Here is a 54,146-nt window from a genome sequence, read left to right on the forward strand (position 1 = left end):
CTTCGCCTTGATCCACTCCGGCTTCCGCTCCACCGGGACAGCCGCGTTACGCTGCTCAATCCGCAGCATCTTCCGGCCCTCAGGTGCCAATGTCATCAGTACTCTTTCCTTAGCATTCCACGACGTTGACGGCGAGGCCGCCCATGGCCGTTTCCTTGTATTTGGAGGACATGTCCTTGCCGGTTTCGCGCATGGTCACGATGACCTCGTCAAGGGAAACACGGTGGGTGCCGTCGCCCCACAGCGCCATCTTCGCAGCATTGATGGCCTTCGCTGCAGCGATCGCGTTGCGTTCGATGCAGGGAACCTGCACCAGGCCGCCGATCGGATCGCAGGTCAGGCCCAGGTTGTGCTCCATGGCGATTTCCGCGGCGTTTTCCACTTGTTGGGGCGTGCCGCCCATGACTTCGGCCAGGCCGGCGGCGGCCATCGACGACGCCGATCCCACCTCGCCCTGGCAGCCTACCTCGGCGCCCGAAATCGAGGCCTGTTCCTTGTAAAGCACCCCGACGGCGCCGGCGGTCAGCAGGAACTTGACCACGACGCCGTCGCGATCTTCCTGCGTGGCCTTGTCCATGCCGGGGGCGTAGTGGAGCGCGTAGTAGAGGACCGCGGGAATGATGCCGGCCGCGCCGTTGGTCGGTGCGGTGACCACCCGGCCGCCTGAGGCATTTTCCTCGTTGACGGCCAAGGCGATCAGGTTCACCCATTCCTGCCAGTACTTCGGGTCCCGGTCCTTGTCCTCCTTCAGGAGGCGTTCGTGCCAGTCGGGCGCACGACGGCGGACCTTCAGTCCGCCGGGCAGCAACCCCTCGCGCTTCAGCGACGTTTCCACGCACGCTTCCATGACCGCCCAGATTTCCAGCAGCCCTTCGCGGATCTCCTCCTCGGAACGGGAGGCGCGCTCGTTGACGAACATGATCTCGCCGATGGACAGGCCCTTGGACTGGCAGCGGCCCAGGAGCTCCGCGGCGGTCCGGAACGGCAAGGGCAGTTCTTTCTTGGACTCGTCCAGTTCCTTGAGGGCCGCATCTTCTTCGCCCTCGCGGACGATGAAGCCGCCGCCCACGGAGAAGAACGTGGCGGTGTGCAGGACTTCGCCGTCGGTGCCGGTGACGGTGAAGGTCATGCCGTTGGTGTGGCGGGGCAGGACGGTCAAGGGGCGCAGCACCATGTCCTTCACGCCATAAGGCAGGGGAATACAACCTGCGAGCTGGAGGGTGCCGGTTTCGGCGATGGCCGCAAGCCGGTCCTCTACTTCCCGGGGCAGGATCTTCTCGGGGTGGAAACCTTCCAGGCCCAGCAGGATGGCCGTCATGGTGCCGTGCCCGTGGCCGGTCGCAGCCAGGGAACCGTAGAGGTCCACCCGCAGGCCAGCCACGTTGTCCAGGGCGCCGGAAGCCTTGAGCTCCTCGGCAAACACCGCGGCAGCCCGCATAGGGCCCACGGTGTGCGAACTCGAGGGCCCGATCCCAATGGAAAAAAGATCAAAGACGCCAACGGCCATGACAGGTTCCTAACTAAAAGTTATGTGCCGAGATGGCAGTTCACACCAATGTTCTTCCGAATCATTGCCGTGAACTGCCATCTCGCGCATGGTTAAAGCCCCGGGTAGAGCGGGTGCGCAGCGGCGAGTGCCTCCACGCGGTGACGCAGGCCGGAAAGGTCAGCGTCGGCGTCGGCCGTCAATGCCTCGGCGATGATATCCGCAACCTCGGCGAAGGCAGCCTCGCCGAAGCCACGGGTGGCCAGGGCAGGGGTGCCGATGCGGAGGCCGGAGGTGACCATCGGCGGGCGAGGGTCGAACGGAACGGCGTTGCGGTTGACGGTGATGTCAATCGCGGCCAGGCGGTCTTCGGCCTGCTGGCCGTCCAGCTCGCAGTTGCGCAGGTCAACGAGGACCAAGTGCACGTCCGTGCCGCCCGAGACCACGCTGATGCCCTTGGCGGCTACGTCAGGCTGGACCAGGCGCTCGGCCAGGATGCGGGCACCGGCCAGGACGCGCTCCTGGCGCTCCTTGAACTCCGGCGAGCCTGCGATCTTGAAGGCCACGGCCTTGCCGGCGATGACGTGTTCCAGCGGGCCGCCCTGCTGTCCGGGGAACACGGCCGAGTTGATCTTCTTGGCGATATCGGCGTCGTTCGAGAGGATGATGCCGCCGCGCGGACCGGCGAGGGTCTTGTGCGTGGTGGAGGTGGTGACGTGGGCGTGCGGCACCGGGGAGGGGTGCAGCCCGGCGGCCACCAGACCGGCGAAGTGCGCCATATCCACCATCAGGTAGGCGCCGACGGAATCGGCAATCCGGCGGAACTCGGCGAAGTCCAGCTGGCGTGCGTACGCGGACCAGCCAGCCACGATCAGCTGCGGCTTGTGCTCCTGCGCCAGGCGCTCCACCTCAACCATGTCAATGGTGTGGGTGTCTTCGCGGACCTGGTAGGGGACCACGTTGTAGAGCTTGCCGGAGAAGTTGATCTTCATGCCGTGCGTCAGGTGGCCGCCGTGGGCCAGGTTCAGGCCCATGATGGTGTCGCCAGGCTTGATGAGCGCGTGCATCACTGAGGCGTTCGCCTGCGCACCCGAGTGCGGCTGGACATTGGCGTATTCCGCGCCGAACAGGGCCTTCACGCGGTCGATGGCCAACTGCTCGATGACGTCAACGTGCTCGCAGCCACCGTAGTAGCGCTTGCCCGGGTAGCCCTCGGCGTACTTGTTGGTCAGCACGGAGCCCTGCGCCTGCATTACGGCCACCGCGGTGTGGTTCTCCGAGGCGATCATCTCCAGGCCGTCGCGCTGGCGGCCCAGTTCGGCGTCGATCTTCGCTGCAATCTCCGGGTCCAGGGCGGACAGGTCTGCGTTCAGGCTCGGAGCGTCCACCTGCTGGAAAGCGGCGGTCGCGGGGGCGCTCACAGCTCGCCGCCGTTGGCTGCTGCGTATTCCTCTGCCGTCATGAGGGGGCCTTCCTCGGACACGGCAACCTTGAAGAGCCAGCCGGCGCCGTAGGGGTCACTGTTGATGAGGGCGGGATCGGCCACAACGGCTTCGTTGATCTCGGTGATCTCGCCGGTCACGGGGGCATACAGGTCCGAGACGGACTTGGTGGACTCCACCTCGCCACAGGTTTCGCCCGCGGTCACGGTGGAACCGACCTCGGGCAGGTCCACGTACACGATGTCGCCCAGTGCTTCGGCGGCGACGGCGGAGATGCCGATGCCGGCGGGGCCGTCGCCATCGGCGGCAACCCACTCGTGCTCGGCGGAGTACTTCAGTTCAGCGGCAACCTTAGCCATGGTGTGTTTCCTTAAGTTCGTAGTTCAAGAGTGAGAGAGCGTCGGCCCAGCCATCGCATCAAGTGAGAGAGCGTCGGGGCCAAGCGTGCAAAAGGTGAGAGAGCGTCGGTCGGCGGAGCCGGGCTTTTCGGAAGCGTGCGTCAAAGCGACGAAGGAGCAGCACGCGTGAAAAGTCCGGTCCGCCGGCCGGTAACCGCTCCGGGTTACTTCTGGCGCTTGTAGAACGGCAGGGCCACAACCTCGAAGGGTTCGGCCTTGCCGCGGAGATCGATGTCCAGGGCGGTGCCCACCTCGGAGTGTTCGACGTCGACATAGGCCATGGCGACCGGGTAACCGAGCGTGGGGGAAGGCTGGCCGGAGGTCACCTCGCCCACGACGTTTCCGTCCTTCAGCACGGGGTAGTGGGCGCGGCCGGCGCGGCGGCCCAGGCCCTTGAGGCCCACGAGCCTGCGCCCTGTGGTGGAGCCCGCGCCGGCTGCCTTGAGCTCGGCCAGGGCGGCCTTGCCCACGAAGTCGGACTCCTTGGCCAGGGAAACAACCGGGCCAAGGCCTGCGGCGTAGGGGTTTCCTTCGCGGGAGAGCTCGTTGCCGTAGAGCGGCATGCCGGCTTCGAGGCGCAGGGAGTCGCGGCTGGCGAGACCGGCCGGGATGAGGCCGTGGCCCTTGCCGGTTTCGAGGAGTGCGTCCCACAGGCCGGAAGCCTGGCCATTGGGCACGTAGATCTCGAAGCCGTCCTCGCCGGTGTAGCCGGTGCGGGCCAGGAGCAGGTCCAGACCGTTGATGCCTACCTCCACCGCCGCGTAGTACTTCAGTTCGGTCACCAAGCTGTGCTGGTCCGCGGGGACCAGGGTCAGCAGGATTGCTTCGGCGTTGGGGCCCTGCACCGCGATGAGCGAGGTTTCGGCGGAGACGTCCTCCACCGTGACGTCAAAGTTGGCGGCGCGCTCGGCCAGGGCGGCGGCCACAACAGCGGCGTTGCCGGCGTTGGGAACCACCAGGTACTTGTCCTCGGCCCGGCGGTAGGAGATCAGGTCATCGATGATGCCGCCGTCTTCCTGGCAGATCAGCGAGTACTTGGCCTTGCCCACGGCCACGGCGGAGAGCTTGCCGGCCAGGGCGTAGTCCAGGAATGCCGCGGCGTCCGGGCCGGTAACCCAGACTTCGCCCATGTGGGAGAGGTCGAACAGACCGGCGGCGTTGCGCACGGCGTGGTGTTCGGCCAGTTCGGATTCGTACTTGAGCGGCATCTGCCAGCCACCGAAGTCGGTGAAGGAGGCGCCGGCCTTCTTGTGCTCGTCGTAGAGCGCAGTGAATTTCTCGGTCATTGGAGCGTGTCCTTTAGTTGTCGGAACCGGCCGCGGAGTCCTCAAACTCCTCAAGCGGCGGGCAGGAGCAGATGAGGTTGCGGTCGCCGGCAGCGCCGTCGATGCGTCCTACGGGCGGGAAGTACTTGTCCTGCTTCAGGGACGGCAGCGGGAACGCGGCCTGCTCGCGGGGGTAGCTACGGTCCCAGCCGGTGTTGACGACGGCGGCTGCCGTGTGGGGGGCGTTGCGCAGCGGGGAGCCGGCCAGGGTGAAGTCGCCGTTGGCAACCTGCTCGATCTCGGCGTGGATGCTGATCATCGCGTTGATGAAGCGGTCGATCTCGCCGAGGTCCTCGGATTCGGTGGGCTCCACCATCAGGGTTCCGGCCACCGGGAACGCCAGGGTGGGGGCGTGGAAGCCGTAGTCGATGAGGCGCTTGGCCACGTCCTCGGCGGTGACGCCGGTGCGGGCCGTCAGTTCACGCAGGTCCAGGATGCACTCGTGTGCCACGAGTCCGCCTTCGCCGGTGTAGAGGACGGGGAAGAAGCCGTTCAGGCGGGCTGCGACGTAGTTCGCTGCCAGCAGCGCGGACTTGGTGGCCTCGGTCAGTCCGGCGCCGCCCATGAGCTTGACGTAGGCCCAGGAGATGGGCAGCACGCCGGCGGAGCCGTAGCGGGACGCGGAAATTGCGACGCCGTGGCCTTCCTCGTGCGCGGCCTTGTTCGCGTCGCCGGGCATGAAGGGGGCCAGGTGCGCCTTGGCTGCCACGGGGCCGACGCCGGGTCCGCCGCCGCCGTGCGGGATGCAGAAGGTCTTGTGCAGGTTCAGGTGCGAGACGTCGCCGCCGAACTTGCCCGGCTGCGCCAGGCCCACCAGGGCGTTCAGGTTGGCACCGTCAACGTACACCTGGCCGCCCGCAGCGTGCACGGCGTCGCAGACGTCGCGGACGTCGCCGTCGTATACGCCGTGCGTGGACGGGTAGGTGATCATGATGCAGGACAGGACGTCCTTGTTGGCCTCGATCTTCGCCGTCAGGTCCGCGTGGTCGATGGTGCCGTCCGGTGCGGTGGCAACCACGACGACCTTCATGCCGGCCAGGACCGCGGAGGCGGCGTTGGTGCCGTGCGCGGAAGCCGGGATGAGGCAGACGGTGCGCTGCTCGTCGCCGCGGGACAGGTGGTAGCCGCGGATGGCCAGCAGGCCGGCGAGCTCGCCCTGGGATCCGGCGTTGGGCTGGATGGACACCTGGTCATAGCCGGTGATCTCGGCGAGGTCGGATTCCAGGCCCTCGATCAGTTCACGCCAGCCGGCAGTCTGGGACTCCGGTGCGAACGGGTGGATCGAGGCGAATTCCGGCCAGGAGATGGCTTCCATCTCGGCGGTGGCGTTCAGCTTCATGGTGCACGAGCCCAGCGGGATCATGGTGCGGTCAAGGGCCAGGTCGCGGTCGGAGAGCCTGCGGATGTAGCGCAGCAGCTGGGTTTCGGAGCGGTGCGTGTTGAACACCGGGTGCTCGAGGTAGCCGGAGGTGCGGACGACGTCGGCGGGCAGCTCGAAGCCAGCGGCGTCGCCTACCGGGCCGGCACCGAAGGCGACGGCCACCGCGGAGAGGGTTTCCGTCGTCGTGGTTTCATCCACGGACACACCCACCGTGTCCTCGTCGACGAAGCGGAGGTTGATGCCGCGCGCCTCGGCGGCGGTGATGACCTTGCGTGCCTTGCCCGGGACGCGGACGGTGAGGGTGTCGAAGAAGGTTCCGGACACCAGTTCGCGACCGGCGGTTTCCAGCGCGGTGGCCAGGATGCGGGCGTTGTTGTGGACGTTCTCGGCGATCGCCTTCAGGCCGTCCGGGCCGTGGTAGACGGCGTAGAAGGAGGAGACGATGGCCAGCAGGGCCTGCGCGGTGCAGATGTTGGAGGTGGCCTTCTCGCGGCGGATGTGCTGCTCGCGGGTCTGGAGGGCCAGACGGTAGGCGGGGGCGCCGGCGTCATCCTTGGACACGCCCACCAGGCGGCCGGGGAGGGAACGCTCCAGGCCCTTCTGGACGGCCATGTAGGCGGCGTGCGGGCCGCCGAAGAACAGCGGAACACCGAAGCGCTGGGTGGAACCGACGGCGATGTCGGCGCCCTGCTCACCTGGAGGGGTGATCAGGGTCAGGGCCAGGAGGTCTGCGGCGACGGTGACCAGCGCGCCGCGGGATTTGGCCTCGGCGATGACGCCGGCCTGGTCCCACACGCGGCCGGACACGCCGGGCTGTTGCAGGACGATGCCGTTGATCGTGCCTTCGGGGAGGCCCGCGGACAGGTCGGCGACTTCCACCTCGAAGCCGAGGGCCTCTGCGCGGCCCTTCACGATGGCGATGGTCTGGGGCAGTACGTCAGCGTCCAGGACCGTCTTGCCGTCCTTGGCATCCTTGTTCTTGTTGGCCCGGCGCATCAGCAGCACGGCTTCGGCCACGGCCGTGGCTTCGTCCAGCAGCGAAGCGTTGGCGATGGGCAGGCCCACCAGGTCCTGGACCATGGTCTGGAAGTTCAGCAGTGCTTCAAGGCGTCCCTGGGAGATTTCCGGCTGGTACGGCGTGTACGCGGTGTACCAGGCGGGCGCTTCCAGGATGTTGCGGCGGATCACGGCCGGGGTGATGGTGTCGTAGTAGCCCTGGCCGATCATCTGGACGGCAGTCTTGTTCTTGGCGGCCAGGCGGCGCAGCTCGGCGAGGACCTCGACCTCGCTGAGTGCGTCCTGCAGGCGAAGGGCAGTCTCCTGGCGGATGGCTGCCGGAACCGCCACGTCTACAAGGCCGTCCACGGAGTCGTAGCCAACGGTCTTGAGCATGGTGTCGATATCGGACTGGCGGCGGGCGCCAATGTGCCGGTCAACGAACGTTGATTGAAGGGACTGAATCGTCATGAGGAACTCCAGGTCTGGCCTGCCATCAGGGTGGCGCGGTATACGGTGGGTTCCTCCCCGCTCTGTATTGGACCTGAGAGATTCCGCAGGATCATGAAGATCCGCTTGCACCGTCGGTGAGCCAGGCGCGATGCCTGGCTGCTTTCCAGAGTTGCCTCGCCGCGACGGTACATGGGCCTGAGAGATTCCTGGGGAGGATTTGCTCCTACGGCGCCTGCCCGGATGTCGTCCGGGAGAACTCTCCCGCCGCAGCTCGAAAGGCTTATTAAAATGTGGGTGATTCGGCTCACAAGGTACACGAAATCGGGGCCAAAGGCAAATTTGGGGCGCTTCGTCCGGGTGGAAGGCAGCTGCCCTGAATCCTCCTTCGGCAGGCCGGCAACGGCACAGGTTTGACATTCTCCGGCGGCCGGCAACACACTGATTCGGGACCGTGCGGCACGGACCGGGGCGGTCTCTCGGGGCAGCCTGCGGACCGGGCTTTATCCCGTACGACAACCGAAAATTGCCTTTGACCTGCGGCGGGAGAGCCCTGCCCGGTACATCCAGCAGGCGCCGTAGGAGCAATTCCTCCCCGGGAAACTCTCAGGCCCATGTACCGCCGCGGAGAGGCAACTCTGAAAAGCAGCCGGATTCCGGCTCACCGACGGTGCAAGCAGCGGGCCCATGGCGGCCGGCGCTGCGGAAACTCTCAGGTCTAGACAGAGTGGGGAGGAACCCAATCCCTGCGGCGCCCGGCGCTGCTTGAACGATGGAGTTCCACATGACCGTGCCTTCCTCCCCGACCGCCGATGTGGCAGCGCCGCGCAGCGAGCTCCGCCAGCCGGGCGCTGACGGGTTTGTCCTCACGTTCCAGTGCCCGGATTCCCTGGGCATCGTCCAGGCCGTGGCCAGCTTCCTCCTCGCGCAGGAATGCTACATCCTGGACATCAAGCAGTTCGGCGACCAGGCAAGCGGCCAGTTCTTCATGCGGGTGCACTTCAGTGCACCCGAAGGCACCGGGGCGGGCCGGCTCCGAGAGGATTTCGCGCCCGTCGCCTCCGAATGGCAGATGCAGTGGCAGCTGGAGCGGCACGGCCGGAGACAGCCCATCCTGGTGATGGTGTCCAAGTACGACCACTGCCTCCGCGACCTGCTCTTCCGGGCCCAAAACGGCGAGCTTCCGGTGGAGATCGTGGCCGTCGTCTCCAACCATCCGGACCTGGCCGCGCTGGTGGACTGGCACGGGGTGCCGTTCCACCACATTCCGGTCACTTCGGAGACGAAACCCGACGCCGAAGCGCAGCTTTTGGCGCTCGTTGACAGTTACGGGGCGGAGCTGGTGGTCCTGGCGCGCTACATGCAGGTCCTCAGCGACGGTGCCACGGAGCGGCTGAGCGGGAAAGCCATCAACATCCACCACTCGTTCCTGCCCAGCTTCAAGGGTGCCAAGCCCTACCACCAGGCCTACGAACGCGGGGTCAAGACCGTGGGCGCCACGGCCCACTACGTCAACTCCGAACTGGACGAAGGACCCATCATTTCCCAGCAGGTCATCGAGGTGGACCACACCTACAGTGCGGCGGACCTCGTCACGGTGGGCAAGGACGCCGAGTGCAAGGCGCTGACCAACGCCGTCCGCTGGCACGCCGAGGGGCGCATTCTCCTTTCCGGGAACCGCACGGTCATCCTGCGGTAAACGGTCCCGGGTGTGTGTTGTCCGGCCCCCTTCCACAGTCCGTGCTGTTTTCGACGCGCATATTCATGGGCGCTGCGCATGTCCCCTGACGCGCCCCATATGTGGGCGTCGCCGGCGAGGATGCGCGTCGGCCACAATTTTGCGCGTCGAAACCCGACGGCGCAGGGCCAGGATCCGGGCGGTCAAGGCTTCCGGCACACTGCGTGGGGTGCTGTTCGGGCGGCGGGACCGGGGTTCGACGGCCTTCAGGAGGCCATCGCGGTGAGGGCGAGAATGATGACTTTGTGCTTCGACGTGGCCCATCGTGCCAACCCGCGGGGTGTCAAACGATGTCCCGACATGCGTCAACTTTTTCGTGAAACCAGGCATAACCGTACCGGCTGCGGCGCCTGCGCGCGCAGTAGCCGGACCGCTGGGCGGTAACCGGGCCAGTAAACCTGAAGCATGCTTAGTATTGCCCGTAGGATGGAGGAAAACGCGGCAGCCGTTGCTGCCGCCGGACGCGAACGAAGGTGACCATGGCCAGGCGCAGCAATCCCGCATTCCGCATCGCCCAGGAAGCCGCGCACAACGCGGTGTTCGACGCAGACGGCAAGCCCAAGCCCGGTGTCCACAACGTGCTCCTGCGCGCTGTGGAAATCCAGCGGCCCCTGGTCCTGGCGTACATCAAGAGGCTCCAGCGTAAACACCCGCGGGCAACGGCGGCGCAGCTGGCCGCCTTCCTGGAGCGCGACTACCTGCGCGCCGTGGCAGGCGGGGGCGCCGTGGTAGGTGCCACCGCCGTCGTTCCCGGTGTGGGGACCGTGGCGTCGCTGGGACTTTCCGCGGCCGCAACCGTGGGCTTCCTTGAGGCCACGGCGCTGTACGCCACCTCGCTGGCGGAGCTGCACGGCATCAGGATGACCAACCCGGAGAAGGCCAGCACCATGGTCATGGCCATCATGCTTGGCGAGGAGGGTGCCATGCTGCTGGGCACGCTCAGCGGGCAGGCCGCCACCAATGGCATGGGGGGTACCGCGGCCTGGGACAGTGTCCTGTCGAAGGCGATGCCGGGCTCCGGCTGGGGAATGGTGCGTAAGCGGATCCAGAAAGCGTTCCTGAAGAACCTGCTCAAGCGGCAGGGGACTGCCCTGTTCGGCCGTGCCCTGCCCTTCGGCATCGGCGCGGTAGTGGGCGGAGCGGGTAACCTCGTGATGGGCCGTGCTGTGGTGGCCAACGCCAAAGAGGCGTTTGGTCCCATGCCGGACACCATTCCCGGGGAGCTCTCGGCCGCCGCCGCAGCTCCGGACAACCCCGCGTTGGAAGGCGACACTCTTGGATCTCAACGCTGACCTCGGCGAATCATTCGGCTCCTGGACCATGGGGGACGACGCCTCCATGTTCAGCCTGGTCACCAGCGCCAACGTGGCATGCGGCTTCCACGCCGGAGATCCCGTCACCATGCTGGACAGCTGCCGCGCCGCCTACGAACTCGACGTCACGGTAGGTGCGCACGTCGGCTACCGTGACCTCGCGGGGTTCGGGCGGCGGAGCATCGACATGAGCTTCGATGAGCTGTTCGGGGACGTGCTCTACCAGCTGGGCGCGCTCGACGGCGTTGCGCACGCCGTGGGTGCCTCCGTGGACTACGTGAAGCCGCATGGCGCGCTGTACAACCGCATCGTCACCGACGCCGAGCAGGCGTCAGCAGTGGTGGCCGCCGTCAACTCCTACGATCCCGGCCTGCCCATACTCGGGTTGCCGGGCTCGGAACTGCTCAAGCAGGCACAGGACGCCGGTCATCCCGTGTTCGTGGAGGCCTTTGTGGACCGCGCCTACCTGGCGGACGGCAGCCTGGTGCCGCGCTCCCGGGAGGGTGCCGTGCTGCACGACGTCGACGCCATCGTGGAGCGGGCCGTGCGCCTTGCGACCAAGGGCGAGGTGGAAGCCATCGACGGTGCCGTGGTCCGGGTCAGGCCAGACTCACTGTGCATCCACGGGGACACCCCGGGTGCGGTGGAAATGGCAGCGCGAGTCCGGACCGGCCTGGAATCTGCAGGCGTGGAACTGGCCTCCTTCGCCTGACTCCAGCCGTACCTGCAGTCAAGGAATGGGGGCTAGCCGAAGACCAGGTGCGCAACGGAGAAGATGGCCAGTCCGGCCAGCGAACCCACCACGGTGCCGTTGATCCGGATGTACTGCAGGTCCCGGCCCACCTGCAGCTCGATCTTCCGGGACGTTTCTTCGGCATCCCAACGGGCCACCGTGTCCGTGATGACGCCGGCGATATCGGAGCGGTAGGTCCGCACCAGATACCCCGCAGCGTCGCCGATCCAGGCGTTGACCTTGCCGGCCAGCTCCGGATCGGTCACCAGGCGGGAACCGAAATCCCGCACTGCGGCCTTGAACTTGATTGTCAGGTCGCTGTCCGGGTCGTCCACGGCGCCGAGCAGGGCGCTCTTCACGGTGTCCCAGGTGCGCGAGGCCAGTTCGCGGACCTCCGGATCGCCCAGCACCTGCGCCTTGATCCCCTCGGCCCGGGCGATCATGACGGGGTCGTGCTGCAGGTCCCGGGCCAGGTCCCCCAAGTACGTGTCGATCTGCCGGCGCACCTGGTGGTTCGGGTCGGCTTGCACCGCCCGCACGAACTTCAGGATCTCCACGTACACCTTGTCGCCCACAAGTCCGTCCACGAACTGCGGAACCCAGGTGGGGGACCGGTCCGAGACCAGCCGGGAGACGGTTTCGTGGTTGTCGTCAACCCAGTCGGCTGCGCGGTCGACCAGCAGGTCCACCAGGGCGTGATGGTGCCCGTCGTGAAAAATCCGCTCGGCGAGCCGTCCCACGGGCGGTCCCCACGGCGGAGTCAGCAGATGCTTGCGCACCATGCCTTCGATGACTGCCTGGACGTCGTCGTCATTGAGGACCCTGAAGGCGCCGCGGATGACGGCGGCACCCTCCTTGGCCACCCGGTCCGCGCCGGCCGGAGTGGCCAGCCACTCCCCGGCGCGGCGGGCAATGTTCACGCTGGCCAGCTTCTCCTGCACCACCTGCTCGGAGAGGAAGTTGGTCTCCACGAACTCACCCAACGACGCGCCGATCTGGTCCTTGCGGCGCGGAATGATGGCGGTGTGCGGGATCCTTATGCCCATCGGGTACTTGAACAGTGCGGTCACCGCGAACCAGTCGGCCAGCGCGCCCACCATGCCGCCCTCCGCTGCCGCCCGCACATACTGCAGCCACGGGTACTCGTCCTGCAGCGCAAACGCCACCACGAAAACCACCGCCATCGCGACCAGCAGCGCCAGGGCCAGCGCCTTCATTTTCCGCAGCGCTGCCGCCTTTTCGGCGTCCGCCTCCGTCAGCTGGTGGCGTACGACGGCGGTGCGGCCACGCGTGCGCGGTGCCGCCTCGGGGGCCGGGGCGCGCGGGTCGTTGCGGGTAGTTGGCTCAGAGTTCACCTGCATGTGCCCAGCCTAGTCCCGCACCCAGGGTCCGGTCGGCTAGCGTGGCTCCATGACAGTTGACGGACCAGGCCAGCACCGGCCGCTCGTCTTTGCCCACCGCGGCGCGAGCGGGGCGTTCGCCGAACACACCCGCGCGGCCTACCTGCAAGCCCTGGCCGACGGCGCTGACGGCGTGGAGTGCGATGTCCACCTCACCCGGGACCAGCACGTGGTCCTCCTGCATGACGCCAACCTGGACCGCACGTCGGACGGCACCGGCCCCGTGGCTGAGCGCACGCTGCAGGAGCTGCAGCACCTCGACTTCTCCTCCTGGAAGGGCGCCCGGATCCCGGAAGCCTACGGAGCCAGGTCTGAGCAGTTCCTGACCCTGCCGGACCTCCTGGACCTGCTTCGCGCGGCCGGGCGTCCGCTGCGGCTCGCCATTGAGCTCAAGCACCCCAGCCCGTACCAGCTGAAGCTGGAAGATCGGGTCCTGGAGGTCCTGCGCGCCGAGGGCTGGAACTCGGAAAACTCCACCCTGGACAACGTGGAGGTGACCTTCATGAGCTTCAGCCCCGAATCCGTCCGCCACCTGCTGGAATCCGTCGCTGCACGCTATGTATGCCAGCTGGTGGACAACATCGACATCCACGAGATCCGGGACGGCCTGGGCCTGGGGCCCCTCACGGGCGGCGCGGTGGCCAACCTGATGAAGGCCACCCAGTTGGAGGCCGAACGGATCCTTGACGCCGGCACTGCCGCACTGGCCGGGCCCGGCATCGACTACGTGCGCGAGCATCCGGAGACCATCCGGCGCTGGCACGACGCCGGGCGGCGGTTCCGGGTGTGGACCGTGGACACGCCGGAGGATGTGGAGCTGTGCCAAGCAGCCGGCGTCCACGAGATCACCACCAACCTCCCGGCGCAGGTGCTGGACCAGCTCCGGGTTACAAGTGGCGGCGGTTGCTGTGATTGAGTTGGGGCATGTTGTTTCCCCGGTCCCGAAGGGCAGCCCGTAGCCTTCCGGGAGATGCCCGGAACCTCTCCGCCCCGGCCATGAGCGCACTGCTCCTGGCCAGTGCCTGGCACCACTTCCGGAGCCCGCGCTTCTACCACCAGGTGGTGCCGAGCTTCCTGTGCCGCGAAGACGCGCCCGCTCCGGGCGAAACTACCAAAGCAGCGCACGACGCCGGCGCCCCCCGCAGCGCCAACCGGCCCCTCGCGGTGCTGACCCGGGAGGAATGGATTGCGGTAAGCGGCCTGCTGGAGCTCGCTGGCGCCGTCGGAATCCTTCTCCCGCCGACGCGGAAGGCGGCCGCCGCCGCGCTCACGGCGATGTTCACCGCGTTCCTGGCCGGCCACGTGGATGCGCTTCGCCGGGCCTATGGGCCGCGCGGGACGCCGCTGCAGCGGAGGATCCACACCCTGCGCCTGCCCCTGCAGGCGCCGCTGATTGCCTGGGCCTGGAGCTTGCGCAAGCCGGGCGGCACGCGGGCCGGCGGAGTCCGGCCGTGACGCTGCTGGCGTCGCCGGCGGTCCGGGTAGGCATCTCGATCAGCATCGCCACCGGGCTGTACGGGGTCTCCTTCGGGGCGCTGTCCGTCACCTCCGGGCTGGACTTCTGGCAGACCATTGCCTTGAGCCTCCTGCTGTTCAGCGGCGGCTCGCAGTTCGCATTCATCGGAGTGGTGGCCGGTGGCGGCTCCGGCATCGCCGCGATGAGTGCTGCCACTCTGCTGGGCATGCGCAATGGGATCTACGGCATGCAGCTCAATGCGCTCTTCCGGCCATCGGGCTGGCGCAGGTACGTGGGTGCGCAGCTGACCATCGACGAGTCCACCGCAACTGCAACAGGCCAGTCCGATCCCCTCGAACAGCGCCGCGGGTTCTGGACGGCGGGCATCGGCATCTACGTCCTGTGGAATCTGTTCACGGCCGTTGGCGCGCTCGCCGGCAGCGGGCTGGGGGATCCCAAGCAGTGGGGCCTGGACGGGGCCGCCGTCGCCGCATTTCTGGCCCTGCTGTGGCCGCGGCTCAAGGGCCGGGAACCCATCGCCATTGCGGTAGCGTGCGCCCTGGCCACGGTTGTTGCCGTGCCCTTCGTGCCGGCCGGCGTGCCCATCCTGGTGGCCGCCTTGGTGGCGGCGGTGATCGGCTGGTTCAGCCACGGCCGCAGCGACGAAGGGCTCGAGCCGGACGTCGAACCGTATTCGGCCCACGGCAGGCATTCCCAGGCGGCACCCACCGCCGACAGCCCGCAGGCCGGGCATTTCTCCGGAGGGGGCGCATGAACCTGTGGATCTGGCTGTTAGTCGCCTGCGCGCTGGCCTACGCGTGGAAACTGGTGGGGTACCTGGTGCCGGCCAGGCTCCTGGAGAACCCCCGCACATCGCGGATTGCCGGCACCATGACCATCGGCCTGCTGGCTTCCCTCACCGTGGTCAACGCGATGGCGTCGGGGCAGCAGCTCGCAGCAGATGCCCGCCTTGGCGCCCTGGCGGCCGCCGCCGTCGCCCTCGCCTTCCGTGCCCCGTTCCTGGTGGTGGTGATCGCCGGAGCCGGAACCGCCGCCGTCCTGCGCATGCTGGGCTGGAACTGACGCAGCCATCCCTCCGACCAAGATTTTAGTGTGGGGCGCATCACTATTACCGCTGCCGGGCGGTTGTAGGATGAAAGTGGCTATGCAGTTGGCCTTGGGAACTTCTTCTGAACGGTGACCATGGATCATCAACTGCAGGCGGCCGGAGACAGGGCAGGCCGGCCCGCCCACACAAACGGCCGACGGCGGGCAGGACTTCCAGCCAAACGCTTCTTCAGGCGGTTTGTCGGCTTTGCCGACGTCCCTGACCAGGAACTTGAGCTGCTCGCGGCGGGGCTCCGGAAAGCCGTTGAGCTCGGCCCGGCGTCTCCGGTGCCGGCATTGAAGGCCGTGGTTCGCCGCGAGGTGGCCAGGCGGAAGCGGGCAGGGCAGCCCGAAGGCACAGAGGAGCCGGAATGAATGAGCAGGAGCAGGTAAGCGGCGCGGAAGTCGAACACGGCATTCCGGGAAAATCCCGGCAGGTTTACCGGGACCCGCGGGGGTCGGAGGCCACCCGGGAGTTGCGGGACACGGCCCGGCGCCGGCGTGACGCGGAAGAGAAGCTGCAGCAGCACCTCATGGAAGCGAAGAACCACATCCCTAACGAGTTCCGCCAGCACTAGCTGGGGCGATCCAGTCCCGGGCTTCCATCCGGAGGCGGGTCTCTTCCACGGCCATCTCATACCAGGTCTGCGCCCCGAACTCCGGCTCCGGGGTGTCCAGGTTCTGGAACAGGGCGTCGAGTAACGTGGCCAGGTCCGCAGAGGACATGGCAGGCAGGATTTCTTCGGGGCCGCGGGGGTCGTTGAGGTAGCGGAAGAGCAACGTGGGGTGGTTCATTTCCGTGCAGCCAGTGAGCGCCGGACGGACGAAGCTTGCTTCAAGGGGGCCTCCATCCTGAGACTTCCAAGGGCTGGCTGCGTAACCCTCTTTGAGTGTATGGCACCCGCTGGGTGCCCACAATGGTCCGGCCTGTTCCCCCCCCCGGGGGTCAGCCTGCTCAGGCGGGTACCGGCACCTGTGGCGGCAGTGGCCGCGCCGGGCGTTCGGCGCGGATGGCGTCCTCCACCAGTGCAAGGGGGCGCCGCCACGCGTCCGAGCCGGGTTCCATGGTGTCCACCACGCTGATCAGCATGGCCAGCAGCCGGAACATGTCCGTCATAGTGATGTCCGCCCTGAGGCTGCCCTGGCCCTGTCCGCGCACCAGCAGGACGCTGATGGATTCGACCAGGGAACCGGTGATGCCGGTCAGGAGTCCCCGGCGGCCCGCAACGGCTCCCAGCAGGTTTGCATCGGTGCTGGCCGCAGCCATGATCGCTTCCATAACCCTGAACAGACCGGCGGCGGCGTCGATATCGGCCAGGGCGCCGTCCATGACCGGATCCACGGTGAGCCGCAGTTGGCGGTTAAGCGTGGCGAGCACCAGCTCTTCCTTGTCCGCGAAATTCCGGAACAGGGTGGCCGGGCCAACGCCTGCGGTGATGGCGATGGTCTGCAGAGGGACGTCAGGGCCGAAATCGCGGAAACACTGACGCGCCGCCGTGATGATCTTGTCCACATTCCGCGCGGCATCGGCGCGGAGGGGTTTGCGGGCGGCGATGACACTCATGGCAAAAAGCGTAGCAACGCTGCTCCCGCCCTACACCGTTACCCGAGGGTAGGAGGTAATGTGACACGTCGCCGCCCTGCCGGGGCGCTATGATGCCGGGCCGTGGCACACTGGGCGCATGTTGCTTGCCTTTTCTGTCGCCCCTTCCGGCGTCCCCGCCAGCGGTGTCCGGCCTGATGATGCCTCCGTGCACGATGCCGTTGCCGCCGCAGTGAAGATCGTCAGGGAGTCCGGACTGCCCAACCGCACCAGTTCCATGTTTACCGAAATAGAGGGGGAGTGGGACCAAGTGTTCGACGTCGTGAAACGTGCCACCGAGGCGGTGGGCCAGTACGGCAGCCGCGTTTCCCTGGTAATCAAGGCAGACATCCGGCCGGGGTACACCGGGGAATTGACTGCCAAGGTCGAGCGTCTGGAAGAGGCCATCGGCGAAGCCCCCTAAGCTCGGTTCTGCTCTGGACCGCCGACTGTCGTCGTGCCAGACTGTGGCAATGTTCGAGCACAAGCCCCTGCCCGGGTGGATCGACACGGAAAGGTTCCTGTCCGACGTCGTTGTTCACCCCGGCGAGGCGCTGCAGCGCGTGGCGGCTGCCGCGGAAGAGGCCGGCCTGCCGCCTATCGAAGTGGCGCCTAACGCCGGAAAGATGCTCAAGCTGCTGGTGCAGCTGACGGGTGCCCGGCGAGTCCTGGAGATAGGCACCCTGGCCGGATACAGCACCATCTGGATGGCGCAGGGGCTTCCCGCCGACGGCACCGTGGTCACCTGTGAATTCCTGCCGAAGCACGCCGAGGTGGCATGGGCCAACATCGACGCCGCTGGCTTGGGGGAGAAGGTGGAGATCAGGCTCGGCCCCGCACTGGATACCCTGGCCGCACTCGAGGAAGAGGGGCGTGAGCCGTTCGATTTCATCTTCATCGACGCGGACAAGGAAAACGACAGCAAATACCTCGACTGGGCCGTGAAACTCGGCCGGCGTGGTGCGGCCGTCGTCCTGGACAATGCGGTGTGGGAAGGGGCAGTGCTGGACCCCGGCATGGATCCGGCGAATGCCCCCGGGATCGTTGAGGCACTCAAAGTCCTGGGCTCGCACCCCCGGCTGGACGCCACCGTAATCCAGACCGTGGGTGCCAAGGGCTGGGACGGGTTCGCCCTCGCCCGCATTATGTGAGGCATGGAAAACGGGCCGCTGCGTGTGCAACGGCCCGTTCGCGTAAGGTTGGCTAGTCCTGCTTGAAGGCGTCCTTTACCTTCTCGCCGGCCTGCTTGAGGTCCGCCTTGGTCTGGTCCATTTGGCCTTCGGTCCGGAGGCTTTCATCATTCGTCGCCTCGCCGGCGGCTTCCTTTGCCTTGCCGCCCATCTTCTCGGCGGTGTTCTCGATCTTGTCGTCCAAACCCATGGCATTGCTCCCTTCGGCTGGTGACCGGCAGACCCTTCCGCCGGCCATGCCCCCATGCTAGCCAGCAACTGGGCGCTGCAAAAGGCCCGGAAGAGTGGACTTAAACCAGGTCCGGGGCGCTGGCCACGATGTAGTCGGCGGCGGCGGGGCCGGTCATGGACAGGTTGTTGCTGTCGGGGTCGATCCCGTGGGCCAGCATGGCTGCCCAGAGGGACTCGGGAGGCTGCAGCTGCGCCTTCTGGATCAGGCACCAGCTGGTGTAAAGGCCGTAGAGCTCATCGCGTCGGAGGCCGAGGCCCGGCTCCCTGTCAGGGACAACTGCTTCGGCAAGAAAATCTTCAAAATGTGTAGCAGGCATGTCCGCTCGTTTTCGGGGTCGACCGTGGAGCCGCCGTATCTGCTTCAGCGGCGCTGCGGGCTCCGGTTCGGAACCAGCAGAGTAATCATGAAATTATTCCAGACGGCGCACATTGTAAAGTTGCCTGTCTGTTACATCCCTGCGCGCCTACCCCTGCACGCTCCACGTAGACACGGCGCCGACACAACGAGGGGGCCGACGGCGACTGGGGGGACTGGCCTCGGTCTCAGTAGAGGCCATCTCACCGCCGACCCCGCTAACGCCCCGGACTGCCGACCGCCAGCCTCAGTAAACCCGGGAAATCAAAGGGACCTACAGGACAATTTTCCTCCTTGAAGAGGCGTTCTGCCTAGTCCTTCTTCTGCTCGGACCCGTAATTCTCCCGGAGCTCGCGGCCGCGCCTGATGTCCTCTTCCTCCTGCGCCTGCAGCTTCTTGCTTTTCTTGGTGTCACGAGGGGGAAGCTGGATGGTTTCCTCCGCCTTGATGCCCGCTTGGAGCTGGCGGCCACGCTCCATCTCAGCGTCGAACTCCGCGCCGAAGAGCAGAGCCATGTTCAGGATCCACAGCCAGAGGAGCATGACGATCACACCGCCGAGCGCCCCGTACGTCTTGTTGTAGTTTCCGAAGTTGCCAACGTAGAAGCCAAAGCCGAGGGAGGCCAGCAGGAAGACCACGAGGGCGATTCCAGAGCCTAGGCTCATCCACTTGAAGCGGGGCTGTTTGACGTTGGGGGTGGCATAGTAGAGGACGGCGATGATCACGATGATGAGGGCCACCATGACCGGCCACTTGGCGATGTTCCAGACCGTGAGGAAGGCGCCACTGAGCCCGATAAGGCCGCCCACTGCCTCTGCCACGGGACCGCTGAGCACGAGCATCCCACCCAGGAGCGCCACGATGACGATGGCCAGGAGCGTCACGGCCAGCATGGTGCCGCGCAGCTTGACGAAGCCGCGGCCCTCGTCCACTTCATAGATGCGGTTCATGGCCCGGCCAAACGCGCCGACGTAACCGGAAGCGGACCAGAGTGCGGTGGCAAGACCGATGACCAGGGTGAACCCGGCCGCTGGCGCGCTGGCCAGTTCCTCTACCGTTCCGCCCACGGTGTCCACGGTCTCGGCAGGCGCAAAACCGCGGACGATCTCGATCAACGCGTTCGTGGTCTTCTCGGGATCCCCAAAGAGCCCTACCAGCGAAACGAGGGCCAGCATGGCAGGGAAGAGGGACAGGATTCCGTAGTACGTCAGGGACGCCGCCAGGTCAGGACACTGGTCCTTGGAGAACTCACGGAGGGTCTTCTTGGCAATGTACTTCCACGACGGCTTTTCTACGTCGGTGGGGCTCTCCGGTTTGCGGGTGTCATCCGGCGCAGGGGCCTGTCCCGCCTTTGCAGTGCTGGTTTCGGATGAGTCGTGAGTGACCATCGGGTTTCCTCTCGATCAGGGGGTGACAGCTGACAGGCCGGCCCCGCGGTGGGCGGGGCCGGCCTGTCCGGTAGCGCGTTTGCCCTTGCGGGTTCCCGCCAGAGCGTCCGGCCGCCTGGTTAGGTGTTTTGGACGTTGGTTTTGGCGTCGGTGGCGCGGTCTTTGACGTCGGTCGCGGCGTGTTGGCTGTCGGTTTTGACGTGGTCGGCTGCGTCGGTCGCGGTGGTTTTGAGGTTTTCCATGGCTTCGCGGGCTGGTTCTTTGAGGTTCTCGGCCATGTCTTTGGCGGCTTCGGTGACCTGGTTGGCCAGGGGTTGGGCTGCGGTTTTGAGCTGGTCCGCGGCTTCGCGTTCTTTTTGGCTGGCCGGGATCAGGGAGGAGACGATCATCCCGGCGCCGAAGGCGATCAGGCCGGCGGCGAGGGGGTTGCCCTGGGTTTTGGCTTTGACCTGGTCCGGGGCGTGGGAGACCGCGGTCCCGGCGTCGGAGAGCCGGGCGGCGGCGGTGTCCTTGGCGTTGTGGAGGGTGCCGGTGGTGTGTCCGGTGCCGGTGTGCAGGGTGTCCTGGACGCGGGTGGTGGCGTGGTCTGCTGTGCCCATGATTTTCTCCTTCACGCCGGTGAGGGCCTCTTTGGCCTTGTCGGTTTGGCGGTGGACGATGTTGGACGGGCTGACTTTGTCCGCGACGGCGTCCACGTTGGTTCCGAGGCGGGCGCGGGTGGCTTCTATGTCGGAGCGGATGGCGTCCGGGTTCTCGTTGGTCATCGGTTTACCTCACCTGGTTTGAGGGTCGGGGGGATTTCGGAGAGTGTTTGGCCTGTCTGGGGCAGGCCTTTGACGTGTTTGAGTTCCTTGCGGCCGGTCGCGGCGAGGACCGCGGCGGTAATGCCCCAGATCACCGCGAGGATTAGGGCGGCCCAGCCCAGGGGCATGAGCGCGCCGAGGGCGAACATCAGGGCCAGGGAGAGGAAGAGCAGGACGAAGTGTCCGGCCACGCCGGCGCCGGCGAGCATGCCGCCGCCTTTCCCGGCGCGGGTCGCGGATTCTTTCGCTTCGGCCTTGGCCAGTTCCACTTCCTGGCGCATCAGCGTGGACAGGTCCCGGGTCACCTCGCCAAGCAAGTCACCGAGCGAGGTGTTCTCCGCTTTCTGATGCGCCGCACTGCCCTCGCCACTGACTGGACCCGCACCGGCGGGAAACTCCGAATACTGGCCACTCATCACAGCCTGCCAGACTCGCCGTTCGAGGAACGGTCGCGCGTCAGGGGGTCCCCGGCCATGGGATCGTCGGCAAGGTCACGCCCGGCCAGCGGATCATCGGCGGTGCGGTTGCCCGACCAGGGCTCCTCAACCAGCTGGGGGCTGTCCAGCGGGCTGGCGGGACGCGCATAGTCCGGGTAGCTGCTGCCCGGTGCGCCGCCGTCGAACCCTGCCGTGGTGGATGCCGGGCCGGGAAGCTGGACCGGCGGAGGCGGTACGGTGCCGCCCGCAGGAACATAGGCCCCGCTGTACTCATCACCGTAGGCGGTGCCCGAATACTGGCCTGCCAGTCCCGTCGTCCCCGTGGCGCCCGTCGTCGCTCGGGTTTCGGGGGCTCCGGCGGTGAGGCCGCGGGTGAGGCGGCCGGCGAGGACTCCGGCTCCTGCGGCGAGCAGGAGGAAGGTCCCGGGGCGGTTCCGGGCGAACGACTGCACCTCGGTCAGCAGCGAGCCCGGGTCGCGGTTTTCCAGCCAGTCGGCCAGCGTTGAGGTGCGCTGGGCGGCCTCACGGACCAGGTCGGCGGCGACTCCCGGCTGGTCCGGGGCGGTGGCCATGCGGTGCAGTTCGCTGGAGATGTTCCGGATTCCTTCGGCGGCCTTCTGCTGCTGCGCCCCGGCCTGGCTGCTCAGCCCGGTCCGGGCCTGCTCCAGCAGGTCCTGGGCGCTGGCCTTGGCCTCGGCGGCAACGTTTGCCGCTTCCTCCTTGGCCGTGGCGGCAACATCCTGCGCCGCGGACTTCGCCTGCCCGGCAACCTGCGAAGCCTCTTCCTTCGCAGCATCCTTCCGGGAAGTGCCCTCGCCCGGGGCGGCGGTAGTGGCAGGGAAGCTGGCTGCGGGCCGTTCTCCCGGAATTCCTGTACCAGCCGGAGGCGTCGTGTAAGCGCGGTCCTCGGGCCATTGGTTCTCTGTCATCTTCGCTCTCTCTTTCCAAGAAGGCCGGTTGTTGATCAAGAACCAGCAATACTGGCCGTAAAATCATAAGCATGATTACTAATAGAAGGTAAGTACCCTTGCTAGATGGGTTGTAACGATTTCCGAAAGCATTAGCCCGAAGCGGCGGCCGCCGGTCCGGGTCATATCGAGAGGAAAGTGGTGGACAGCATGGAGACATCTGTATGGGTCTGGGTTGTGGTTGCGCTGGTAGTGGCGGCGCTGATCGTGCTGCTGCTTATGATGGGCAAGCGCAGGAAGGTTGAGCAGGAGCGGCGCGATGAGGTGCACCGCAAGGAAGCGGCCGAAATCCGCCGGGAAGCCGAAGGCGTGGAGCTTGACGCCAGGGAGCGGGAGGCTAAGGCGGCCCGTGCCCGCGCGGATGCTGAAGAGGCCCAGGTCAAGGCAGAAAGGCTGCGCCACGAAGCCGAGCGCCGGGCAAGCGAGGCCGAGGAATTGCGCGAGGATGTCACCCGACGGACCCGGCACGCTGACGAAGTGGATCCCGGCGGACATGCCGCGGACCGTCACCCGGATCGGGCTGACCGCCACCCGGATGCGGGTCCGGAGCATCGGGCTGACCGCCATCCGGACCGTGCTGACCGCTCGACGGATGCAGGCCCGGAGCATCCCCGTAACGGGATCTAGCGTTTAGCGCCACGGGGCGCGAGGACAGGGGAGGGCGGAATGCCCTCCCCCTTTCCCATGCCCGCCAGCACTTCCTTCACGGCATCCACGGACGACGTCGCCGCCTCCCAGCCGAGGATCCGCCGGGCGCGGCGGGTGTCCATGACGGGTGCTGCCGCCGCCATGTCGATCCAGCCGGCGTCCGTGGGCTGGAGGTGAAGCCGCCACGTCACATCGACGAGTCGGCGGAGCAACTCCATGGGGATCGGCAGTATCCGCCGTGCACCGAGCAGCCGTGCCAGCTCCTGTGGGGTGAGAACCGGCTCGGCCGCAATGTTGAAGGAGCCGGAGGCGCGGTCATCGATCACCCGCCAATACGCCTCAGCCACATCGTCCGCGTGGACCGCCTGGAACACCAGTCCGTCCGGAACCGGCAGGATTGGTATGCGGATCCTGGCGGGCAGCAGGCGTGGAATCAGCGGCCCCAGGAAGTAGCGGCCGATCTCGCTGCCGGCTTCCCGCTGGAAGATCAGGCCCGGCCGCAGCCGTGCCACGGCGATGGCAGGTTCGGAAGCGGCAAAGCTGTCCAGGAGTGCTTCCTGTTCCGCCTTGTGCCGGCTGTAGTGCGAGCCGGGTATGCCGCGGGCCGGCCATGACTCCGCGGTCCGCTGGTCCTTGGGGGCGCGGCTGTAGGCACCCACCGACGATGCGCACACCACCTGCTTGACGCCGGCCTTCCTGGCCGCGTCCAGCACATTGCGCGTGCCGGTGACGTTGGTCCGGTACAGCTGGTCCAGGTTCCGGTTCGGCTGGATCTGCCACGCCAGGTGCACCACGCTGTCAATGCCCTGGAGCGCCGCCTCGAGCCGAGGCATGTCGCCTTCCAGCCCCACATCCAGTGGATGCCAGTCGACTCCGGTGTAGGGCATTCGGTCCGTGTCCGGGCGGCGGCGGCTGATCCCCGTCAGGTGCAGGCTGCCGGGCTTTTTAGCCAGCTGCCCCTGCAGGTTCCGCAGCAGCGCGGTTCCGGCATTTCCGCTGGCTCCGGTAATGGCAATACGCATGGCAAGCTCCCTCGGCAAAGGCTGCGGACGGGGCGCGCGGCTGGTCGCCCACCGTTCCGAGCCTACCCGCGGCCGGTCAAGTTCATAAGCACCCTTACGGATTGCTTAATAAGCAGCCTTATGGTTTCCTGCTTCTAAGTCTTGCCGCAGGCTTTCGGAACCAGTACCGAGGGAAACCAAAGACATGCCCGAATACTTTGGCGCGCCTGCCGTGCATGCTGCGCCGGCTGCTCCACGAACCACACCAAGCCCCCAGCAACGCCGCCCTCTCGCCCGGTGCGGACAGCTGCGGGAAACCTTCGAGAACGACCTGGTCCTGGGGTATCTGGATCTGGCTGAAGCCCTCGCAGCCCGCTTCGAATCAAGGGGCCGCGAACGCGCGGATCTGAACCAGGTGGCCTATCTGGGCCTGGTCAAGGCGGCCCGGGGTTTCGACCGGGACAAGGGAGAAAGCTTCCCCGCCTATGCCGCACCCACCATCACTGGGGAACTGAAGCGGTACCTCCGCGACAGAACCTGGGTGGTGCGGCCGCCAAGGAACATCCAGGACCTCCGCACCCGGATGTTCAAGGCCGAGCCGGCACTGACCCAAGCCTTGGGTCGGTACCCCACCGCTGCCGAACTGGCGCGGGAACTTGGCGCCGATGAGGCTGCAGTGCAGGAAGCGATGTGCGCGTCCACCAGCATGCATCCGGACTCGCTCGATGCCGCCAACCCCCACTCGGACGCGCCGTCCGTCGGGGAAACCCTGCCCTGCCTTGAGACGCCGCTGGAACGGTTGGAAGAGCTCGCCTGCCTCCGCGGAGCCATACAATCTCTCGGCGCCGCGGACCGGGAACTGCTGTACCGGCGCTACTTCTGCGAGGAAACCCAAATACAGCTGGGACGTCGGCTGGGGATGTCGCAAATGCAGGTGTCCCGCCGGCTGGCGAAGCTCCTGGTGCAGCTCCAGCGTGCGCTCAGCCCGGGTGTGGAGGCAACCCGCCGCGATTCTCCGGACGCACCGGCCCGCTAACCGGCACCCTGGACTCCTACGGCCCCGGGCCACGCTGCGGGGACAACATGGGAAATCACGGCGGACTCCTCGGAGGCCTGTTTAGGACCGCGGGCAGCGGGGAACGAGGTTGTTTATGGAAAGCTCTTCGATGCCAAAACTTCGGGCTGTCCTTTTCGACCGGGACGGCACCCTGGTGGCCGACGTGCCGTATAACGGCGACCCCGCACTGGTCCGGCCCATGCCCGGTGCCGGGGACGTCCTGGCCTCGCTCCGGGCGCGCGGCCTTGCCACGGGGGTTATCAGCAACCAGTCCGGCATTGCCCGTGGCCTGCTCACCGAAGCCCAAGTAAGAGAGGTCAATGCCAGGGTAGAGGAACTCCTGGGCCCGTTCGACGTGTGGGAGGTCTGCCCGCATTCGCCAGCGGACCGGTGCTGCTGCCGCAAGCCCGCCCCTGGCATGGTGCACAACGCCTGCCGGAAGCTGGGCATCCACGAATCGCAGGCAGCACTGATTGGCGACATCGGTGCCGACGTCGGCGCCGCAGAGGCAGCCGGCGCCGTGGGGGTACTGGTGCCCACCCCGGTGACCCGGACTGAGGAAGTGGGCAGCGCCCGGTTCGTGGCCGGGGACCTGGCCGCCGCCGTCGCACTCCTCGCAGCGGAAGGCATGATCCAGGATGCTCGCGCGGAGGAGAGCGCCTGATGGGCCGGGTTCTCGTGGCCCGGCTGGACAGCATGGGCGACGTCCTCCTGGCCGGCCCCGCCGTCCGGGCAGTGGCCCACGGACGGAAGCCCGACGGCAGCGCACCCAATCACGTGGTGATGCTATGCGGCCGCCAGGGGGAGGCCGCGGCGGGGCTGTTGCCGGGGGCGGCCGAAACCTACACCTGGGACAGCCCCTGGATCATGAACCCGGCACCGGACATGACCGGCCCGCATGCCGAACGGCTGATCGGGTTCGTCCGGAATTCGCGGATCACCGAGGCCGTCATCCTGACCTCGTTCCACCAGTCACCGCTGCCCCTGGCGCTGCTCCTCCGCCTGGCCGGCGTGGAACGCATCACCGGCGCCTCCACTGACTACGCCGGCTCGCTGCTGGACGTCCGGCTCAAACCCGGCGAAGACTTCCCGGAGGATCAGCCCGAAGCTGAACGCGCCCTGGGCATTGCCGAAGCGGCCGGTTTCCGCCTCCCCGCCCGGGACGACGGGAAGCTGCACGTGAAGGAGGTCCCGGACGTCACGGACCTGGTGGGGGATGGGCCCTACGTGGTGGTCCACCCGGGAGCCGCCGTCCCCGCCAGGGCTTGGCCGCCCCTTCACCACGCCGCCGCCGTCGAACTCCTCGAAGGCGCCGGCCGCCGCGTGGTGGTCACCGGCGGACCGGGGGAAACGTCCCTTACCGCCACGGTGGCCGGGCCTTCCGCCCTGGACCTGGGTGGGCGGACCGACCTGCGCCGGATGGCCGGAGTCATGGCGGGCGCGGAGGCCGTAGTCACCGGGAACACCGGCCCGGCTCATCTTGCCGCCGCTGTCGGGACCCCGGTGGCCTGCCTGTTTTCGCCGGTGGTGCCCGCCATCCGCTGGGCGCCCTATGGCGTTCCGCTGGAACTCCTTGGCGACCAGAACGCCCCCTGCCGGATGACACGTGCCCGCATTTGCCCGGTTCCCGGCCACCCCTGCCTGGACTCCGTCTCGCCCGAGGACGTGGTGGCGGCAGTGGAGCGGCTGATCGGTGGCGTCAGTTCTTTCAGCACCCACGTCAGCACCCGTAGAAAGGCGCGCAACAGATGAGGATCCTGCTCTGGCATGTCCACGGCTCGTGGACAGATGCGTTTGTCCGCGGCCGGCATGAATACCTGCTGCCCGTCCTCCCGGAAGGAGGAGCCTGGGGACTGGGCCGCGCGGGCCGCGACTGGCCGGCCTCGGTGCGGGAGATCGAGATGGCGCGGCTGGACGCGGAGGCGGTGGACGCCGTCGTCCTCCAGCGCCCGGAGGAGATCGCCGAGGTGGCCCGGCTTCTGGGCCGCGCCCCGGGACGCGACCTTCCGGCGGTTTACGTCGAGCACAACACGCCCAAGGGCGATTTTCCGTTCACCCGGCACCCCATGGCGGAGCAGGACCGGATCCCGGTGGTCCACGTAACCCACTTCAACCGTCTCGCGTGGGACAACGGCTCTGCGCCGGTGCTGGTGGTGGAGCACGGCATTCCGGACCCGGGGTACCTCTACACGGGCGAACTGCCCGACCTGGGCGTGGTGGTCAACGAGCCGGTGCGCCGCGGCCGGGTGACGGGCACCGACCTGCTCCCCGCCTTCGCCTCCGTGTCGCCGCTGCAGGTGTTCGGCATGAAAACCGAGGGGCTGGCAGCGGCAACCGGTATGGACCCGGAGCACGTCAGCCCCCGCGGCGACCTCCCGACGTCCGCCCTCCACCGCGAACTGGCCCGCTGCCGGGCCTACGTGCACCCGATGCGCTGGACGTCGTTGGGACTGTCACTCCTGGAAGCCATGCACCTGGGAATGCCCGTCCTGGTGGTGGCGGCAACGGAAGCGCCGCGGGCGGTTCCGCCGGAAGCCGGGGCGGTGTCAGCGGACATTGAAGAGCTGCTGCGTACCGCGCGTCAGCTGGTCGCGGATCCGGAGGAAGCACGACGGCGGGGCCTCGCCGCCCGCGCGGCGGTGCTGGAGCGCTATGGGCTGGGGAAGTTCCAGGACCGCTGGGACGGCATCCTCGCCGACCTGGTACCGGACCCGGTGCACCGGAGCGCCGGGCACCGGGACGGCGGACCGGCCAATGACCACCCGGGCGAGCAGATTCTTGTCCCTGCGCGAGAGAGGAACATTTCATGAGAATCTCCATGATTTCGGAGCACGCGAGCCCGCTTGCCGCCCTGGGTGGCGTGGACGCCGGCGGCCAAAACGTACACGTGGCCGCCCTGTCCGCGGCGCTCGCACGCCGAGGCCATCACGTGACGGTCTACACCCGCAGGGACGCAACGGAACTCCCCGCACGGGTCCAGGCCGGGCCGCGCTTCGAAGTGGTCCACGTGGACGCGGGCCCTGCCCGGCACGTGCCCAAGGACGAACTCCTGCCGTACATGGGCGAGTTGGCGGCGGGCGTGGCCCGGGACTGGGGACACCGGCCGCCGGACGTGGTGCATGGCCACTTCTGGATGTCCGGGCTCGCAGCGCTGGATGCCGCCCGCAGGCCGGACTCCGGTTACCGGGTCCCGGTGATCCAGACCTTCCACGCCCTGGGCACCGTCAAACGCCGGCACCAGGGCGCGGAGGACACCAGCCCGGAGGAACGCCGCTGGCTTGAGCCCGGCGTGGGCAGGTCCGCGGACCGGATCATCGCTACCTGCTCCGACGAGGTGTTCGAGCTCAAGGCCATGGGCATTGACACGGGGAAGGTTTCCATCGCCCCGTGCGGCGTGGACCTGTCGTTCTTCTCCGCGGACGGACCCGCGGCCGCCAGGACCCGGCGGCAGCGCATCCTGTCCGTGGGCCGGCTGGTGCCGCGCAAGGGCGTGGACCTGGTGATCCGGGCGTTGCCATACCTGCGGGAGGCGGGGTTCGACGACGTCGAACTCTTCATCGTGGGTGGCGGCGGCGATTCCGGTGCGCTGCACGCTGACCCTGAGGTCCGGCGGCTCCTGGGCCTGGCGGACGCGCTGGGCGTGGCGGACTCGGTGACCTTGCAGGGGCAGGTGGCCAGGACGGAAATGCCCGGGATTTTCCGCAGCGCCGACGCCGTGGTGTGCGCCCCCTGGTACGAACCGTTCGGCATTGTTCCCCTTGAGGCCATGGCCTGCGGCGTGCCCGTGGTGGCCGCGGCTGTGGGCGGCCTGCAGGACACTGTGGTGGACCAGGCCACCGGACTGCACGTGCCTCCGCGGGACCCGGCAGCCATTGCGTCCGCGCTCGCCGTGCTGCTGGCGGATCCGGAGCTTCGGTCCAGGCTCGGCACCGCCGGTGTGCAGCGGGCCCGGACCAGATACTCCTGGGACCGTGTTGCCGCTGAGACGGAGAAGGCCTACCAACTGGCGGTGGCCGGCGCACCCGCCGGCGCCATTTCGATGGAAGGAGCCGCACTGTGAGTGCTGACTGGTCCCTGCGCGAGGCCGACCTGCGGGCCCTGGCCACACCTCCGATGCCTGATCTGCTTCCCGCCCTCCCTCCAGGGGCCGGGTTTGCGGACGCGGCCTGCACCGACGTTGTCAGGACGCACCTGGACAACGTCCTGCCCGCGCTCGAATCGCTCCGCAGCCAGTCCGGCCGGCTGGCCGCCTGGGGAGTGGAGCTCGCCCAGCGCCTGATGCGGGGGCAACGGCTCCTCGCCGCCGGAAACGGCGGCTCCGCGGCCGAGGCCCAGCACCTGACGGCAGAGCTGGTGGGACGGTTCGACGGCGACCGGGTCCCCTTTTCCGCGATCGCGCTGCACGCCGAATCGTCCGCGGTCACCGCCATCGCCAACGACTACGGGTACGACGATGTCTTCGCCCGGCAGGTCCGCGCCCATGGCCGCTCCGGCGACGTCCTCGTCCTGCTGTCCACCAGCGGGGGCAGTCCCAACCTGCTGCGCGCGGCAGAGGCTGCATCCAGGCTCAACGTCACCACCTGGGCGCTGACCGGTTCCGGGCCCAACCCCCTGGCGGACGTCTGCGACCAGGCCGTCATGATCGAAGCCCTCAACGCCAACGCGCAGGAAGGCCACCTGATCGCCCTGCATGCTCTGTGCCGGGCCTTCGACTTGGAGGTGTGGCGCCGCAGCCCGGCCGCGGTCCCCGGCATGAACGGCGGTGCCAAGCCATGAGGATCGTGGTGGTGGGCGACGTGATGCTGGACGTGGACCTGACCGGCGAAGCCACCAGGCTGAGCCCAGACGCACCTGTGCCCGTGGTGGACATTGTGGCGGAGAATCGCCGCGCCGGAGGTGCCGGGCTGGTGGCCCTCATGCTGGCGGAGGAGGGCTGGCCTGTCACCCTTGTCACGGTGCTGGGTGATGACGACGCCGGACGGCAGCTGGCGGACCAGCTTGCCGGGGTGCGGCTCGTCTCCGGGCCCAGCGGGGCGCCGTCGCCGGTGAAGACCCGGGTCCGGGCGGGATCGCACCCGGTGGTCCGCTTCGACCAGGGCTGTGCCCGGGCGCCCGTACCGGATGTCACCCCCGCCATGTTGTCAGCGGTGGAAGACGCTGCAGTGGTGGTGGTGGCTGACTATGGCCGCGGGCTCGCCGCCAACCCGCAGTTGCGCGCACTCCTGGCCCGGCTGGCCACAGACGTGCCCATCATCTGGGACCCGCATCCGGCAGGCCCGGATCCCGTGCAGGGCGTCGCGGTGGTCACGCCCAACCTCGCCGAGGCGACCCGGGCGGCTGCGGCACCCGGTGCCGCCGCCGACGTCCAGGAGCCCGACGCGGGCACCCACGCCGGGCACCTGGCGGGATTGCTCCGCGAACGCTGGGGCAGCCAGGCAGTCCTGGTCACCCGGGGCGGTGACGGTGCCGTGCTGGTGAGCGACGACGGACAGGCACCCACGCACATTCCCGCACCCCGCGTGGAAACCGGCGATCCGTGCGGAGCCGGCGACCGGCTGGCGGCGGGGCTTGCTGTGCATTTGCTGGCAGGCTGCGGTCTTCTCGAAGCGGCCCGGTTGGCGGTCCACGAGGCCGCAGATTTCCTCGCCGCCGGCGGAGTGTCGTCCCTGCCTAAACCCGCGGCCCGAATTGCAGCCATAAGGCCCGGACGCCCGGAACGCCACCACGTGGAACCCAGCCGCGGGGACGCGCTGCTGCTGGCCCGCGCCGTGCGGAACCGCGGCGGAACCGTGGTGGCGACCGGTGGCTGCTTCGACCTCCTCCACGCCGGCCACGTCCGCGCGCTCGCCGCCGCCCGAGCCATGGGGGACTGCCTGGTGGTGTGCCTGAACTCGGATGCCTCGGTGCGCAGGCTCAAGGGCCCGGACCGGCCCATCATTGGCGAACATGACCGGGCAGAACTCCTGCTGGCCCTGGCCTGCGTGGACGCCGTGATGGTCTTCGATGAGGACACCCCCGAGGCAGTTCTGGGACGGCTCCGTCCGGACCTCTGGGTCAAGGGAGGCGACTACCAGGGAACCCGGCTTCCGGAGGCGGACCTGGTGGAAAGCTGGGGCGGCCGATGCCTCACCGTCCCGTACCACCCTGCCCGCTCCACCACCGGACTGGCCACCGCGCTCGCAAAAGTGGGCTGACCGCCCCTTCCACCCGTTTTGATTGAAAGGAACACCATGACCGCAACTGCCAACACGCCCGCTTCTTCGCCCGGCCGCGTCCTCGTTACCGGAGGAGCCTCCGGGCTGGGAGCCGCCGTCGTCGACGCTGTCCTGCAGGCGGGCGGCACCCCCGTGGTGCTGGACCGCGACATCAGCACCGTCTCCGCCGTGAAGGCATACGAGGTGGACGTTGCGGACCGTCCTGCCGTGGAGGCTGCCGTCCGTGAAGCCGCGGAGACGCTGGGAGGCCTGGACGCCGTCGTCACCGCGGCCGGCATCGACCGGTGCGGCAAGCTGGCGGACGTCGCTGCGGACGAATGGGAAAAGGTTATCGGCGTTAATCTGATGGGCACCGTCTCCGTAGTCCGCGCCGCACTGCCGTACCTCACGGCCTCGCATGGCCGGGTGGTGACCGTCGCCTCCACTTTGGGCAAGCGGGCCGTTGCGGACGCCACCGCCTACTGCGCCTCCAAGTTCGGCGTGGTCGGCTTCAGTCATGCGCTCGCGGCGGAGACCGGCGGGCAGATCGGGGTGACCACCATGATCCCCGGCGGCATGAAGACCCGGTTCTTCGACGACCGCACCGAGCAGTACAAGCCCCAGGACGATTCGCGCCTCAACGATCCCGGCAACGTGGCGCAGGCCATTCTCTTCGCAATGCGCCAGCCGGCTGGCTGCGAGGTCCGGGAAATGCTCATCTGCCATGAGGAAGAAGGCTCCTGGCCCTAGCCCCCGCCCCCGGGACGCTGACTACCAACCACGGGAGGAACCCATGCCCACAACAGCCACAGAGACAGTCCCCGCCCTGGATCCCGCACCCGGATCCGGCATCTCCATCCACGATCCCCGGACGGGGGAGTTCCTCTGGACGGTCGCCGAAGCCGGTCCCGAGGAGGTGGGCCAGGCCGTACAGACAGCCCGGGACGCGGCGGCCGGCTGGGCACAGACCGCGCCGGCGGAGCGCGGGGCTGCCCTCCGCGCCGCCGCCAAGGCCCTTGAAGAGGCCGCCCAGGAGTTGGCCGGACTCAACGCCAGCGAAACCGGCCGCCCGGTGGATGAAGCCCTGGCCGGTATAGGTGCGGCCGTCTCCACGCTGGAACAGTACGCCGAACTCGGTCCGCTGCACCGTGGCCACAGCCTCCGCGGCGACCCCCTCGCCTCCGACTACACGGTGGCGGAACCACGCGGCGTCGCCGTCCTCCTCACCCCATGGAACGACCCCGTGGCGGTGGCCGGCGGCCTGATCGGTGCGGCGCTGGCCACCGGGAATACGGTGGTTCACAAGCCGAGCGAAAGGTGCCCGCGGCTCGGTGAAGCGCTCGGGAAGGTGCTCGCACCGGCGTTCCCGCCCGGCGTGTTCAGTACCGTCTCCGGTGGTTCCGGGACCGGCGCATTGCTGACCCAGGCGGAGGTGGACGTGATCGCCCACGTGGGTTCCAGCGCTTCGGGAGCGCGGATCGCCCGGGCCGCCTCGCTCACCGGTGCGCACGTGATCCGCGAAAATGGTGGCAACGATCCGCTGCTCGTTGATGCCGGCGTCGATCCAGCCTGGGCGGCGGAACAAGCGGCGATCGGGGCCTTCAGCAACAGCGGCCAGATCTGTACCGCCGTGGAACGGATCTACGTCCACCGGGACATCGCGGAGCAGTTCTGCGCAGCCCTGGCCGCGGAAGCGGGCCGCCGCAACAGCGAGGGATCGGTGGCACCGCTGGTGGACCGGCGGATGCGCGACGAAGTCCATGCCCAGGTAGCCGAAGCGCTCAGCCGGGGTTCCCGGGCCGTGGCCGGCGGGGCGCTTCCGGAGGGGCCCGGCAGCTTCTACCCGGCCACCGTGCTCCTGGACTGCACGGACGGGATGCAGGTCATGACCGAAGAGACGTTCGGCCCGGTTGCCCCGGTGCAGGTGGTGGAAACGTTCAACGACGGCCTCCGCCTGGCGTGCAGCGGCAGGTACGGCCTCGCGGCCACAGTCCTGAGCGGCGACCTGGCGCATGTCCATCAGGCGGTGGCGGCCCTGCCGGTGGGAACCGTCAAGGTCAACGAGGTGTTCGGCGGCGCCCCCGGCGGTTCGGCGCAGCCCCGCGGGGACAGCGGCGCCGGGTTTGGCTACGGGCCCGAACTGCTGGACGAATTCTGCCGGGTCAAGGTGGTCCACATCGCAGCCCCGCCTGCCGGGAAGGCACGCTGATGGAATCGCCCCAGCCCGTGGACCTGCGGAACCAGCGGGCACTGTCCGACTGGCTGCCGGGACGGCTTGCCGCCGAGGAACCGGAGATCCTGGTGGTCGGCGACGTGATGCTGGACGGCTGGTGGAGCGGCAGCATCGAACGGCTCTGCCGCGAGGCGCCGGCCCCCGTGGTCGACCTGCAGTCCCGCGAATCCGCGCCCGGGGGAGCAGCCAACACCGCCATGAACCTGGCTGCCCTCGGGGCCCGGGTGGCAGTGGCCGGGATCATCGGCACGGACGACGCCGGCACGGACCTGCGCCGGCAGCTTCAGGCCGCCGGCATCGACGTCCGGCACCTCTACGCCCATCCGGACATGGTGACCACCACCAAAATCAGGATCAGCAGCGGCGGGCAGGTCATGCTCCGCCTCGATGACTCGGCCCGTACCATCCCGGCCGCCGCGCTGGGGGCGCTGGCCGGGGCGGTGCGTGCCGCCGTCGTGCGCAAGGCAGCGGTACTGGTCTGCGACTACGGAACCGGGGTCCTGGCAGAACCGGTACGAAACACCCTGGTGCAGGCCCTCGAGGGGGACGGGCGTCCGCTGGTGGTGGTGGACGCCCACGACCCGCGGCCGTGGGCGGTGCTGCAGCCGGACCTGGTCACCCCGAACGCGCAGGAGACCGCCCGGCTCCTGGACCAGCGGCTCCCGGACGGGCCGGCCCGGGCGGACGCCGTAGGGGCCGAAGCGGACGCGCTGCTTGCTGCCACCGGGGCGCGGGCCGTGGTGGCGACGCTGGACCGGGACGGCACCGTCTTGCTGACGCCCGGCGGTGCGGCGCACCGGACCTGGGCGCGGCCGGCGGCGGAAAAGCAGGCGTCGGGGGCGGGGGACACCTTCGTGGCCGCCCTGACCCTGGCACGCTCGGTGGGGCTGCCGCTGACGGCGAGCCTGGACCTTGCCCAGGCGGCGGCGGACGTGGTGGTTCACCAGCCCGGCACGTCCGTGTGCAGCACGGCGCAGCTGAGCCGCTACCTGGAGGCTTTCGCAGATACCGCACTCGACGCCGACGAGCTGGAACGCCAGCTTGAGGCCCACCGCGCGCAGGGCCAGCGGATCGTGCTGACCAACGGCTGCTTCGACGTGCTGCACAGCGGACACACCCGTTACCTTAACCAAGCCAAGCAACTGGGCGACATCCTGGTAGTAGCGCTGAACAGCGACGACTCGGTGCGCAGGCTCAAGGGGCCCGACCGGCCGATCAATGCGGTGGCGGAGCGGGCCGCCGTGGTGGCAGCGCTGAGCTGCGTGGACTACGTGACCGTCTTCGATACGCCCACCGCCGGGCCGCTGATCCGCCAGCTGCGGCCCGAGGTGTACGCCAAGGGTGGGGACTACACGCCGGAGATGCTGGCCGAAACACCGGACGTCGAGGAGCACGGCGGCCGGGTGGTCATCCTGGACTACGTGGCGGAGCGCTCCACCACCGCCGTCGTTAACAGGATCCGCGCCGGTGAGGGGGCGGCGCAGGTCAACTAGGGTTGAAGGCATGACGGGATCGCGGGGCGGGCATGGGTAAGCGTGGCAAGTCCGGCGGCCGGGGCAGGGCAGCGGGCGGGCGGACGACGGCGGGAGTCGTCGAAGTACCGCAGGGAACCCTCCCGGATGGTCCTGCCGAGGGGGTCTACTACATCGACACCGGCGACTGCGAGCTGGTGGCCGACCAGGATAATTCCAATGGCTGGCTGCTGAAGATCAACGGCGTCATGAGCTCGCACATCGACCTCACCGACCCGCTGTTCCTGGATTTCGAGTACATGCGCTGGATGGCCGCGCTGATCGAGTCGCGATGGCCGCCTGGCAGCGCGAAACTGCGCGGCCTGCACCTGGGCGGCGGCGCCTGCTCGCTGCCCCGCTACTTCCATGCCGTCTACCCGGACGCCCGCCAGGTGGTGGTGGAGCTGGACGGCAAGCTGGCCGCCTACGTCCGCGCCTGGTTCGACCTGCCCAAGGCCCCCCTGCTGCGGATCCGGGTGGGGGAAGCCCGCGCGGTCACGGAGACCCTCACCGCGGGCACCCGGGACCTCATCATCCGGGACGTCTTTGCCGGATCGGTGACCCCGCTGCCGCTGACCACCGCCGAGTTCAACCAGCACATCAGGCGCGTCCTGGCGCCGGGCGGGCTCTACGTGGTGAACTCCGGGGACGCGCCGGACCTTAAGAACGCCCGGCAGGACGCCGCCACCATCGCCGCCGCCTTCAGGTACACCGTGATCATCGCCGATCCCGCCATGCTCAAGGGCCGCCGCTACGGAAACATGGTCATTGCGGGCAGCGACACCCCGTTTGAAGACGACCCCAAACTGGCACGCCGGCTCCTGGGCGGAGCAGTCCCCGCGCACCTGTGGGACGACGCCGAGGTCCGGGCCTTCGCCGCGGGTGCCCCGGTCCGCCACGACCCTCCCCTTCCCGCTACGGAGCAGTCGATGGTGTATTTCCCCTCCCCAGCATCGCCCCCCGCTGCGCCTCCATCTGTTCCCGCAGCGCCTGGACCACGGCTGCCACGGCCGGGCGCCGCAGCGAATCCCGGCGCAGCACCATCCAGTACGGCAGCAGCTCGCCGATCCGGTCCGGCAGCAGGCGGACCAGATCCTCATGCCGGTCACCCATAAAGCACGGCAGGAACCCGACGCCCGCGCCGGCGCGGGTTGCCTCGACGTGGACGAAAACGTTGGTGGAGGTCAGGGCGTCGCGCATCGCGGGGACCAGGCGCCGCGGGGCGTCGAGGTCGTCCACCTGCAGCATCGAGTCCACGAAATAGACCAGGGGATGCGCCTGGAGCTCGGCCAAGCTGGCAGGCGTTCCGTGTTCGGCAAGGTAGTCGCGGGAGGCGTACATCCCCAGCCGGTAGTCGCCCAGCCGGACGGCCTCCGCACGGTGCACCTGCGGCTCACCCACCACCACCTCGATGTCCAGTCCCGACCGCTGCTGCAGCGCACGCCGGGTCATGGTGATGATTTCCACCGTCAGGCCGGGATGCTCGCGCCGCAGCCCAGCTACTGCCGGGGCCGCGATATAGGCGCTGAAGCCGTCCGTCGCGGTCATGCGGACGACGCCGGTAATCGGGTCGGGTGCCTTGCCCGCAGGTCCCAGTGTGCCCATCACCGTCTCCACCTGCTCCGCGGCCCGGACGGCGCGGGCACCCAGTTCGGTCAGCTCCCATCCTCCGGCCGCCTTCGCCAGGACCCGTCCGCCGAGCGCCTTCTCCAGCGCGGCGATCCTGCGCGACACCGTGGTGTGGTTGAGCCCCAAGGTTTGCGCCGCCGTCGTAAATTTTGCTGACCGGGCCACCGCGAGCAGCACCAGGAGGTCATCGGGATTGACGTTCATATCTGCAATTCTGCACACAACTCGTGCCCGTTTGGCCATTGAAGCGACGTGCCTGTGCAGCAATACTCGGGGAAAGTTGTTCGTAGCGCAGGTCACACGCGCGCTGGACCGCGCGCTGGGAGAAGGAACGGATAGGTATGGAAAACACTCTGAACGGACGCAAGGCACTCGTGACCGGCGGTGCCAGCGGAATCGGCGCTGCATGCGTGCGGGAGCTCGCCGCAAGGGGAGCCAAAGTCACGGTGGCGGACGTTGACGCTGCCCGCGCCGAGGCGCTCGCGGACGAGGTGGGCGGCACCGCGTGGGCCGTGGACCTGATGGATGTGGACGCACTCGCCACGCTGGACCTTGATTGCGACATCCTGGTCAACAACGCCGGAATCCAGCGCATCAGCCCCATCGAGGAGTTTGATCCCGCGGATTTCCGCCGCCTCATCACGCTGATGCTCGAGGCCCCGTTCCTGCTCATCCGCGCGGCACTGCCGGCCATGTACTCCAACGGCTTTGGCCGGATCATCAACGTCTCCTCCGTGCACGGCATCCGCGCCTCCCCTTTCAAGAGCGCCTATGTTTCGGCCAAGCACGGCCTGGAGGGGCTTAGCAAGGTGACCGCGCTGGAAGGCGGCGACCACGGCGTGACGTCCAACTGCATCAACCCCGGCTACGTGCGCACGCCGCTGGTGGAATCGCAGATTGCAGACCAAGCCAAGGTGCACGGGATCCCCGAATCCGAGGTGCTGGCGAAGATCATGCTGACCGAGTCCGCCATCAAGCGGTTGGTGGAGCCCGAAGAGGTGGCGTCGCTGGTGGGCTGGCTCGCCTCGGATCAGGCGGCGATGGTCACCGGTGCCAGCTACACCATGGACGGCGGCTGGTCCGCCCGCTGACCCTGCACCGGGTGGGGCCTGCTTCAGGCCCCACCCGCGTCAGCGTGGGCCGTTAATGATGTCTTCGGCGTTGTCGAACGCCCAGCCGACCAGTGGGATGAGCAGTGCGGCGAGTTCGTAGCCCTTTTCGGTGAGGCTGTAGTCCACGCGGGGCGGAATGACCGGCTGGGCGTGCCTGCTGACCAGGCCGTCGCGTTCGAGCGTTTTGAGCGTTTGGGCGAGCATCTTCTCGCTGATGCCTTCGGCCCGCCGCCGCAAGTCGCTCCACCGTTGTTCACCTTCGGACAGGGACAGCAGTATCAGCACGCCCCACTTGCTGGTGATGTGGTCCAGCAGCGTGCGGCTGGGGCACCCGGCCGGGAAGACGCCGCCGGCAAAGGCCATGGGCAGGGGAGCCGGACGCGCAGGTGCTTCCATATCCCAAGCTTACCGTCTGGTCAGTACCTTACTTAAAGGTGCGTACTCTCTTTGGGGAAGTAATTCCGTTCGAGGCCTGTTGTGCCTGGTGCCAACATTTACTTCCCGAAAGGAACCACCATGAGCATCGTCGTCACCGGCGCCACGGGCCAGCTCGGCCGCCACGTCATCGAGGCCCTGCTGGAGCGTAGCGTCCCCGCCGTCGACATCATCGCAGCGGGCCGTGCCACGGAAAGGCTCGCGGACTTTGAAGCCCGGGGCGTCCAGGTGCGGTCCATGGACTATTCCGACGCCGGTTCTGTCGCCGCCGCGCTCAGGGGCGCGAAGCGCGTGCTTCTCATTTCGGGCAGCGAGGTGGGCCGGCGGGTAGAGCAACACCGCACCGTGATTGAGGTTGCCAAGGCGGAGGGCGTGGAGCTCCTGGCCTACACGAGCATCGCGAATGCTGAGACCACGGGCATGAAGCTTGCGGGTGAGCACCGGGCCACCGAGGCGATGCTCCGCGGGTCCGGCCTGCCCGTCGTCCTGCTGCGGAACGGGTGGTACCTCGAGAATTACACGGATCAGCTTCCCGGCGCCCTCGCGCAGGGGGCGCTCGCCGGCAGCGCGGGCGAGGGCAGGATCAGTGCCGCCTCCCGCGCCGACTATGCCCACGCAGCCGCAGCGGTCCTCACGGCAGAGGACCAGGCCGGCAGGGTGTACGAGCTGGGCGGCGACGAGCCTTTCACCATGGCCGAACTCGCCGCGGAAATCAGTGCAGCAACCGGCAAGGACATCGCGTACAACAACCTTCCGGCGGACGATTACGCAGGACTCCTCGCCGGAGCGGGTGTGCCGGAGGCCTTCGCGGAGATCCTGGCGGATTCGGACCTTGGCATCGCCCGCGGTGACCTTCTGGTCAGCAGCGGAGACCTTCGCCGGCTGATCGGACGCACGACGACGTCCCTCGCTGCGGCGGTCAGGTCCGCCGCAGCGGCGGCATAAGCACCAGGCCAACTCTCAGGCGCACCGGATGCCATCCCCAGCCCGGACTTTCCGCGGGGTGGGGTGGGTCCGGGATTCCAGACACGGGATGGACTGGCTGTTCCCGAAAGCCGAACGGCCAGGGTGCATGCTTGAGTACGGGATACCGGACACACGTCATGGAAAGGGCCGAGAATTATGAGCACTGACGCCGCCGCACATACCGCACCCAGAACCGCTTCGAAGGTGCCTGCAGCAGAAAACACCCTGCGGATCCTGAAACTGCTGGCCTCGCGCCGGGGTCCCATGGCCGCGTCACAGATCGCCTCTACCCTCGGGCTGCCGCGCTCCAGCGTCTACCACCTGCTGGGCGTCATGGAGGCAAATGGCTTCGTGCTCCACCTCCACGAGGAGCAACGGTACGGGCTGGGTATCGGCGCCTTCGAGCTCAGCTCCGCCTATTCGCGCCAGGAACCGCTCTCCAGGCTGGGCCGGCCGCTCCTGGCGTCGCTGGTGGATGCACTTGGCGAAAGCGCGCACCTCGCAGTGCTTCATGGCCGGGATGTGCTCTACATCGTCGAGGAACGCGCCAAGAACCGTCCGTCCTTGGTGACCGACGTCGGCGTGCGGCTTCCGAGCCATCTCACCGCCAGCGGCAGGGCCATCCTTGCGGCGCTTCCCAAGTCGCAGGTCCGCGCGCTGTACCCCAACGCCGCAGCGTTTTCCGCCCGGCACGAAGTGGAGGGCGCCATCATGAAGTACTCCGCGCTGTCCTCGCACCTGGACCGGGTCCGCCAGCGCGGGTATGCCACCGAACACGGGGAGGTGACTCCCGGCTTCGGCTCCATTGCCGCGGCGGTCACCGACCACACCGGCTGGCCCACGGCCGCAATCGCCGTGACCTTCCTCGAAGACAAACTGCCCCAGCCGGAATGGCCTGCCCTGGCGGCCCGGATCCAGAAGACCGCGGATGAGCTTTCCCTGCGCCTGCATGGACGCCGCTCCCAATAACCCCGACTTGCTCTATCACTCTTGGTCCTTAAACGTGTGGTTTAGGGACCAAAAGTGATAGAGCAACGGGATGGCGGGACTGTCTGGAATGCCGGACAGTACCGTTCCAAAACCCCTGTGGTCGGCACCGCTTTGGAGCTTTAGTAGATACAGAACTTCTTCTACCAAACTACAAAGGAGCCACCATGGCACCCGCCGATTTCACCACCGGGGCCCGCCCGGTCAAAGCAGCCCGCGGCACCGAGCTCTCCGCCAAGTCGTGGCAGACGGAAGCTCCTCTGCGCATGCTGATGAACAACCTGGATCCGGAGGTCGCGGAGCGTCCGGATGACCTGGTGGTCTACGGCGGCACCGGCCGCGCCGTCCGATCCTGGGCGGCATTCGACGCCATCACCCGCACCCTGGAGAACATGGAGAAGGACGAAACCCTCCTGGTCCAGTCGGGCAAGCCGGTGGGCGTCTTCCGCACCAACGAATGGGCTCCGCGGGTGCTGCTGGCGAACTCCAACCTCGTGGGTGACTGGGCCAACTGGCCCGAGTTCCGCCGCCTCGAGGCCGAGGGCCTGATGATGTACGGCCAGATGACCGCCGGGTCCTGGATCTACATCGGCACCCAGGGCATCCTGCAGGGAACGTTCGAAACCTTCGCCGCGATTGCCCGCAAGCTCACCGGCGACGAAAACGGCACCCTCGCGGGAACCCTGACGCTTACCGGCGGCTGCGGCGGCATGGGCGGCGCCCAGCCCCTCGCCGTCACCCTCAACGAGGGCGCGTGCCTGATTGTTGACGTCGATGAGACCCGCCTGCGCCGCCGGGCCGGCAAACGCTACCTGGACGAGGTGGAAACCGACCTCGACGCCGCCATCGCCAAGGTGCAGAAGGCCAAGGAAGAGCGCCGCGGCTGGTCCGTGGGCTACGTGGGCAACGCAGCCGAGGTATTCCCGGAAATTCTGCGCCGCCACAGGGCCGGCGAGCTGACGGTGGACATCGCCACCGACCAGACCTCCGCCCACGATCCCCTGTCCTACCTCCCCGAGGGCATCACGGTGGACGAATGGCACCGCGAAGCCGAGGCCGACCCCGAAGGCTTCACCAAGAAGGCCCAGGCGTCGATGGCCCGCCACGTCCAGGCGATGGTCGAGTTCCAGGACTCCGGCGCCGAAGTCTTCGACTACGGCAACTCCATCCGCGACGAAGCACGCAAGGGCGGCTACGAGCGGGCCTTCGAGTTCCCCGGCTTCGTTCCCGCCTACATCCGTCCGCTCTTCTGCGAAGGGCTGGGCCCGTTCCGCTGGGTTGCCCTCTCCGGCGACCCTGAGGACATCGCCGTCACGGACAAGGCCATCAAGGAGCTGTTCCCCGAGAACAAGCACCTGCACCGCTGGATCGACGCCGCCGGTGAGCGCGTGGAATTCGAAGGTCTCCCCGCCCGCATCTGCTGGCTTGGCTACGGCGAGCGCGCCAAGGCCGGCCTGCTCTTCAACCAGCTGGTCAAGGAAGGCAAGGTCAAGGCTCCGATCGTCATCGGCCGCGACCACCTGGACTCCGGTTCCGTGGCCTCCCCGTACCGTGAAACGGAGGCCATGGCGGACGGTTCTGACGCTATCGCCGACTGGCCGATGCTGAACGCCCTGCTCAACACCGCTTCGGGCGCCACCTGGGTGTCCCTGCACCACGGCGGCGGCGTTGGAATCGGCCGGTCCATCCACGCCGGCCAGGTTTCGGTGGCTGACGGTACTGACCTCGCCGCGGAGAAGCTCGAGCGCCTGCTCACCAACGACCCCGGCATGGGTGTCATCCGCCACGCCGACGCCGGCTACGACCGTGCCCTCGAGGTCGCAAAGGAACGCGGCGTCCGCATCCCTATGCAGGAGTCAGCAGATTCCGCAGAAGCAAAGAAGTAGGAATCAAAATGACCCTAACAACCCATGAACCGCTGACCGTCACCCTCGGCTCCAGCGGCGTCACGCCGGAGGACGTGGTCGCCGTCGCGCGTCACGACGCCAAGGTGACCGTCTCACCGGAGGCCCTCGCCGCCGTCGCGAAGGTCCGCGCCCACATCGACGGGCTGGCCTCCAGCGACGTCCCCGCCTACGGAATTTCCACCGGATTCGGTGCGCTGGCCAACCGGCACATCCCCCATGAGCTGCGCACGCAGCTGCAGAAGTCGCTGATCCGCAGCCACGCCGCGGGCATGGGTCCGGCGGTGGAACGCGAAGTGGTCCGCGGCATCATGTTCCTGCGCGCCAAGACGCTCGCGTCGGGCCGCACCGGCGTCCGCCCCGCGGTCCTGCAGACTATGGTGGACGTCCTCAACGCCGGCATCACGCCCGTGGTCCGCGAGTTCGGCTCGCTCGGCTGCTCCGGCGACCTGGCGCCCCTCTCGCACTGCGCCCTGGTCCTCATGGGTGAAGGCGAGGCGGAAGGGCCCGACGGCGTGACGTACGGCGGGCGGGGACAGCGGACGGTCGCTGAGCTGCTTGCGGAACACGGCATCGAGCCGGTCACGCTCGCCGAGAAGGAAGGGCTTGCACTGGTCAACGGGACCGAAGGCATGCTGGGCATGCTCCTGATGGCCATCGCGGACCTCCGCAAACTGCTGACGACGGCGGACATCACCGCCGCGCTCAGCGTGGAGGCCCTGCTGGGCACCGACCAGGTGTTCCTGCCGGAGCTGCACGCGGCCCTGCGCCCGCACCCGGGCCAGGCCGCGTCAGCGGACAACATGCTGCGCGTGCTGTCGGATTCGCCGATCGTTGCCTCGCACCGCGTGGGTGACTCCAAGGTCCAGGACGCGTACTCGCTGCGCTGCGCGCCGCAGGTTGCCGGGGCGGTCAGGGACACCCTTGACCATGCAGCGCTGGTGGCGTCCCGCGAGCTGGACGCCGCCATCGATAATCCTGTGGTGCTCCCGGACGGCCGGGTCAGCTCCAACGGCAACTTCCACGGAGCCCCCGTGGCGTACGTCCTGGACTTCCTGGCCATTGCCGTGGCGGACCTGAGCTCCATTGCCGAGCGGCGGACGGACCGCATGCTGGATCCCGCCCGCTCGCACGGACTCCCGGCCTTCCTGGCATCGGACCCGGGTGTCGATTCCGGACTCATGATTGCGCAGTACACGCAGGCCGGACTGGTGTCGGACAACAAGCGGCTCGCGGTGCCGGCGTCGGTGGACTCCATTCCGAGCTCCGCCATGCAGGAGGACCACGTGTCCATGGGCTGGCACGCCGCCAGGAAGCTGCGCAAGGCAGTACGGAACCTGCGCCGGGTGCTGGCCATTGAACTGGTGACGTCGGCCCGCGCCCTGGACATCCGAACCCAGCTTTCCGGCGGTGTCCTCACCCCGGGTCCCGCGGGCACCGCCATCGTGGCGGCTCTGCGGGACGTGGTGGAGGGCCCTGGCACTGACCGGTTCCTTTCCCCGGAACTGGAAGCGGCTGACCTGCTGGTTGACTCCGGTGAGGTGGTCCGGGCGGCCGAATCCGCCGTCGGAACCCTCGCCTGAGCGCGAAGGATCTTCAGTTCCCGACCCTTCCTGTCCAAAGGGCGGAATTAACGCCGCGTTGGTCATCCGGAGGTCCGGAATTGTAGTAGAACTGAAGATGTAGTGAAAGTCACATCAAAGACGCTGTGGCACGGACGTATACAAAGGGGTAGAAGTTCAAATGAAAGCACGTGGGGCAGTCCTGTCGAGGCGCCATGCCCACTCCGCCACGGTATCCGACTGGAAGACCTTCCAGCCCGGTGACCGCGTCGAGATCATCAAGCATGCGCATGTGGTGGCAGCCGGGGAGGTGGAGGAGGTCTCGCAGAGCGGAAACGTGCTGTGGCTCGTCCCCGCCGGTCCGGCTGAAAAGCAGCTCTTCCTTAAATCTGACGGTGTGCAGGTGCGTCGCAGCTAGCAAAACCCCTTAAGAACAGAATCCCCGTCCGCTGCAGCGGACGGGGATTCTGCTCTTAACCAAGGCCGGTGTTCAGGCCTTGACGGCCAGCACTGGGCAGTCGGCTTCGAGGAGGATGCGCTGGGAGACACTGCCCAGGATCAGTTTCCCCACGGGGGTCCGGCGGCGCAGCCCGATCACGATGAGCTGCGCGTCATGTTCCTCCGCGGCGTCCAGGACCTCGGCGGCGGCATCGTGGCCGCGCACCGGCTGCCGGATGACATGGTCCACGCCCTGGATGGCCAACCGGTCCTCGATGGACTGGATCTCCGGCTCCTGTGCGTAGCGGTTGTCCACCAGGGCGTCTCCCTTGGAGGAATTGATCACCAGGAGGGTGGTGCTGCTCCTCTTCGCTTCTGCGATGGCCTGGGTGAGGGCGGCTTCGCCTTCCGGGGTCGGGACGTATCCCACCACGATGGTCATGATGTCTCCTTTGGTGTGGGGTGGGGTTGCTTAGTCGCTGTAGTCAGCTGCGCCGGAATTGGCGGGCACCGGGGATTCCTTCGCCGGACGCTTCCGCCGTACCAGCCGGAAGAGCAGCGGCCAGAGCAGAATGAGCCCCACGAGGATATAAACCACGACGGCGATCGGCTCACTGAACAGCCCTGCCGGGTCTCCGGCGCTGAGCTGGAGGGTCTTCCGCAGCTGCCCTTCGATGCGGGGGCCAAGGATGACGCCCAGGACCAGCGGCAGGACCGGCAGGCCGAACCGCCGCATCATGAAGCCCAGCGCGCCGAGCAGCAGGAGGATCACCAGGTCGAACGCCTGCAGGTTCACTGAGTAGGCGCCCAAGGTGGCGAAGAACAGGATGCCCGCGTAAAGGTAGGGCCGGGGCAGCTGCAGGAGCTTGGCCCACAGCGGCGCCATGGGAAGGTTGATCAGCAGGAGCAGCAGGTTGCCGATGAAGAGGCTGGCGATCAGCGCCCACACCAGCGGTCCCTGGCTGGAGAACAGCTGGGGTCCGGGCTGGATGCCGTAGGTGGTGAACGCGGCAAGCATGACGGCGGCCGTCGCATTGGTGGGCAGGCCCAGGGCCAGCATGGGGGTCAGTGTTCCGGCGGCAGCGGCGTTGTTGGCCGCTTCCGGACCGGCCACGCCTTCGATGGCGCCCTTGCCGAACTCCTCGGGATGCTTGCTCAGCCGCTTCTCGGTCACGTAGGACAGGAATGTGGGGATCTCCGCGCCGCCGGCCGGCAGGGCGCCGAAGGGGAAGCCGAAGGCGGTACCGCGCAGCCACGGCTTCCACGACCGGCCCCAGTCCTTCCTGCCCATCCAGGGCCGGCCTACGGGAATGACATGGAGGGGCGTGCGGCGCAGGTGCGCTGCCACCCAGAGGGCTTCGCCCACCGCGAAGATGGCTACGGCCACCACCACGATGTCCAGCCCGTCAGCGAGCAGCGGCTGGCCGAAGGTGAGCCGCCGCTGGCCGGTGACAGAATCCATGCCTACCAGGCCGATGGCAAGGCCCAGGGACAGTGACGCGAAACCGCGGAGCCGCGAGTTGCCCAGCACGGCGGTGACGGCCAGGAGCGCCAGGATCATGATCGCGAAGTAGCTGGGCGCACCCAGGCTCACGGCGAACTGGACCACCACGGGCGCGAACACGGCGAGGAGCGCCGTGCCGATGGTGCCGGCGACGAACGAGCCGATGGCCGCCGTCGCCAGCGCCTGTGCCGCACGGCCCGCCTTTGCCATTTTGTTGCCCTCAATGGCGGTGACGACGGAGGACGATTCGCCCGGCGTGTTCAGCAGGATCGAGGTGGTGGAACCGCCGTACATGCCGCCGTAGTAGATGCCGGCAAACATGATGAAGGCGCTGGTGGGTTCGAGCGCGTACGTCACCGGGAGCAGGAGCGCTACGGTCATGGCGGGGCCAAGCCCGGGAAGAACGCCGACGGCGGTTCCGAGGATCACGCCGATCATGGCGTACAGGAGGTTCATGGGGGTCAGGGCGGTGGCGAAACCGTCCATCAGGGAGGACCAGATGTCCATCAGAGGACTCCTTCCAGGAGTCCGGCCGGGAGCGCGATGCCCAGGCCGAGGTAGAAGCCGTAGAAGGTCAGGAGCGACAGTGCCACGGAGATGAGTCCGTCGCGGACGTAGCGGCGGCTGCCCAGCGCCAGCACGCTGCCCCAGAACAGCACGGTCCCGGAAACCACCCAGCCCGCCCAGTCGATCAGCAGGATGTTGAGGATAAACGCGCCGGCCAGCGGCAGCACGGTCTTCCAGTCCGCTGGGTGGGTAAGATCCACGTCCTCACCGCCCTCCGCCTCGCCCTGGCCGCCGCGGAGGACGTTGAGGGCAAGGAGGACAGCGCAGGCCACCAGCATGCCGGCCACGATGAAGGGAACGGTCTTGGGCCCCACCGGGTCGGACTGGGAGTACGGGGCGACCAGTCCGTTTGCGTCCAGGAAGACCAGGACGCCGGCTGCGCCGAGCAGGAGGGCTACCCCCAGCTCGGCGCGGCCTTTGAGGCTGGCAGCCAAAGAGCTCACGCCAGGCCCAGTTTCGTCAGGACGTCCTCCACCCGCTGGTCCTGCTCGGAGAGGAAGGTCTCGAACTCGTCACCGGTGATGAACGCATCAGTCCAGCTGTGGGTCTTCAGGGTTTCCTTCCATGCCTCCGTGCCGTGCATCTTCTCCAGGGCGGCGATCAGGGACGCCTTGTCCTCGTCGCTGATGCCCGGAGGAGCCACGACGCCGCGCCAGTTGGTGAACACCAGGTCGATGTTGGATTCCTTCAGCGTCGGGGCGTCAACACCTTCCAGTCGCTCTTCGCCGCTGGTGGCAAGGACGCGGACTTCGCCGGACTTGATCTGCTGCAGGTACTCGCCCGCGCCGGAGGCGGCGAACCCTAGCTTGTTGCCGAGGATTGCGGGCAGCAGGTCGCCGCCGCCGTCGTAGGACACGAAGTTGACCTTGGTGGCGTCAATGCCCACCGCGCCGGCCAGCTGCATCGGCAGGAGGTGGTCCGGACCGCCGGGGGACGAGCCGCCACCGACGGCGATGGAGCCGGGATCAGCCTTCCAGGCCTTCACCAGGTCATCAATGGTCTTGAACGGGGAGTCCTTGCCCACCATGATGGCGCCGGGCTCTTCGATGAGGCGGGCCAGCGGGGTGGTCTCGGTCAGCTTGGACTCGGACTTGTTGGTGTAGCTGGCGCCCACAACGCCCAGACCCATGAGCATGGCCAGGTCGCCGTTGCCCTTCTCGTTGACCACGCGGGCCAGGCCCACGGTGCCACCGGCACCTGCGAGGTTGAAGACCTCGGTGTTGGTGGCGATCTTCTCGTCGTCGAGGACCTTCGCGGCGGCTCGGGCGGTGGTGTCGTAACCGCCGCCGGGGGTGTTGGGAACCATGATCTGGAGCTTGGTGATCGGCCCGGCGGCGCCGGTGCTTTCGGAACCGGAAGTCTTGCCGGTGGCACCGCAGCCGGTGGCCATCAGGGCGATGCCGGCGGCAACGGCGGCAACTCGCAATGCGCGGATCTGGCGCATGGTATTTCCTCTTCTCGTAAAACTGGTCAGCACTGCTGAACGGGTATCTCCGATGCTAGGTTCGGCCGTGATGCCGGTCACTCTTGTGTACGCAGAGAAAGTTAAGTTCATTGCGTTCACGCCGGGCGGGCTCCTGCATGGGAGTGCGGAGGCGCCCCCGAGGCGGCCCTGCGGTATAGTTCCGGTACCCGCGCCGGAGGCCGGAAGCCTGCGATCCACCCTAAGGAATCAACACCAGTGACTCGACGAAGAGGGATGTCCCTGGCCGGACAGTACCTGGTGCTGCAGCTGCTGATCGTGCTGGCCGTACTGGTGGGCGTGGTGGCCATTTCCCTGGCCCAGTCCGCCGCCACCTTTGAACGGGTGGAAGGACGGCGGGCACTCTCCGCCGCGGAAGCCCTGGGCAACAACCCGACGGTCCGCGCCCTCCTGCCCGATGCCGAGCCGCGAACCGGATCGGCGCTGCCGGCCGTGGCGGAATCCGTCCGCACCGTCTCCGGGTCCGCGCAGGTGACGCTCGCGCGGGCGGACCGTACAGTCGTCGCGTCTTCCGATCCCAACCTGCTGGGCCGGCAGCTGGAGCTGGGCCCCAGCCGGGTCATGGAAGGCAGGGCGTGGACCGGCGTGGTGGGCGGGAACCGCACCGATATCCTCTCCGCGCACGTGCCGGTTCTCAACGACGCCGGCGAGATGATCGGCATCGCCTCCATTAGCCGGAACTTTCCCACCGTCATGGAGCGGCTGGTCGGCGCCGTTCCCAACCTCCTGACGTACCTTGGCGTTGCCAGCGTGCTCGGCGTGGCAGGATCCCTGCTGCTCTCCCGGCGCGTCAAGCGGCAGACGCTCGGCATGGAACCGAGCGAGATCACCGGCCTGGTGGAAAACCGGGAGGCCATGCTTCGCGGCCTGAAGGAGGGAGTGGTGGCGCTGGACCTCAATGAGCGCATCACGGTGGCCAACGACAGCGCCCGGGCCCTGCTGGGCCTGCCGGCCGACTGTGTTGGCAGGAGCCTGGGCTCGCTTCCGGTGGACCCTGCGCTGAAGACGGTGCTGACGCGCGACCAGCCGGACCCGGACCAGCTCGTGCTGGTAGGGGAGCGGCTGGTGGTGCTGAACCGGGTACCGATCAGTTCGCGCGGCCGGCAGATCGGTTCCGTCACCACCCTCCGTGATCGAACCGAGCTGTCCTCCCTGGAGCGCGAACTCGGTGCCACGCGCACGGCCACGGACACACTCCGGGCCCAGGCGCACGAATTCGCCAACCAGCTGCACGTCATTTCAGGGCTGATCCAGATCGGTGACTACGATTCGGTGGTCCAATTCGTCAACGGTGCAACGGTGGACCGCACCAGGCTCAACGATGAGGTCACCAGCCGCGTCCACGACCCCGCGCTCGCCGCTCTCCTGATTGCCAAATCCAGTCTCGCCACCGAACGCGGGGTGCAGCTCCAGCTCAACCCGGACTCCCGCCTTGGCCCTGTGAGCGATGAGCTCTCGCGGGACCTCGCCACGGTGGTGGGGAACCTGGTGGACAACGCGTTCGACGCCGTCACGGGACTTCCGCACGCGGCCGTCAGGGTGCTGGTGGCCGACGATGGGGAGCAGGTCACCGTGACGGTCCGGGACACCGGGCCGGGCGTGCCGGCCGGGGCGGAAGAGGATATCTTCCGGCAGGGCTTCAGCACCAAGGACTCCGGACGCGACGGCGGCCGCGGCTTTGGTCTGGCCCTGTCCAGGGTGGTTTGCCGGCGTTCCGGCGGGGACCTCACTGTGGCCAACAACGACGGGGCAGTATTCACTGCCCGCTTCACCAGGAAGACAGCAGGATGATCAAGGTACTGATCGTTGACGACGATTTCATGGTTGCCAAGGTGCACGCCGGCTTTATCCAACGGACCCCGGGGTTCGCGGTGGTGGGAGCCGCGCACACCGGTGCCCAGGCCATCGCCGAAACCGAGCGGCTGCAGCCGGATCTGGTGCTGCTGGACATCCACCTGCCGGACATCAACGGCCTGGACCTCATGCACCGGCTGCGGGAGGTCGCACCGGAGCTGGACGTGCTGGTGATCAGCGCGGCCCGCGAGGTGGAGACGGTGCGGAGGGCGCTGCGCGGCGGCATCGTCCATTATCTGATCAAGCCCTTCTCGCAGGCGGACCTGCAGGAGCGGCTGGAGCATTACCGGAGCGCCTACCAGGGCCTGGACTTGGCCAAGGACGTGGCGGAACAGTCTGATGTCAACCGTGTTTTCGGGCTGGACCGGGTGGAGCGTCCGCTGCCGAAGGGCTGCAGCGCCGAGACCCTGAAGCTGGTGGAGGCGGCACTGGCCACGGCTCCGGGTGACCTGTCCGCGGCCGAGGTTGCCGAGCAACTGGGAACGTCCCGGGTGAGCGCCCGCCGCTACCTCGAATACCTGCATGATGAGGGGGCGCTGGACGTGCGGCTGAAATACGGGGTAGGACGCCCGGAGCGCCGCTACGTGGTCAAACGGCGGTAGCAGCGTCAGCGCAGCAGCGTGTTCAGCAGCCGCGCGGCCACCTTCGCGGTCCGGCCGTCGATGTCGAATTCCGGGTTTAGCTCCGCCACGTCCAGGTGCAGCAGCTTTCCGCTGGCGGCCACCTGGCGGCACACGGCGCTGATCACCGGCAGCGGCACGCCGTAGGCGGCGGGGGCGCTGACGCCGGGCGCCACCGATGCGGGCAGCACGTCCAGGTCGATCGTCAGGTACAGCACGTCGATGTCCGCCAGGAAGCCAGCCACAAAGGCCTCGGTGCGCTCCGCGCTGCAGTCCTCGTCCAGGAGGTACTGCACGGCCAGCTCATCTGCGGTGTCAAAGAGCGCGCGGGTGTTGTTGGGTTCGGAAATTCCGACGACGGCGTACCGGAGTTCGCGGCCGGCAGCGGCTTCTGCGCGGGCCATCTGGAGGAACGGGGTGCCGGAACTCGGGACCGGCTCGTCGCGCAGGTCGAAGTGCGCGTCAAGGTTCAGGACGCCCAGCCGGCGGCCGCCCTGGACGCCTGCGGAGGCGGCGACCCCGAGGTAGCTGGCGAACGCGGTTTCGTGGCCGCCGCCGAGCACCACAGTGAGGTGTCCGGCGTCGAGCATGGCAGCGACGGTGCGGCCCGCCCGCTCCTGGCCGTCCTCCAGGGACCCGCCGGTGACGGTGACGTCGCCGGCGTCGGACACGGCCCTGTCCAGGTGGAAGGCGAGGGGGCCCAGCGCTGCGCGGATGGTGGCTGGCGCAGCGGCTGCACCCTGTCGGCCCTTGTTCCGGCGCACGCCTTCATCGCTCGCGAAGCCCAGCAGGGCAGCCGGCCTGGTGGCCTGCGACGTCGTGGCTTCCGCCGGTCCGGAGTATGGCTGCACCGCCTGCCACCAGCGGCGGTGGGCGGCAGCGTCGCCGTCGTTCCTTCCGGTCCAGGGCTGGGGCGGGGTGTCGACGGCGGGGCTCACGGCTGGCATGGTCCAAGCTCACCAAACGGGCCGGACAAAAACCAGCAGCGCCGCCGTCGGCTTGTCTGGAATCCAAGAACATCCGCCGGGCGAGCGGCACGGGCTAAGGTTGAGCAACCCGACGCCGGAGGACGCCCCTGTGTTTGAAGCCCCCAGCATTGTTTTTGCCGCGGCAGGCCTGGCTGTGTTTATTGCTGCCGTGCTGCCCAAGTTATTGCGCAACATGCCCTTTTCTATGCCCATGGTGTTCCTGGGCGCCGGAATGGCGGCTTTTGCGCTGATTCCCTCGCTGCCGGACCCTGATCCGCTGGCCCATCAGGACTTCGTGGTGCACCTTACCGAAGTGTGCGTCATCATTTCGCTGATGGGTGCCGGCCTGGCGCTGGACCGGCCTGTGGGGCGGAAGCGCTGGGCCACCACGTGGCGGCTGCTGGGCGTGGCGATGCCGCTGTGCATCATCCTCCTCACGCTGCTTGGCCTGTGGTTCCTGGGCCTCGGCCTGGGGGCGGCCCTGCTGGTGGCGGCCAGCCTGGCCCCCACCGACCCCGTCCTCGCCTCTGAAGTCCAGGTGGGGGAGCCTGCGGATGAGGAGGAAAGCGCAGACAAGGAGGACGAGGTCCGGTTCGGGCTGACCTCCGAGGCCGGCCTGAATGACGGCCTGGCTTTCCCGTTCGTCTACCTGGCGATAGCCATCAGCATCGTGGGATCGTCGCCGGGAGCCTGGTTCCCGCAGTGGTTCGGCGTGGACGTGCTCTGGCGGCTGGCCATCGGGCTGCTGCTGGGATTCCTCACCGGCAAGCTGCTGGCCCGGATGTTCTTCTCCGCCCGGAAGGAGAGCCTGAGGCTGTCCAACCACGCGGAGGGTTTCGTGGCGCTGGCAGCCACGTTCCTGGCGTACGGCCTGGCCGAAATGGTGGAGGGGTACGGTTTCATCGCCGTCTTTGTCTGTGCCGTCACCATCCGGGCCGCCGAACACACCCACGACTACCACGGCGTGCTGCATTCCTACGTGGAGCAACTGGAACGTCTGATGACCGTGGTGATCCTGGTCCTGCTGGGCGGCGCGATCGCCCGCGGGCTGCTCGCCGGGCTCGGCTGGACCGAACTGCTGGTCGCCCTGGCGTTCCTGTTGCTGGTGCGCCCGCTGGCCGGCTGGCTGGGGCTGCTGGGCGGCAAGACCGGGCCGCGGGAACGGATCGCGCTGTCCTTCTTCGGCATCCGCGGCATCGGCTCGCTTTACTATCTCTCCTACGCGCTGGGCAAGGGGGAGTTCGGCGGCCAGGAGGAGTGGCTGTGGTCCTTCGTGGGCCTGGTGGTGGCGCTGTCGATCGTGATCCACGGCGCCACCACCTCACCCCTGATGAACCGGCTGGACCGGCTCCGGGCCCGGAAGGCCCGCGCAGTTGCCGGGGATGAGGGGCTCGCGCCTAACACCCCGGTATAGCCGGCTACATGCCGAGGGCGGCCTCGATGGGCCCCACGGCGAAGAACAGCAGGAAGGCGCCGGCCACGGCCCACATCAGCGGGTGGATGTCCTTGGCGCGTCCCTGCACGGTGCGGATCAGCACGTACGCAATGAAGCCGGCACCCAGGCCGTTGGCGATCGAATAGGTGAACGGCATCAGCGTGAACGTCAGGAACGCCGGAATCGCGATGCCCCAGTCCTGCCAGTCGATCTTGCCCACCTGGGACACCATCATGAAGCCCACCACCACCAGGGCGGGGGCCACAGCCTCGAACGGCACCAGATTGATCAGCGGTGTGAAGAACATGGCCACGAGGAACAGCATTCCGGTGACGATCGAGGCGACACCGGTGCGGGCACCCTCGCCGATGCCGGCGCCGGCTTCCACGTAGATCTGGTTGGAGGAGACGGACGCCCCGCCGCCGGCGATGGCACCCAGCGCGTCCACCTGCAGGACGCGGTCCACGTTCGGGATGTTGCCGTGCTCGTCCACCGTGCCGGCCTCGTTGGCCAGGCCCACCATGGTACCCATGGCGTCGAAGAAAATGCTGAGCAGGATCACGAACGCCAGCAGCGTGGCCGCCACGAAGCCCAGGTGCTCAAACGCGCCGAAAGGGTTCGCCTTGCCGATCAGGGAGAGGTCCGGAGCGGCCCAGCCGCTGAACGTGGGCGCCACCAGGGACCAGCCCTCGGGGTTGTAGGTCTTGCCGTCGAAGCTGGGGCCGATCTTGAGCGTCAGTTCCAGGATCACGGAGATCACGGTGGAGGTGATAATGCCGATCAGGATGGCGCCCTTGACCTTGCGCACCACGAGGGCGATGGTCAGGACCAGGCCGAACACGAACACGGCGGTGGGCCAGCCCAGCAGCTTGCCGTCGAAGCCCAGTCCCACGGGGACGGTGGTCCCGGCAACATCCGGGATGCGGCGGACGAACCCGGCGTTGACCAGGCCGATCAGCGCGATGAACAAACCAATGCCCACCACGATCGCCGTCTTGAGGCCGTCCGGGACGGCCTTGAACACCGCGGTCCGGAACCCTGTGAGGACCAGGATCAGCATGGTGACGCCGGAGATCACCACCAGGCCCATCATGTCCGGCCAGGTCAATCCCGGGTTGGTGGCTACAGTGACGGCAACGAACGCGTTGACGCCCAGCCCCGTGGCCAGCGCGAAGGGATGTTTGGCCCACGCCCCCATGAGGATGGTCAGGATGCCGGCCACGAAGGCGGTCACGGCGGCAACGGCGGTGAAGCCCAGCGTGGTGCCGGCGGAGTCGGGGCCGGAAAGGATCAACGGGTTCAGCACCACGATGTAGCTCATGGCGAAGAAAGTGGCGAAGCCGCCGCGGATCTCGCGGGAGAGGTTGGAGCCGCGTTCCGTGATCATGAAATACCGGTCCAGGGCAGAGCCTTGCTTAAGCATTAGTCCTCCGGGGAATTGGGTGGGGATACCAGAATCCTACGGGCGCAGCGACAGGCCACGCCGCAAATTCGCCTAGTCTGTTAGCAAGCCAACACCGTCTGTTGGGCCGCTGATACTAAGGAACAAAGCACCCATGGGTTCTTTCCGCCGTCGCCTGCCGGGCTTCCTGCTCGGCCTGGCCGTCTTCGCCGCCGCCCTGCTGGGGTTGGCCGGCCCAGCCTCCGCACACGACGCTGCCGAGTCCAGCAGCCCGGCCCAGGGGGCCACGGTGCCGGCTCCGCCTGACCGGGTTTCGGTGACGTTCAGCCAGAAACCGCTGGGCATCGGCGCCTCCTTCTCGGTCAAGGACGCCTCGGGTGCCGAGTGGGCCGACGGCCCGGTGGAGATCGTGGACAACGTGGCCACGCAAAAGCTGAAGAACGGCGGCCCCGCGGGT

General features: G+C 67.8%; 55 protein-coding genes, 1 pseudogene and 2 riboswitches (1 of these 58 running past the window's edge). Of the genes and pseudogenes, 33 read left to right on the top strand and 23 right to left on the bottom strand.

The features are described from left to right. Positions 1 to 109: 109 nt before the first annotated feature. The 5 genes from ACFWIX_RS14055 to gcvP all read right to left on the bottom strand — a co-directional run bounded on the left by ACFWIX_RS14055 (position 110) and on the right by gcvP (position 7,499). Positions 110 to 1,507 (bottom strand): L-serine ammonia-lyase, encoded by a 1,398-nt coding sequence (locus ACFWIX_RS14055; RefSeq protein WP_377216752.1) that lies wholly within the window; start codon positions 1,505 to 1,507, stop codon positions 110 to 112. Between the two features lie 92 nt (positions 1,508 to 1,599). After that, a complete protein-coding gene (gene glyA / locus ACFWIX_RS14060; protein WP_377216753.1) occupies positions 1,600 to 2,907 on the bottom strand; it encodes a serine hydroxymethyltransferase in 1,308 nt (435 codons plus the stop codon). Continuing rightward, entirely contained in the window at positions 2,904 to 3,287 is a 384-nt protein-coding gene (gene gcvH, locus ACFWIX_RS14065) for a glycine cleavage system protein GcvH (RefSeq protein ID WP_377216754.1), read from the bottom strand. The genes glyA and gcvH overlap by 4 nt, the downstream gene beginning before the upstream one ends. A gap of 203 nt (positions 3,288 to 3,490) precedes the next feature. Beyond that, positions 3,491 to 4,612: a glycine cleavage system aminomethyltransferase GcvT gene (gcvT, locus tag ACFWIX_RS14070; RefSeq protein ID WP_377216755.1), complete on the bottom strand. Its 1,122-nt coding sequence runs from the start codon at positions 4,610 to 4,612 to the stop codon at positions 3,491 to 3,493. A 13-nt stretch (positions 4,613 to 4,625) separates the two neighbouring features. Further along, positions 4,626 to 7,499 carry an aminomethyl-transferring glycine dehydrogenase gene (gcvP, locus tag ACFWIX_RS14075; RefSeq protein WP_377216756.1) on the bottom strand — a complete coding sequence of 958 codons (2,874 nt, stop codon included), beginning with the start codon at positions 7,497 to 7,499 and terminating at the stop codon, positions 4,626 to 4,628. A 155-nt stretch (positions 7,500 to 7,654) separates the two neighbouring features. Next, positions 7,655 to 7,755: riboswitch (glycine riboswitch) on the bottom strand. Between the two features lie 256 nt (positions 7,756 to 8,011). Next, a riboswitch (glycine riboswitch) is annotated at positions 8,012 to 8,110 on the top strand. Between the two features lie 152 nt (positions 8,111 to 8,262). Here gcvP and purU point away from each other — a divergent pair. From purU to ACFWIX_RS14090, 3 genes are all read left to right on the top strand, one after another. After that, complete coding sequence (gene purU, locus ACFWIX_RS14080) at positions 8,263 to 9,177, top strand: formyltetrahydrofolate deformylase (RefSeq protein ID WP_377216757.1); 915 nt, start codon at positions 8,263 to 8,265, stop codon at positions 9,175 to 9,177. Between the two features lie 518 nt (positions 9,178 to 9,695). Beyond that, entirely contained in the window at positions 9,696 to 10,508 is an 813-nt protein-coding gene (locus ACFWIX_RS14085; RefSeq protein ID WP_377216758.1) for a hypothetical protein, read from the top strand. After that, positions 10,492 to 11,241 carry a LamB/YcsF family protein gene (locus tag ACFWIX_RS14090; protein ID WP_377216759.1) on the top strand — a complete coding sequence of 250 codons (750 nt, stop codon included), beginning with the start codon at positions 10,492 to 10,494 and terminating at the stop codon, positions 11,239 to 11,241. Before ACFWIX_RS14085 ends, ACFWIX_RS14090 begins: the two co-directional genes overlap by 17 nt. A gap of 32 nt (positions 11,242 to 11,273) precedes the next feature. Here the strand turns inward: ACFWIX_RS14090 and ACFWIX_RS14095 are convergent, their stop codons facing one another. After that, the gene (locus ACFWIX_RS14095; protein ID WP_377216760.1) at positions 11,274 to 12,623 is read right to left on the bottom strand and encodes a DUF445 domain-containing protein; all 1,350 of its coding nucleotides are present in this window, start codon (positions 12,621 to 12,623) and stop codon (positions 11,274 to 11,276) included. Positions 12,624 to 12,672: 49 nt separating this feature from the next. Here ACFWIX_RS14095 and ACFWIX_RS14100 point away from each other — a divergent pair, with 49 nt between their 5' ends. The 6 genes from ACFWIX_RS14100 to ACFWIX_RS14125 all read left to right on the top strand — a co-directional run bounded on the left by ACFWIX_RS14100 (position 12,673) and on the right by ACFWIX_RS14125 (position 15,803). Beyond that, positions 12,673 to 13,578: a glycerophosphodiester phosphodiesterase gene (locus ACFWIX_RS14100; RefSeq protein ID WP_377216761.1), complete on the top strand. Its 906-nt coding sequence runs from the start codon at positions 12,673 to 12,675 to the stop codon at positions 13,576 to 13,578. An 8-nt stretch (positions 13,579 to 13,586) separates the two neighbouring features. Next, a complete protein-coding gene (locus tag ACFWIX_RS14105) occupies positions 13,587 to 14,117 on the top strand; it encodes a hypothetical protein (RefSeq protein WP_377216762.1) in 531 nt (176 codons plus the stop codon). Next, complete coding sequence (locus ACFWIX_RS14110; protein ID WP_377216763.1) at positions 14,114 to 14,893, top strand: AzlC family ABC transporter permease; 780 nt, start codon at positions 14,114 to 14,116, stop codon at positions 14,891 to 14,893. The genes ACFWIX_RS14105 and ACFWIX_RS14110 overlap by 4 nt, the downstream gene beginning before the upstream one ends. After that, positions 14,890 to 15,201: an AzlD domain-containing protein gene (locus ACFWIX_RS14115; protein WP_377216764.1), complete on the top strand. Its 312-nt coding sequence runs from the start codon at positions 14,890 to 14,892 to the stop codon at positions 15,199 to 15,201. Before ACFWIX_RS14110 ends, ACFWIX_RS14115 begins: the two co-directional genes overlap by 4 nt. Positions 15,202 to 15,321: 120 nt before the next feature. Continuing rightward, positions 15,322 to 15,600, top strand: a complete 279-nt coding sequence (locus ACFWIX_RS14120) for a hypothetical protein (protein ID WP_377216765.1) — start codon at positions 15,322 to 15,324, stop codon at positions 15,598 to 15,600. Then, positions 15,597 to 15,803, top strand: coding sequence for a hypothetical protein (locus ACFWIX_RS14125; protein WP_377216766.1), 207 nt, complete (start codon positions 15,597 to 15,599; stop codon positions 15,801 to 15,803). The genes ACFWIX_RS14120 and ACFWIX_RS14125 overlap by 4 nt, the downstream gene beginning before the upstream one ends. On the opposite strand, the gene ACFWIX_RS14130 is transcribed toward ACFWIX_RS14125, so the two are convergent. Together ACFWIX_RS14130 and ACFWIX_RS14135 are read right to left on the bottom strand one after the other, a co-directional pair. Next, complete coding sequence (locus tag ACFWIX_RS14130) at positions 15,781 to 16,020, bottom strand: hypothetical protein (RefSeq protein WP_377216767.1); 240 nt, start codon at positions 16,018 to 16,020, stop codon at positions 15,781 to 15,783. The genes ACFWIX_RS14125 and ACFWIX_RS14130 overlap by 23 nt on opposite strands. A gap of 160 nt (positions 16,021 to 16,180) precedes the next feature. Next, positions 16,181 to 16,789: a TetR/AcrR family transcriptional regulator gene (locus ACFWIX_RS14135; protein ID WP_377216768.1), complete on the bottom strand. Its 609-nt coding sequence runs from the start codon at positions 16,787 to 16,789 to the stop codon at positions 16,181 to 16,183. Positions 16,790 to 16,907: 118 nt separating this feature from the next. On the opposite strand from ACFWIX_RS14135, the gene ACFWIX_RS14140 reads away from it, so the two are divergent. Both ACFWIX_RS14140 and ACFWIX_RS14145 read left to right on the top strand, forming a co-directional pair. Continuing rightward, complete coding sequence (locus tag ACFWIX_RS14140) at positions 16,908 to 17,231, top strand: MTH1187 family thiamine-binding protein (RefSeq protein ID WP_377216769.1); 324 nt, start codon at positions 16,908 to 16,910, stop codon at positions 17,229 to 17,231. A 49-nt stretch (positions 17,232 to 17,280) separates the two neighbouring features. Beyond that, a complete protein-coding gene (locus ACFWIX_RS14145) occupies positions 17,281 to 17,958 on the top strand; it encodes an O-methyltransferase (protein ID WP_377216770.1) in 678 nt (225 codons plus the stop codon). Positions 17,959 to 18,010: 52 nt separating this feature from the next. On the opposite strand, the gene ACFWIX_RS14150 is transcribed toward ACFWIX_RS14145, so the two are convergent. The 6 genes from ACFWIX_RS14150 to ACFWIX_RS14175 all read right to left on the bottom strand — a co-directional run bounded on the left by ACFWIX_RS14150 (position 18,011) and on the right by ACFWIX_RS14175 (position 22,140). Continuing rightward, positions 18,011 to 18,187, bottom strand: coding sequence for a CsbD family protein (locus ACFWIX_RS14150; RefSeq protein WP_377216771.1), 177 nt, complete (start codon positions 18,185 to 18,187; stop codon positions 18,011 to 18,013). A gap of 100 nt (positions 18,188 to 18,287) precedes the next feature. Next, positions 18,288 to 18,545: a hypothetical protein gene (locus tag ACFWIX_RS14155; protein WP_377216772.1), complete on the bottom strand. Its 258-nt coding sequence runs from the start codon at positions 18,543 to 18,545 to the stop codon at positions 18,288 to 18,290. A gap of 349 nt (positions 18,546 to 18,894) precedes the next feature. Beyond that, positions 18,895 to 19,971: a YihY/virulence factor BrkB family protein gene (locus ACFWIX_RS14160; protein ID WP_377216773.1), complete on the bottom strand. Its 1,077-nt coding sequence runs from the start codon at positions 19,969 to 19,971 to the stop codon at positions 18,895 to 18,897. A gap of 119 nt (positions 19,972 to 20,090) precedes the next feature. Further along, the gene (locus ACFWIX_RS14165) at positions 20,091 to 20,735 is read right to left on the bottom strand and encodes a DUF3618 domain-containing protein (RefSeq protein ID WP_377216774.1); all 645 of its coding nucleotides are present in this window, start codon (positions 20,733 to 20,735) and stop codon (positions 20,091 to 20,093) included. Then, positions 20,732 to 21,190, bottom strand: a complete 459-nt coding sequence (locus tag ACFWIX_RS14170) for a phage holin family protein (RefSeq protein WP_377216775.1) — start codon at positions 21,188 to 21,190, stop codon at positions 20,732 to 20,734. The genes ACFWIX_RS14165 and ACFWIX_RS14170 overlap by 4 nt, the downstream gene beginning before the upstream one ends. Beyond that, on the bottom strand, positions 21,190 to 22,140 hold the full coding sequence (locus tag ACFWIX_RS14175; RefSeq protein WP_377216776.1) for a hypothetical protein: 951 nt from the start codon (positions 22,138 to 22,140) through the stop codon (positions 21,190 to 21,192). The genes ACFWIX_RS14170 and ACFWIX_RS14175 overlap by 1 nt, the downstream gene beginning before the upstream one ends. A 189-nt stretch (positions 22,141 to 22,329) precedes the next feature. Here ACFWIX_RS14175 and ACFWIX_RS14180 point away from each other — a divergent pair, with 189 nt between their 5' ends. After that, positions 22,330 to 22,806: a hypothetical protein gene (locus ACFWIX_RS14180; protein ID WP_377216777.1), complete on the top strand. Its 477-nt coding sequence runs from the start codon at positions 22,330 to 22,332 to the stop codon at positions 22,804 to 22,806. Here the strand turns inward: ACFWIX_RS14180 and ACFWIX_RS14185 are convergent. Continuing rightward, positions 22,803 to 23,849: an NAD-dependent epimerase/dehydratase family protein gene (locus ACFWIX_RS14185; protein WP_377216778.1), complete on the bottom strand. Its 1,047-nt coding sequence runs from the start codon at positions 23,847 to 23,849 to the stop codon at positions 22,803 to 22,805. The two genes, ACFWIX_RS14180 and ACFWIX_RS14185, sit on opposite strands and share 4 nt — an antisense overlap. Before the next feature lie 184 nt (positions 23,850 to 24,033). Here ACFWIX_RS14185 and ACFWIX_RS14190 point away from each other — a divergent pair, with 184 nt between their 5' ends. The 11 genes and pseudogenes from ACFWIX_RS14190 to ACFWIX_RS14240 form a co-directional block, all read left to right on the top strand. Then, complete coding sequence (locus tag ACFWIX_RS14190) at positions 24,034 to 24,864, top strand: sigma-70 family RNA polymerase sigma factor (RefSeq protein WP_377216779.1); 831 nt, start codon at positions 24,034 to 24,036, stop codon at positions 24,862 to 24,864. A 115-nt stretch (positions 24,865 to 24,979) separates the two neighbouring features. Next, entirely contained in the window at positions 24,980 to 25,549 is a 570-nt protein-coding gene (locus ACFWIX_RS14195; RefSeq protein ID WP_377216780.1) for a D-glycero-alpha-D-manno-heptose-1,7-bisphosphate 7-phosphatase, read from the top strand. Continuing rightward, positions 25,549 to 26,637, top strand: coding sequence for a glycosyltransferase family 9 protein (locus ACFWIX_RS14200; RefSeq protein ID WP_377216781.1), 1,089 nt, complete (start codon positions 25,549 to 25,551; stop codon positions 26,635 to 26,637). The genes ACFWIX_RS14195 and ACFWIX_RS14200 overlap by 1 nt, the downstream gene beginning before the upstream one ends. Beyond that, positions 26,634 to 27,695 carry a glycosyltransferase gene (locus tag ACFWIX_RS14205; RefSeq protein ID WP_377216782.1) on the top strand — a complete coding sequence of 354 codons (1,062 nt, stop codon included), beginning with the start codon at positions 26,634 to 26,636 and terminating at the stop codon, positions 27,693 to 27,695. Before ACFWIX_RS14200 ends, ACFWIX_RS14205 begins: the two co-directional genes overlap by 4 nt. After that, positions 27,692 to 28,945 carry a glycosyltransferase gene (locus ACFWIX_RS14210; RefSeq protein WP_377216783.1) on the top strand — a complete coding sequence of 418 codons (1,254 nt, stop codon included), beginning with the start codon at positions 27,692 to 27,694 and terminating at the stop codon, positions 28,943 to 28,945. The genes ACFWIX_RS14205 and ACFWIX_RS14210 overlap by 4 nt, the downstream gene beginning before the upstream one ends. Next, positions 28,942 to 29,661: an SIS domain-containing protein gene (locus ACFWIX_RS14215; protein ID WP_377216784.1), complete on the top strand. Its 720-nt coding sequence runs from the start codon at positions 28,942 to 28,944 to the stop codon at positions 29,659 to 29,661. Before ACFWIX_RS14210 ends, ACFWIX_RS14215 begins: the two co-directional genes overlap by 4 nt. Beyond that, positions 29,658 to 31,079, top strand: coding sequence for a PfkB family carbohydrate kinase (locus ACFWIX_RS14220; RefSeq protein WP_377216785.1), 1,422 nt, complete (start codon positions 29,658 to 29,660; stop codon positions 31,077 to 31,079). The genes ACFWIX_RS14215 and ACFWIX_RS14220 overlap by 4 nt, the downstream gene beginning before the upstream one ends. Before the next feature lie 36 nt (positions 31,080 to 31,115). Further along, the gene (locus ACFWIX_RS14225; RefSeq protein WP_377216786.1) at positions 31,116 to 31,829 is read left to right on the top strand and encodes an SDR family oxidoreductase; all 714 of its coding nucleotides are present in this window, start codon (positions 31,116 to 31,118) and stop codon (positions 31,827 to 31,829) included. Positions 31,830 to 31,872: 43 nt separating this feature from the next. Beyond that, a complete protein-coding gene (locus ACFWIX_RS14230; RefSeq protein ID WP_377216787.1) occupies positions 31,873 to 33,288 on the top strand; it encodes an aldehyde dehydrogenase family protein in 1,416 nt (471 codons plus the stop codon). Further along, on the top strand, positions 33,288 to 34,805 hold the full coding sequence (gene rfaE2, locus ACFWIX_RS14235) for a D-glycero-beta-D-manno-heptose 1-phosphate adenylyltransferase (protein WP_377216788.1): 1,518 nt from the start codon (positions 33,288 to 33,290) through the stop codon (positions 34,803 to 34,805). The genes ACFWIX_RS14230 and rfaE2 overlap by 1 nt, the downstream gene beginning before the upstream one ends. A 32-nt stretch (positions 34,806 to 34,837) precedes the next feature. Then, positions 34,838 to 35,737: pseudogene (locus ACFWIX_RS14240) on the top strand (spermidine synthase); the annotation flags it as partial. A gap of 1 nt (position 35,738) precedes the next feature. Here ACFWIX_RS14240 and ACFWIX_RS14245 read toward each other — a convergent pair. Further along, a complete protein-coding gene (locus tag ACFWIX_RS14245; protein WP_377216789.1) occupies positions 35,739 to 36,656 on the bottom strand; it encodes a LysR family transcriptional regulator in 918 nt (305 codons plus the stop codon). A gap of 137 nt (positions 36,657 to 36,793) precedes the next feature. Between ACFWIX_RS14245 and ACFWIX_RS14250 the strand changes: the two genes are divergently transcribed. Continuing rightward, positions 36,794 to 37,543, top strand: a complete 750-nt coding sequence (locus ACFWIX_RS14250; RefSeq protein WP_377216790.1) for a 3-hydroxybutyrate dehydrogenase — start codon at positions 36,794 to 36,796, stop codon at positions 37,541 to 37,543. Between the two features lie 39 nt (positions 37,544 to 37,582). Here the strand turns inward: ACFWIX_RS14250 and ACFWIX_RS14255 are convergent, their stop codons facing one another. Further along, positions 37,583 to 37,960, bottom strand: coding sequence for a winged helix-turn-helix transcriptional regulator (locus ACFWIX_RS14255; RefSeq protein WP_377216791.1), 378 nt, complete (start codon positions 37,958 to 37,960; stop codon positions 37,583 to 37,585). 120 nt (positions 37,961 to 38,080) lie between these two features. On the opposite strand from ACFWIX_RS14255, the gene ACFWIX_RS14260 reads away from it, so the two are divergent. From ACFWIX_RS14260 to ACFWIX_RS14280, 5 genes are all read left to right on the top strand, one after another. Further along, on the top strand, positions 38,081 to 38,944 hold the full coding sequence (locus ACFWIX_RS14260) for an SDR family oxidoreductase (RefSeq protein ID WP_377216792.1): 864 nt from the start codon (positions 38,081 to 38,083) through the stop codon (positions 38,942 to 38,944). 177 nt (positions 38,945 to 39,121) lie between these two features. Next, positions 39,122 to 39,934 (top strand): IclR family transcriptional regulator, encoded by an 813-nt coding sequence (locus tag ACFWIX_RS14265; protein ID WP_377216793.1) that lies wholly within the window; start codon positions 39,122 to 39,124, stop codon positions 39,932 to 39,934. A 185-nt stretch (positions 39,935 to 40,119) separates the two neighbouring features. Beyond that, complete coding sequence (locus ACFWIX_RS14270) at positions 40,120 to 41,838, top strand: urocanate hydratase (RefSeq protein ID WP_377216794.1); 1,719 nt, start codon at positions 40,120 to 40,122, stop codon at positions 41,836 to 41,838. 8 nt (positions 41,839 to 41,846) lie between these two features. After that, on the top strand, positions 41,847 to 43,439 hold the full coding sequence (hutH, locus tag ACFWIX_RS14275; RefSeq protein ID WP_377216795.1) for a histidine ammonia-lyase: 1,593 nt from the start codon (positions 41,847 to 41,849) through the stop codon (positions 43,437 to 43,439). A gap of 160 nt (positions 43,440 to 43,599) precedes the next feature. After that, on the top strand, positions 43,600 to 43,836 hold the full coding sequence (locus ACFWIX_RS14280; protein WP_377216796.1) for a hypothetical protein: 237 nt from the start codon (positions 43,600 to 43,602) through the stop codon (positions 43,834 to 43,836). Positions 43,837 to 43,908: 72 nt separating this feature from the next. Here ACFWIX_RS14280 and ACFWIX_RS14285 read toward each other — a convergent pair whose 3' ends face one another. From ACFWIX_RS14285 to ACFWIX_RS14300, 4 genes are read right to left on the bottom strand one after another with little or no spacing between them, the layout of a single operon-like run. Continuing rightward, positions 43,909 to 44,298 carry a universal stress protein gene (locus ACFWIX_RS14285; RefSeq protein WP_377216797.1) on the bottom strand — a complete coding sequence of 130 codons (390 nt, stop codon included), beginning with the start codon at positions 44,296 to 44,298 and terminating at the stop codon, positions 43,909 to 43,911. 30 nt (positions 44,299 to 44,328) lie between these two features. Beyond that, complete coding sequence (locus tag ACFWIX_RS14290; protein WP_377216798.1) at positions 44,329 to 45,867, bottom strand: tripartite tricarboxylate transporter permease; 1,539 nt, start codon at positions 45,865 to 45,867, stop codon at positions 44,329 to 44,331. Beyond that, a complete protein-coding gene (locus ACFWIX_RS14295; RefSeq protein ID WP_377216799.1) occupies positions 45,867 to 46,370 on the bottom strand; it encodes a tripartite tricarboxylate transporter TctB family protein in 504 nt (167 codons plus the stop codon). Before ACFWIX_RS14295 ends, ACFWIX_RS14290 begins: the two co-directional genes overlap by 1 nt. Then, positions 46,367 to 47,371, bottom strand: a complete 1,005-nt coding sequence (locus ACFWIX_RS14300; protein WP_377216800.1) for a Bug family tripartite tricarboxylate transporter substrate binding protein — start codon at positions 47,369 to 47,371, stop codon at positions 46,367 to 46,369. The genes ACFWIX_RS14295 and ACFWIX_RS14300 overlap by 4 nt, the downstream gene beginning before the upstream one ends. Positions 47,372 to 47,626: 255 nt before the next feature. Between ACFWIX_RS14300 and ACFWIX_RS14305 the strand changes: the two genes are divergently transcribed. Beyond that, on the top strand, positions 47,627 to 49,201 hold the full coding sequence (locus ACFWIX_RS14305) for an ATP-binding protein (RefSeq protein WP_377216871.1): 1,575 nt from the start codon (positions 47,627 to 47,629) through the stop codon (positions 49,199 to 49,201). Continuing rightward, a complete protein-coding gene (locus ACFWIX_RS14310; RefSeq protein ID WP_377216801.1) occupies positions 49,198 to 49,866 on the top strand; it encodes a response regulator in 669 nt (222 codons plus the stop codon). Before ACFWIX_RS14305 ends, ACFWIX_RS14310 begins: the two co-directional genes overlap by 4 nt. Positions 49,867 to 49,871: 5 nt before the next feature. Here the strand turns inward: ACFWIX_RS14310 and hutG are convergent, their stop codons facing one another. Next, entirely contained in the window at positions 49,872 to 50,831 is a 960-nt protein-coding gene (gene hutG / locus ACFWIX_RS14315) for a formimidoylglutamase (protein WP_377216802.1), read from the bottom strand. A gap of 130 nt (positions 50,832 to 50,961) precedes the next feature. Here hutG and ACFWIX_RS14320 point away from each other — a divergent pair, with 130 nt between their 5' ends. After that, positions 50,962 to 52,266 carry a cation:proton antiporter gene (locus tag ACFWIX_RS14320; protein ID WP_377216803.1) on the top strand — a complete coding sequence of 435 codons (1,305 nt, stop codon included), beginning with the start codon at positions 50,962 to 50,964 and terminating at the stop codon, positions 52,264 to 52,266. Positions 52,267 to 52,270: 4 nt separating this feature from the next. Here the strand turns inward: ACFWIX_RS14320 and ACFWIX_RS14325 are convergent, their stop codons facing one another. Next, on the bottom strand, positions 52,271 to 53,710 hold the full coding sequence (locus ACFWIX_RS14325) for an NCS2 family permease (RefSeq protein ID WP_377216804.1): 1,440 nt from the start codon (positions 53,708 to 53,710) through the stop codon (positions 52,271 to 52,273). A 133-nt stretch (positions 53,711 to 53,843) separates the two neighbouring features. Here ACFWIX_RS14325 and ACFWIX_RS14330 point away from each other — a divergent pair, with 133 nt between their 5' ends. Continuing rightward, positions 53,844 to 54,146 carry the 5' portion of a copper resistance protein CopC gene (locus tag ACFWIX_RS14330; RefSeq protein ID WP_377216805.1) on the top strand. It continues 297 nt past the right edge of the window, so 303 of the gene's 600 nt are visible here — the first part of the coding sequence; the start codon lies at positions 53,844 to 53,846; its stop codon lies beyond the right edge, outside the window.

Source organism: Pseudarthrobacter sp. NPDC058362, assembly GCF_042723515.1.
Lineage (GTDB): Bacteria > Actinomycetota > Actinomycetes > Actinomycetales > Micrococcaceae > Arthrobacter.

Excerpts from the sequence above, each read along its gene's own strand:
- ACFWIX_RS14055 (WP_377216752.1), bottom strand. The coding sequence starts at position 1,507 with ATGGCCGTTGGCGTCTTTGATCTTTTTTCCATTGGGATCGGGCCCTCG.
- gcvH (WP_377216754.1), bottom strand. The coding sequence starts at position 3,287 with ATGGCTAAGGTTGCCGCTGAACTGAAGTACTCCGCCGAGCACGAGTGG.
- gcvT (WP_377216755.1), bottom strand. The coding sequence starts at position 4,612 with ATGACCGAGAAATTCACTGCGCTCTACGACGAGCACAAGAAGGCCGGC.
- gcvP (WP_377216756.1), bottom strand. The coding sequence starts at position 7,499 with ATGACGATTCAGTCCCTTCAATCAACGTTCGTTGACCGGCACATTGGC.
- purU (WP_377216757.1), top strand. The coding sequence starts at position 8,263 with ATGACCGTGCCTTCCTCCCCGACCGCCGATGTGGCAGCGCCGCGCAGC.
- ACFWIX_RS14085 (WP_377216758.1), top strand. The coding sequence starts at position 9,696 with ATGGCCAGGCGCAGCAATCCCGCATTCCGCATCGCCCAGGAAGCCGCG.
- ACFWIX_RS14095 (WP_377216760.1), bottom strand. The coding sequence starts at position 12,623 with ATGCAGGTGAACTCTGAGCCAACTACCCGCAACGACCCGCGCGCCCCG.
- ACFWIX_RS14100 (WP_377216761.1), top strand. The coding sequence starts at position 12,673 with ATGACAGTTGACGGACCAGGCCAGCACCGGCCGCTCGTCTTTGCCCAC.
- ACFWIX_RS14105 (WP_377216762.1), top strand. The coding sequence starts at position 13,587 with ATGTTGTTTCCCCGGTCCCGAAGGGCAGCCCGTAGCCTTCCGGGAGAT.
- ACFWIX_RS14115 (WP_377216764.1), top strand. The coding sequence starts at position 14,890 with ATGAACCTGTGGATCTGGCTGTTAGTCGCCTGCGCGCTGGCCTACGCG.
- ACFWIX_RS14120 (WP_377216765.1), top strand. The coding sequence starts at position 15,322 with ATGGATCATCAACTGCAGGCGGCCGGAGACAGGGCAGGCCGGCCCGCC.
- ACFWIX_RS14125 (WP_377216766.1), top strand. The coding sequence starts at position 15,597 with ATGAATGAGCAGGAGCAGGTAAGCGGCGCGGAAGTCGAACACGGCATT.
- ACFWIX_RS14130 (WP_377216767.1), bottom strand. The coding sequence starts at position 16,020 with ATGAACCACCCCACGTTGCTCTTCCGCTACCTCAACGACCCCCGCGGC.
- ACFWIX_RS14135 (WP_377216768.1), bottom strand. The coding sequence starts at position 16,789 with ATGAGTGTCATCGCCGCCCGCAAACCCCTCCGCGCCGATGCCGCGCGG.
- ACFWIX_RS14140 (WP_377216769.1), top strand. The coding sequence starts at position 16,908 with ATGTTGCTTGCCTTTTCTGTCGCCCCTTCCGGCGTCCCCGCCAGCGGT.
- ACFWIX_RS14145 (WP_377216770.1), top strand. The coding sequence starts at position 17,281 with ATGTTCGAGCACAAGCCCCTGCCCGGGTGGATCGACACGGAAAGGTTC.
- ACFWIX_RS14150 (WP_377216771.1), bottom strand. The coding sequence starts at position 18,187 with ATGGGTTTGGACGACAAGATCGAGAACACCGCCGAGAAGATGGGCGGC.
- ACFWIX_RS14155 (WP_377216772.1), bottom strand. The coding sequence starts at position 18,545 with ATGCCTGCTACACATTTTGAAGATTTTCTTGCCGAAGCAGTTGTCCCT.
- ACFWIX_RS14160 (WP_377216773.1), bottom strand. The coding sequence starts at position 19,971 with ATGGTCACTCACGACTCATCCGAAACCAGCACTGCAAAGGCGGGACAG.
- ACFWIX_RS14165 (WP_377216774.1), bottom strand. The coding sequence starts at position 20,735 with ATGACCAACGAGAACCCGGACGCCATCCGCTCCGACATAGAAGCCACC.
- ACFWIX_RS14170 (WP_377216775.1), bottom strand. The coding sequence starts at position 21,190 with ATGAGTGGCCAGTATTCGGAGTTTCCCGCCGGTGCGGGTCCAGTCAGT.
- ACFWIX_RS14175 (WP_377216776.1), bottom strand. The coding sequence starts at position 22,140 with ATGACAGAGAACCAATGGCCCGAGGACCGCGCTTACACGACGCCTCCG.
- ACFWIX_RS14180 (WP_377216777.1), top strand. The coding sequence starts at position 22,330 with ATGGAGACATCTGTATGGGTCTGGGTTGTGGTTGCGCTGGTAGTGGCG.
- ACFWIX_RS14185 (WP_377216778.1), bottom strand. The coding sequence starts at position 23,849 with ATGCGTATTGCCATTACCGGAGCCAGCGGAAATGCCGGAACCGCGCTG.
- ACFWIX_RS14190 (WP_377216779.1), top strand. The coding sequence starts at position 24,034 with ATGCCCGAATACTTTGGCGCGCCTGCCGTGCATGCTGCGCCGGCTGCT.
- ACFWIX_RS14195 (WP_377216780.1), top strand. The coding sequence starts at position 24,980 with ATGGAAAGCTCTTCGATGCCAAAACTTCGGGCTGTCCTTTTCGACCGG.
- ACFWIX_RS14200 (WP_377216781.1), top strand. The coding sequence starts at position 25,549 with ATGGGCCGGGTTCTCGTGGCCCGGCTGGACAGCATGGGCGACGTCCTC.
- ACFWIX_RS14205 (WP_377216782.1), top strand. The coding sequence starts at position 26,634 with ATGAGGATCCTGCTCTGGCATGTCCACGGCTCGTGGACAGATGCGTTT.
- ACFWIX_RS14210 (WP_377216783.1), top strand. The coding sequence starts at position 27,692 with ATGAGAATCTCCATGATTTCGGAGCACGCGAGCCCGCTTGCCGCCCTG.
- ACFWIX_RS14220 (WP_377216785.1), top strand. The coding sequence starts at position 29,658 with ATGAGGATCGTGGTGGTGGGCGACGTGATGCTGGACGTGGACCTGACC.
- ACFWIX_RS14225 (WP_377216786.1), top strand. The coding sequence starts at position 31,116 with ATGACCGCAACTGCCAACACGCCCGCTTCTTCGCCCGGCCGCGTCCTC.
- ACFWIX_RS14230 (WP_377216787.1), top strand. The coding sequence starts at position 31,873 with ATGCCCACAACAGCCACAGAGACAGTCCCCGCCCTGGATCCCGCACCC.
- rfaE2 (WP_377216788.1), top strand. The coding sequence starts at position 33,288 with ATGGAATCGCCCCAGCCCGTGGACCTGCGGAACCAGCGGGCACTGTCC.
- ACFWIX_RS14245 (WP_377216789.1), bottom strand. The coding sequence starts at position 36,656 with ATGAACGTCAATCCCGATGACCTCCTGGTGCTGCTCGCGGTGGCCCGG.
- ACFWIX_RS14250 (WP_377216790.1), top strand. The coding sequence starts at position 36,794 with ATGGAAAACACTCTGAACGGACGCAAGGCACTCGTGACCGGCGGTGCC.
- ACFWIX_RS14255 (WP_377216791.1), bottom strand. The coding sequence starts at position 37,960 with ATGGAAGCACCTGCGCGTCCGGCTCCCCTGCCCATGGCCTTTGCCGGC.
- ACFWIX_RS14260 (WP_377216792.1), top strand. The coding sequence starts at position 38,081 with ATGAGCATCGTCGTCACCGGCGCCACGGGCCAGCTCGGCCGCCACGTC.
- ACFWIX_RS14265 (WP_377216793.1), top strand. The coding sequence starts at position 39,122 with ATGAGCACTGACGCCGCCGCACATACCGCACCCAGAACCGCTTCGAAG.
- ACFWIX_RS14270 (WP_377216794.1), top strand. The coding sequence starts at position 40,120 with ATGGCACCCGCCGATTTCACCACCGGGGCCCGCCCGGTCAAAGCAGCC.
- hutH (WP_377216795.1), top strand. The coding sequence starts at position 41,847 with ATGACCCTAACAACCCATGAACCGCTGACCGTCACCCTCGGCTCCAGC.
- ACFWIX_RS14280 (WP_377216796.1), top strand. The coding sequence starts at position 43,600 with ATGAAAGCACGTGGGGCAGTCCTGTCGAGGCGCCATGCCCACTCCGCC.
- ACFWIX_RS14285 (WP_377216797.1), bottom strand. The coding sequence starts at position 44,298 with ATGACCATCGTGGTGGGATACGTCCCGACCCCGGAAGGCGAAGCCGCC.
- ACFWIX_RS14290 (WP_377216798.1), bottom strand. The coding sequence starts at position 45,867 with ATGGACATCTGGTCCTCCCTGATGGACGGTTTCGCCACCGCCCTGACC.
- ACFWIX_RS14300 (WP_377216800.1), bottom strand. The coding sequence starts at position 47,371 with ATGCGCCAGATCCGCGCATTGCGAGTTGCCGCCGTTGCCGCCGGCATC.
- ACFWIX_RS14305 (WP_377216871.1), top strand. The coding sequence starts at position 47,627 with ATGTCCCTGGCCGGACAGTACCTGGTGCTGCAGCTGCTGATCGTGCTG.
- ACFWIX_RS14310 (WP_377216801.1), top strand. The coding sequence starts at position 49,198 with ATGATCAAGGTACTGATCGTTGACGACGATTTCATGGTTGCCAAGGTG.
- hutG (WP_377216802.1), bottom strand. The coding sequence starts at position 50,831 with ATGCCAGCCGTGAGCCCCGCCGTCGACACCCCGCCCCAGCCCTGGACC.
- ACFWIX_RS14325 (WP_377216804.1), bottom strand. The coding sequence starts at position 53,710 with ATGCTTAAGCAAGGCTCTGCCCTGGACCGGTATTTCATGATCACGGAA.